This window comes from Photorhabdus sp. HUG-39 (assembly GCF_963878365.1).
In the GTDB taxonomy this organism is placed as follows: Bacteria; Pseudomonadota; Gammaproteobacteria; order Enterobacterales; family Enterobacteriaceae; genus Photorhabdus; species Photorhabdus kayaii.
Window position 1 is genome coordinate 173,014 of sequence record NZ_CAWNWY010000001.1, and the last position, 57,671, is coordinate 230,684.

Consider the following 57,671-nt stretch of genomic DNA (forward strand, 5'->3'; position numbering starts at 1 on the left):
GAATCGGCGTTTTTCGCCATAAAAACTTGTTCGATGGCAAAAGCATCCGGTTGAAATTGCGTAATAATTTCAAGAATACCTGCATAAATACGCTGCAACCGGTTAGGCAGATCATCAACTTTTGTTCGGATACAACCACTGCCAAGGTAGCTCAAATGACGCCCCTGCTGACGGATCACACCATAGCCAGTGACGCGGGAACCCGGGTCGATACCTAAGATAATCGCCATATTCTGTTTATTCGCCTTTGATTATCACCTTTAATATGAATGAGATAAAAACGTTAGAGAAAGTGTCCTGTACCACAGCACACTTTCTCTACGCTATATACCCGTTATCCTTCAAGTTGCCTCTTTGTTGGCTGCACTGACTCACCCCGGTCACATAGTTCGCTATGCTCCCGGTGATTCGCTCCCTTGCCGCCGCGATGCATCTTGAAATCCATAGGGTATACAACCCGATTGAAATTACAGCAAAGCAGCAACTTCATCAGAGATTTCACCGTTATGGTAAACCTCTTGTACGTCGTCTGAATCTTCCAACATATCAATCAAGCGCAATAATTTAGGTGCGGTTTCCGCATCCAATTCCGCTTTAGTGGACGGGATCATCGAAACTTCCGCTGATTCAGCCACAAAACCGGCGGCATCTAACGCATCTTTCACGTCACCAAACGTTTCTGGTGTGGTGTAAACATCAATCGCGCCATCATCATAGGTTTCTACATCATCAGCGCCGGCTTCCAACGCTGCTTCCATAACCGCATCTTCGTCCAGCCCTGGCGCGTAAGAAATCACCCCTTTTTTGGTGAACAGATAAGCAACCGAGCCATCAGTACCCAGATTACCACCGGTTTTAGTGAACGCATGACGAACATCAGAAACAGTACGGTTACGATTATCACTCAGACACTCAACCATCACCGCCGTTCCCCCCGGACCATAACCTTCATAAATGATGGTTTCCATGTTATCCGCTTCATCGTTGCCGACACCACGGGCGATAGCACGGTTCAGAGTATCGCGGGTCATGTTGTTGGACAGTGCTTTATCAATTGCAGCACGCAGACGTGGGTTAGATACAGGATCTCCACCACCCAGACGGGCTGCCGTTACTAGCTCCCGGATAATTTTGGTGAAAATCTTACCGCGTTTCGCATCCTGCGCAGCTTTGCGGTGCTTGGTGTTGGCCCATTTACTATGACCTGCCATAAGGTTCTCCGATAAAACGTCTAATAAACTTATTCAATAACAAACTCTTCAATCGCCTGCCGATTGCTCCACGACTTAGTGAGCTTTACTGCTTTATCCGCATCCAGCCACTGATAAGCCTGATGTTCAGTCAACAGGCATTCTCGCTCTTCCGGCAATGCCAGACAGAACCAGTACTCTTTATTGCGGGTGACTCCTGGAGCATAGCGATGACGCAAGTGGGTAAAAATCTCATAATAAAGAGAACGCCGGCAATCTATCAGTTCAAGATTTTCACCTATAATATCGATACCGACTTCTTCTTGCACTTCACGCAATGCTGTCTCCCACGGCGTTTCATCTCCATCAAGGCTGCCAGTTACAGACTGCCAAAAATCAGGATCGTCCCGCCGCTGTAACATTAGCACCCGTCGGCTGGAAAACGCATAAATAACCACCAGCACAGACTCGGGGCGCTTGTAAGCCATTATTCACTCTCTTTTCTAGCAACAACAAAGATTGATAACTCTTCAAGGGCCGCCGAATTGGCATAACTTGGCGCTTCCGTCATTAAACAAGCGGCAGCGGTAGTTTTAGGGAATGCGATAACATCACGGATGTTATCCGTTCCTGTCAGCAACATAACCAAACGGTCAAGACCAAATGCCAAACCTGCATGGGGAGGCGTACCAAATTTCAGTGCATCCAGCAAGAAGCCAAATTTCTCCTGCTGTTCCTGCTCATTAATGCCCAAAATACGGAACACCGCTTGTTGCATTTCATTACGGTGAATACGCACTGAGCCACCACCCACTTCGTAGCCGTTAATCACCATATCGTAAGCATTGGCAATAGCCGAAACCGGATTTTGCTCCAACTCCGCCGCTGACATATTACACGGTGAAGTAAATGGATGATGCATGGCAGTCAGACCACCTTCCCCATCATCTTCGAACATGGGGAAGTCGATAACCCACAGTGGCCGCCAGCTATCCAATTTTGTCAGGTTCAGATCGCGCCCTAATTTCAGACGCAACGCTCCCAAAGCATCAGTGACCACCTTCACACTACCAGCACCGAAGAACAAAATATCGCCATCCTGTGCACCGGTACGGGAAAGCAGACCTTCAATCACCTCTGCATTCAGGAACTTGGCTATCGGACTTTGAACCCCTTCCAGACCGGCAGCACGCGTATTGACTTTTATCCACGCCAGCCCTTTTGCGCCATAAATTCCAACGAATTTGCCATATTCATCAATCTGCTTACGACTCAATTCAGCACCACCTGGTACCCGAATTACGGCTACGCGGCCTTTACTGTCATTCGCCGGTTCAGCAAAAACACTAAATTCCACATCTTTAACCAGATCAGCAACATCAACCAACTCCAATGGGTTACGCAGATCAGGTTTATCAGAACCGAAACGACGCATCACTTCGGCAAACGTCATCACCGGGAAATGCCCCAGATCAACACCTTCAATTTCAAGCCACAATTCGCGGATCATTTTTTCCATCATTTCCCTTACCTGCTCAGCAGTCATAAAGGAAGTTTCCACGTCGATCTGGGTGAATTCTGGCTGACGATCCGCACGCAAATCTTCATCACGGAAGCATTTAACAATTTGATAATAACGGTCAAAACCAGACATCATCAGCAATTGTTTAAATAACTGTGGGGATTGAGGCAGAGCATAAAATTTGCCTTTATGAACACGACTCGGCACCAAATAATCACGAGCACCTTCGGGGGTTGCTTTCGTCAGCATCGGCGTTTCAATATCCAGGAAACCCTGATTATCCATGAAACGACGAACAAAACTGGTGATTTTAGCGCGTGCTTTCAGACGATTTGCCATTTCAGGCCGGCGCAGATCAATATAACGATATTTCAGACGCTGCTCTTCACTGTTCGTCTGATTGCTATCCAAAGGCAAAGGTTCGGAGCGGTTGATGATATTCAAACTTTCCGCAAAAACCTCTATTTCACCGGTAGCCATATCTTTATTGATTTGACTGTCAGGACGGGCGCGTACAGTACCGGTGATTTGAATACAGAATTCATTACGCAGTTCAGCAGCCTGAGAAAATGCGGCTTGCTGATCCGGGTCAAAAAACACCTGAACAATCCCTTCACGATCACGCATATCAATAAAAATCAAGCCACCTAGATCACGGCGGCGGTTTACCCAACCACAAAGAGTCACCTTCTGGCCTTCATGGGTCAGATTCAACTGCCCACAATAATCAGTACGCATACAATATCCTTTTACTCGGCTGTTGTGCTGTTGCTGCGGAAATTTTGGCATCGTTCTTGAACTTGAAAAATGTCATGAAGTGTCAAAAAAGGTCGCCATTATAATGGAAATTCTGCTCAGAGATAAGGGCAGGTAATATTCCGATGCTATACCATTGCTTGATGTCTGATAATCAGGCAATTTATTTTCAATTCCCATCTATTTATAGCGACAGTTTTATTTTTGGGGTTTATCATAACTTAATTGGCCAATTTCGGTTAGGCAATGGAGTTAAAAATGGTTAGCTCGCTTTATGTTGTGTTGGGCGCACTATTATTGATTAAGCTGTCTTTTGATGTGGTTAAGTTAAGAACACAATATCGTGTCTCATATGGAGACGGTGGTTTTTACGAATTACAAACAGCGATCCGCATCCACGGTAATGCTGTGGAATATATCCCTATCTCTATGTTATTGCTGGTCATGATGGAGATGAACGGCTCAAATGTCTGGACGATACATGTCTGTGGTTTGATTCTGCTCACCGGCAGAGTCTTGCATTATTATGGTCTGCACCACCGTGAACTCCGCTGGCGACGTTCAGGCATGGTAGCAACTTATCTCTCAATCGTATTAATGGTGATGACAAATATTTACTACTTGCCTTGGGAACAGATATTTTCTCTCTACTAACGAATACCACTGGCACTAAAATAACAGGCAGCAAACTCGGCTGCCTATTATTCTAACCATAGCTGTTCCCCATATAAGGAAGACTTTCCAACGTTGACATGCAAAGCGAGCAAGTGTTGGTTTTTTTACCTCTCCCACTTAATCTTGCTGACGGCACATGAGGATTCTCTAAGCGTTCAGCCAATTTTTTCTTTAGCTGCCCCTTAATTGGATGACCTAACTTCTTCCACTCTTTTAAGGCCCGCTTTTCAAATTCCAGACTATAGATCAGTTTGTTAAGATTTGATATGCCATACACCACCTCACTCTTTTACTTAAGCAAACAATAGGTCATTTAAAGGTGCTTTTAAATGCATCTTTACTTTTTTATATAAAACCCAAAGCTCCCCTAATGCTGACTGACTCATGAAATCAAGGATTGATCGCGCCATGATATGATTTTTGTACAACACTTAAATTCCTCAAATATTTCCATTATTCACTACTTTTAAGCACAGAGAAAATTGGTTCAAGGTCAAGCTTTACATCTGTTAGAATGCCACCTTCTTTTTTTTCTGATAATTAATGCTGTTATGTCAAATCAAGATCCTTACCATCAAAGGGATAGCCTGTTTGCCACGCCCATTGCCAATCTGGGAGACTGGCGTTTCGATGAACGGGTAGCCGAAGTTTTCCCTGATATGATCCAACGCTCCGTGCCAGGTTATTCAAATATTGTTTCCATGATTGGTATGCTGGCCGGTCGTTTCGTGACATCAAACAGTCAAATTTATGATCTGGGTTGTTCTCTGGGCGCATCAACCTTGGCAATGCGCCGCAATATTGCCGCTGAAAACTGCAAAATTATCGCCGTTGATAATTCCCCGGCAATGGTGGAACGCTGTCGTCGCCATATCGATGCTTTCCGGGCACAAACACCGGTTGAAGTCATTGAAGCCGATATTCTTAATATCGATATTCAAAATGCTTCGATGGTCGTACTGAATTTCACCTTACAATTCCTCAACCCGCAAGATCGACAAGGTTTACTTAACCGGATTTATCAGGGGTTACGTCCGGGGGGTGTTTTAGTTTTATCAGAGAAATTCAGCTTTGAAGATCAACAGATTGGTGAGTTACTGTTTAATATGCACCACGATTTTAAGCGTGCTAACGGATATAGCGAACTGGAAATCAGCCAGAAACGCAGCATGCTTGAAAATGTCATGTTGACTGATTCTGTAGAAACACACAAATCCCGTCTCCATCAATCCGGTTTTAACCATGTTGAAGTCTGGTTTCAGTGTTTCAACTTTGGTTCACTGCTAGCGATAAAAGGAGCCGATAAATGATCGATTTCGGTAATTTTTATCAACTTATTGCAAAAAATAACCTCCAGCATTGGCTTAATTGCCTTCCTGCTCAACTGCAAGAATGGCAAAAAGCGGCCCTGCACGGTAATTTTAAACCATGGGTAAAAACCCTGGAAAACCTACCCGAAATTTCACCGACCCAATTAGATCTGAAAAATGGCGTGATCGCAGAACGCGATCCGCCCCTATCCGAAGGTGAAAAAATTTGCCTTACCAATATATTGCGAGTATTCATGCCGTGGCGCAAAGGCCCATTCTCGCTTTATAGCGTAAATATTGATACTGAATGGCGCTCAGATTGGAAGTGGGATCGGGTACTGCCCCATATTTCTCCATTAACCGGCCGTACAATTCTTGATGTTGGTTGCGGCAGTGGTTATCACCTGTGGCGGATGGTGGGTGAAGGGGCTGAACTTGCCGTTGGTATCGATCCAACTCAGCTCTTCCTCTGCCAATTTGAAGCTGTCAGAAAGTTGCTTGGCAATGATCAACGTGCCCATCTTTTACCTCTGGGCATTGAACAATTACCGGCACTGGCCGCTTTCGATACGGTTTTCTCGATGGGCGTTCTCTATCACCGCCGCTCTCCTCTTGACCATCTCTGGCAGTTGAAAAACCAACTGGTATCTGAGGGTGAGTTAGTACTGGAAAGTCTGGTTGTTGAAGGAGATGAACATACCTGTTTAATCCCCGGTGAACGTTATGCTCAAATGCGCAACGTCTATTTCATCCCTTCGGCAAAAATGTTGAAAATTTGGCTGGAGAAGTGCGGTTTTGTTGATGTAAAAATTGTCGATCAGGCAGTCACAACGACGGAAGAACAACATCGGACAGATTGGATGAAAACTGAATCGCTATCTGACTTCCTCGATCCTGCGGATAACAGTAAAACCATTGAGGGTTATCCCGCTCCTCTGCGGGCGGTACTCATCGCCCGTAAGCCCTGATTTTGTCAACTGGCCCAAAGTTGGGCCAGTCCATAATAGATTTTACTCAAATAAAGTCAGACTCAGCATCCCTTTCATCACCTCTACCACACCACCATCAACACAATAATGTGAAAACTCATCCACTTCATTATCCGCGCTCATCGTCACCCCTGCTTTGCGGTAGGTCATGGTAGAGGGCATAATCCGTCTTGCCGAACTGTGAACTTCCGTTAACCCGATATCGATAAATTTATGAATATTACTCATACGAACACCCGCACCCGCCATAATAATTGGCCCCTGACTGGCTTGATGTAGCTCTTTCAATAAGGGTAATCCCAATTCCGCATTCTGTTGCTGACCAGAAGTCAATATTCGTTTAACACCAAGCTGAGTGAGTTGATCCAGTGCCACATAAGGATTAAAACACATATCAAACGCACGGTGAAAAGTAACGGCCATATCGCCAGACAGTGCCATCAATTGTTGCATACGGGGCAAATCAATATGCCCTTCTTCATCTAATACACCAAAAACGACGCCCATAAATCCCATATCACGGATCTGAGCAACATCATTTTTCATCACCTCAAAATCTGAGTGACTGTAGCAAAAATCACCACCTCTTGGACGTACAATGGGATACACAGGAATAGTTAATTGCTCAATAGCCTGCTTCAATGTACCAAAACTCGGTGTTAATCCCCCTTCCGCCTGACTGGCGCAAAGCTCTATCCGGTCAGCACCCGCCTGTTGTGCGATTAATGAGCAACCCACGCTAAAACAACAAATTTCTAACTTTGTCATCAGAAGTTCCTTGGACACCCAGTTATTAACGAGCAATCAATGAATCTACGCGATTCAGTAGTTCAATTCACTAACTATGACATCTAATTATTTCCGATGATTTGTAGGAAATCACAAGGTCAGAATTTTTATCTGGATCACAAGGACGAAAACGTTAATTTTGCCGACTGGTGCTCATTTTTAACAATTTCACGCAATGTAAATGGGTGAAACTTGACGGTGATCTCACTATCAGTGATAGCTAAGGTAGGATTAGGCAACCGCTCTTGTTCCCCTTTGGGTTGACTCTCTTTAACTATCCCCAACTTGGGTGTATATTATACTCAAGTTGGGAACAGATGGATAAGTGATGGAAGCTGTTTTTGTTGAACTACCACCTTTTGAACGTTACCGTCATAACTACCTGAGTGATGAGGAGTTTCGAACCTTCCAAAATATGCTACTGAAAAATCCAACAACAGGAGATGTAATCCAACATACAGGCGGATTGCGTAAAGTACGTTTTACTGATTCCCGAAGGAAAAAGGGAAAACGAGGCGGTATTCGGATAATTTACTATTGGTGGGTATCTAAATCGCAATTCATGCTTTTCACTATCTATGATAAAGATGAAATGTCAGACTTAACTAAAGAGCAATGCGAATCCTTGCGTAAAATGTTAGAAATGAGAAAAAAGGAGCATAAATGAAGCGTGATCTATTTGCAGAACTCAATGAAGGGATGAAAGCTTGGGAAGAGGCTAACGAAGGCAAACTCACATTGAAAACTCATAAGAGGAGGTTAAAAAATGATATCTTCATCAGTCCGGATGAGTTGAAATCTATCCGGAGTAAACTGAATATTTCTCAGGCTGTTTTTGCCCAGTACCTGCATACCGGTGAGACGACATACCAAAACTGGGAACAGGGACGGGCTAAACCGAATAAACAAGCTGTGTTACTGATTAAAATGGTGGAGCGCAACCCGCAGGCACTAGAATTTCTTGCCAGCCTCACATAACAATATCACTTTAATTCATGTAGCTGAGCATTCACTTTTAACAATTTCACGCAATGTAAATGGGTGAAACTTGACGGTGATCTCACCATCAGTGATAGCTAAGGTCGGATTAGGCAACCGCTCTTGTTCCCCTTTGGGTTGACTCTCTTTAACAGAAAAACCTGCCGGCAAAGGTTGCGGTAATAATGCTTTTGCGGCTGTTGATAAGATCTCAGGTGCCACCGGCAGCACCAGCTCCACATGTTCCCATCCCTGATGCAAGTAAGTTTTCTTGCCAGGATAGGGCAATTCTACACAATCAATTTGCCAATTAAGCACCGCAATTGGGTACTCTAAATCAAACAAGCAGATTGGACGTCCATTAATGATAGTTTCTGACATCAAACTGCCACATTGCAAAAAACCTTTACGCCAGCGCTCCGCTACAGAGATATCGTGACAACGTAAGGAGATATGATCGGCTTGATATTGCTCAACATTCAAATTAAGCCGTTGTTTGAACCGTACCAATTTTTGCTCAAATATTGCCAGTTCAGCCACTAAATCCTGTAATTCAACAATAGAAGAAAAATGTGTCATATTATCCCAGTTAAGATGCAATAGATTGGTCCCTTCCCTTGGCCCCAAACAGCCCAAGAATTTTAAAGGGTTGCCGCCGTTTCAAACCTCAAATGATACTCTCGATTGGTAATAATTGAAATTCGATGGTACCAACACAATCACTCTTTCAATAATTCCATGAATTCTCATTACCCTATTTCACTCACAAAAAACTGCAATTAAGAGCCTATCTCAATAGGCGTAATTGTTGCAGACAGTTTGAACACGGACAGCGCGGAAAAACCGGAGCGTACACGTAGTACGTGAGGATTTTGAGCACTGCCCAGGTTCGCTCTTTATGGCAAAGAAGGGCAAATAAAATAGCTCTATTGGGATAGGCAGTAAGCGAAAAAATCCGCTTGGGACAATGTTTGATACCTTGCAAGAAACACTATCTATCAATACCATTTTACACAATTTCCACACGGAATAGGAATTAAGGGTAATTCGGGTTTCCTGACATAATTAAGTCAGGAAATTAAAAAGGGAATCATTCTATTTTATTCTAATGACTCGTTAGAATCATTTAAAATCAAAAATAACCATAAATTTATCATTCAATATAAAATTAAGACGCTATAAAAAAACAAAAATAAAAAGCAAAAATCACAATATTAAAATTAACGGTAGATACAAAGATTATTGTAATTGATACAGATCACAAATGCTAATTTTCTCATTGAAACCCCACTATAAAAAAAATAAATTATACTTCCGTCAAATATGTAATCATCTTTGACTAAATTTATTTCCATAAAACATAATTTCGGAGGCAATACTATGTCTAATTGGTCTGGAAGTGTTCCAGCTAACGCTGAAAACGGTAAATCCACAGGACTTATTCTCAAACAAGGAGATACAATCTCTGTTGTTGCTCATGGATGGGTGAAATATGGCCGTGATAATGTTGAATGGGCAGCACCTGATGGTCCTGTACCCAATAATCAACAACCGTCATCAATAGCCACACTCGTCGCTAAGATCGCCAACAAGAAGTTTGCAATTGGCAACGGAGTACTTCATAAAACGGTTCCTGTAGATGGCGAATTAATACTTTTATTCAATGACGTACCGGGTACTTTTGGTGATAATTCAGGTGAATTTCAAGTCGAGGTCATAATAGAGTCTCGATACTCCCCTTTAAAATAAATAAAAACTGTGTGAATATATATTACCAATAAAGTAATAAACATTTTTATTGATATAATGCCAAGTGAAAAATCACACTATTTCACTTGGCAGATGTCATCCCACAATTCTCTGTCCTTATTATTCGGTTAATGCAGTTGCAATAAGATCTTATCTACCCAAAAACCACATACAATCAATTACATTAAAGCTGTATATAAAAACAGTATCATCCATGACATCAACTGAAAAGAAAGTTTTGCCTATCAACAAAACAGGCCACGCAATGCGCAGCCCTTAATAAATTACACTACCGAACTAAGTCATCAGCGTATTACTTTTCCCGGACACCTTCGATAGAAATCAATAAATCTGCTTCCTGTGATTTAGGTCCCAAATCTGCTTTGAAATTAAAGTCTTTCAGTTTGATTTCACCAGAAGCTTCAAAACCTGCGCGATAACCACCCCACGGGTCTTTACCTTCACCCATCAGCTCTGCATTCAGTATCACCGGCTTTGTCACACCGTTTAAAGTCAGATCACCCGTAACAACATATTTCTCGCCCTCTTTTTTCACTTCAGTTGACGTGAATTTTGCTTCAGGGTATTTCTCTGTATTAAAGTAATCTTTACTACGCAGGTGTTTATCACGTTCGGCGTGGTTAGTGTCCAAACTGGCTATTTTGATCGTCACATTAACTTTATTTTCCGCCGGATTTTGCTCATCAAATGTGAAAGAACCATCAAAATCTTTAAATGTCCCATATAGCCAGCTATACCCCAAATGCTGAATGCGAAATCCAATAAAGGCATGCTGGCCGGGTATATCAATTTTATAATTGGCAGCTAATGCAGAACTTGCATTTAGTAACAATGCACCCGCAGTCAGGCCAAGTAGCGTCTTCTTCAACATATTCTTCTCCATAATCGTCTTTTATATTATTCAGGACGGAAACCCAGTATCCGCTTTAAGGTTGCATCACGATCAATAAAATGGTGTTTTAATGCTGCAACAGCATGTAATAACGATAAAATTACCACTGCCCAAGCAAGGTAAAGATGAATCATTCCAGCAGTATCCGCCTGTTCACCCTGACCGATTAATGTAGCCGGCACAATAAACCAGTCAAAAACAGAAATTGGCTGACCATCAGCGGTCGAAATTAAATAACCACTAATCAAAATGCCAAACAGTAAGATATACAACAAAATATGCATTAAAACCGCGCTGACTCTAATCAGGCGACTATAACTGGCTAATGGCTTGGGTGGTGGAGAAACAAAACGCCAGATAACACGCACAGCCATCATGATAAACAGCAACATCCCGATACTTTTATGAATTTCAGGTGCTTTATGATACCACGTATCGTAATACCCTAATGTCACCATCCACAGTCCTAGCGCAAACATGCCATATACGATCAATGCAACCAGCCAATGTAAAAGGACAGATAAGTGACCAAACTGGTTGGAAGTATTCTTCCAAAGCATAACAGTTCCTTTTTTAGGTAAATGTAGACTAGCCATTTTTTGAGCTAATTCAATTATGAATGATATTAATCTCTTTTTTATTAAAAATCCCAACAAATAATTTGCAAAAGATTTTCAATTTTAATCAATAAAACTCATTTAAGGTAAAAAACATTAAGTAACAATAAGATAAAAATAAATCACATTAATAATAATGTCGAAAAAATATATAATATATATTTTTTATTATATTTGACTTTAAATTTCAACTACCGTAAAAATCAATTATCTTATTTTCTATTATTTCTTTATAATTTTCCGCTTATAAGAATCGTAACCTGATGCACTCGTATCTGGCGAGTCTAACACAAGCCTGGAACAATAAAAGGGTATATACCCGTCATCTTTCAAGTTGCCTCTTTGTTGGCTACACTCGCTCACCCCGGTCACATAGTTTGCTATGCTCTCGGGGATTCACTCCCTTGCCGTCGCGATCCATCTTGAAATCCATAGGGTATAAAACATGAGGAACATCACTGTTTACGGCAGCAAATCTTACAGCATTAATCATACAATAGTGGTAAAAATAACATCAATAAATTATCAAAAATGAGGTTTTTTATGTCAAATAGCATTTTACAAGCACTCACGGTGTTGAAGTCAAAAAAATGGGTCGATTTGACGCATAGCTTCGATAAAGATTCTCCACATTTTTTTATGCTTGATTCAGCAGAATTTAAAACACTGTTTGATTATAAGGATGGCTTTTTTACTCAGCAATTTTCTTTTCCCGGCCAATATGGGACTCACATTGATGCTCCCTGCCACTTTGTTCCTGATACCCGTTATGTCGATGAATTGGAATTAAAAGAATTAGTTTTACCTCTAATCGTACTTGATCAATCAGAAAGAGCAAAACAGGACCCTAATTTTTCACTTTCTAAAGAAGATATTCTTAAATTTGAAGAAGAATATGGAATTATTGAGGCAGGTACTTTCGTTGCGCTCAGAACGGATTGGAGTAAACGCTGGCCATCTCAGAAAGCAATGGATAATAAAGATGATTCTGGCAATAACCAAACACCCGGTTGGGGGATAGATGCCCTCAAGTTTTTATTTGAAGAACGCCATATTAAAGCCATTGGGCATGAAACATTTGATACCGACGCCGCTAAAGATTTTAGAAAGAATAATGCCTTGTTAGGCGAAGATTATGTCTTAAAGCAAGATACTTATCAGATAGAACTTTTAGCTAATTTGGACCAAGTACCTGTACGTGGCGCCGTTATTTTCAACATTGTAGCCAAACCTAAAAAAGCCTCTGGTTTTCCTGTTCGTGCGTTTGCCATACTCCCATAACTGCGCCCCTCCCTTATGCCGTATATTCATTACGGCATTATATACCCGTTATCTTTCAAGCTGCCTCTTTGTTGGCCGCACTCGCTCACCCCGGTCACATAGTTCGCTATGCTCCCGGGGATTCTCTCCCTTGCCGTCGCGATCCATCTTGAAATCCATAGGGTATAGTTACCATCATGATTTTGCGGGAAGACGCGTTTTTTATCTTCGCCACTTGGCACAAAGCAACAGTAAAGTGGTATGTCATGTGTTGAATATGGTATAAAACCCGCCGTTTTTTCTTATGAACCATTTTGCAAAGGATATTGTTTGCTACAATATACCTATTTCTTGTTCGTCATTTAAGGTAACCAGGTGAATATTCAGGCGATTCTTTCAGAAAAAGTCAGCCAAGCGCTGATTGCAGCAGGTGCTCCAGCCGACAGCGAAGCTCACATCCGCCAATCCGCGAAAGCGCAATTTGGCGACTATCAGGCCAATGGTGTTATGGCCGCCGCGAAAAAAGTGGGTATACCTCCCCGACAACTGGCAGAAAAAGTTGTTAACCTGCTAAATCTGCAAGGTATCGCCAGTAAAGTTGAAATCGCTGGTCCCGGCTTTATCAATATCTTCCTTGATAAAGCATGGATTGCAGCCAATATCGAAACTGCACTGAAAGATGAAAAACTAGGCGTTACGCCAGCCAAACCACAAACTATTGTTGTCGATTATTCCGCCCCCAATGTCGCGAAACAGATGCACGTTGGTCATTTGCGCTCCACGATTATTGGTGATGCCGCCGTCCGTACATTGGAATTCCTCGGTCATAAGGTTATCCGCGCTAACCATGTGGGTGACTGGGGAACCCAGTTCGGTATGCTAATTGCCTATTTGGAAAAAATGCAAAATGAAAATGCCAGCGATATGGCATTGTCCGATCTGGAAGCGTTCTATCGCGAAGCGAAAAAGCATTACGATGAAGATGAAGAGTTTGCCATCCGCGCCCGTGGCTATGTGGTGAAACTGCAAGGCGGTGATGAATATTGCCGCACCATGTGGCGCAAGCTAGTGGATATCACGATGGCCCAAAATCAGCAAACCTATGATCGTCTGAATGTCACGCTGACTAAAGATTCTGTCATGGGTGAAAGTCTGTACAACGATCTGCTGCCCAGTATTGTCGCGGATCTGAAACAGCAAGGGCTGGCAGTAGAAAGCGATGGTGCAACCGTAGTTTACCTTGATGAATATAAAAACAAAGAAGGTGAACCGATGGGCGTTATTATCCAAAAACAGGATGGAGGTTATCTTTACACCACAACCGATATCGCCTGTGCAAAATACCGTTATGAAACCCTGCACGCGGACCGCATTCTTTACTACATCGATTCCCGTCAACATCAACATTTGATGCAAGCCTGGACCATCGTTCGTAAAGCGGGTTATGTACCAGAATCCGTGTCACTGGAACACCATATGTTCGGCATGATGTTGGGCAAAGATAGCAAACCATTTAAAACTCGCGCCGGCGGTACTGTCAGATTGACCGATCTATTGGATGAAGCTATTGAACGTGCCAACACCCTTATCCGTGAAAAGAACCCGGATATGCCAGAAGATGAATTGAAAAAAGTGGTTTCTGCTGTCGGTATCGGTGCCGTGAAATACGCTGATCTCTCCAAGAGCCGTACCACAGATTACATCTTCGATTGGGATAATATGCTCGCTTTTGAAGGCAATACCGCACCTTATATGCAATATGCTTACACCCGTGTTGCCTCCATCTTTAAACGTGCCGAAATCGATGAAAGCAGTCTGACCCTACCGGTTATCCTAAATGAAGATCGTGAACAAACATTGGCCACCCGTTTATTACAATTTGAAGAGACCATCACCACCGTCGCCCGTGAAGGTACGCCACATGTGATGTGTGCTTACCTGTACGATTTGGCTGGTCTATTCTCCTGTTTCTATGAACACTGCCAAATTCTTAATGCGGAAAGTGAAGAGTTGCGTCAAAGCCGCCTAAAGCTGGCGCTCCTGACTGCTAAGACATTGAAGCAAGGTCTGAATACATTGGGTATTGAGACGGTAGAACGGATGTAACAGGATAATCGTTGTTTTTCTGAAAAATTAGCGTGATTGGGCATATCTATTATTGCCTTATCACGCCTGTCACAATAGGCACCGCCACGCTTCATCATCCCCAACGCGACCGCCACTCGCTGAGCGAATCCCGGTTGTTGCAATTAATGTCCATATATACCCGTCATCTTTCAAGTTGCCTCCTTGTTGGCTACACCCACTCACCCCGTCACATCGTTATCTATGCTCCCGGGGATTCGCTCCCTTGCCGTCGCAATGCTTCTTGAAATCTATAAGGTATATACTTATTGGCTGATATCCCGGTAACCTCAGAAAACTCAAGCTCAGCTTGAGCTAACAATAACTACCGGGATACCTCAATTTATTAAAAACTGCGGTGGGCAAAATCTTTTAGCCGAAAACCCATCAGCACCAACGCAGCAAAATAGCTGCTTGCCCCAGCGATAACAACCACCATCAATCGCAACAGGCGCGTAGCCATATTTCCCTGCTCCCATGCTGGCATCAACCATAAAGTAACAGCTAATACGGCAATCATTACCGTAATTGCCACAACCAGTTTAAATAAGAACATCCCCCAACCCGCTAACGGCTTAAAAATATTTTTCTTACGTAATTGCCAGTAAAGCAGACTAGCATTGAAACAAGATGCCAGACCAATAGACAAGGCTAACCCAGCATGTTTCAGCGGGCCAACAAAGGCAAGGTTCATTAACTGAGTCAAAATCAAAGTGACAATCGCAATTTTCACCGGCGTTTTAATATCTCGACGAGAATAAAAACCCGGTGCCAGTACCTTAACAATAATTAGCCCCATCAGTCCAAAACAGTAAGCAATCAACGCTTTTTGAGTCATTACTGCATCAAATGCCGTAAAATTACCGTATTGGAATAGAGAAACTGTTAAAGGTTCTGCCAGCATACCTAAAGCAACAGCACAAGGCAGCGCTAATAAAAAACAGAGCCGCAGCCCCCAATCCATTAATTTGGTGTACTCCTCATGATTTCCACTGGAAAAACTTTTCGCTAGTGAAGGTAAAAGAATTGTTCCAAGCGCAACCCCCAATACACCAGAGGGTAATTCCATCAAACGGTCAGCGTAATACATCCAGGAGACAGAACCGGACACCAGAAATGAGGCGAAAATCGTATTAATAATTAATGAAATCTGGCCGACTGAAACCCCAAGAATTGCAGGCCCCATCTGCCGCATAACCCGCCATACGCCGCTGTCACGAAAAGAAATACGCGGTAATACCAGCATGCCAATCTTTTTTAAATGAGGAAGCTGATATAAGAGTTGCAAAATTCCGCCCACAATCACCGCCCAACCCAACGCCATCACCGGCGGATTACAATAAGGGGCGACAAATAACGCAAACACAATCATACTGATATTAAGTAACGTCGGAGCGAAGGCAGGAACAGAAAATCGATTCCAGGTATTTAATATCGCACCTGCCAACGAGGCCAGTGATATCAGAAAAATATAGGGAAAAGTAATTCTTAACAAATTTGTTGTCAGCGTAAATTTATCGGCGGTATCGGTAAAACCGGGTGCGGTAACATAAATCACCCACGGTGCTGCCAAAACTCCCAGTACAGTAACAATGGCCAGAATTAACGTCAGCATACCGGAAACATAAGCAATAAACGTCCGAGTCGCTTCATCACCTTGCTGATTCTTATATTCCGCCAAAATGGGCACAAATGCCTGAGAAAAGGCACCTTCTGCAAAAATACGGCGCAGTAAATTAGGCAATTTAAATGCAACAAAAAAAGCATCCGCTGCAACACCAGCCCCAAATATGCGGGCAATAATGGCATCTCGGATAAAGCCCAAAACCCGAGAAAACATGGTCATAGAGCTAACCGCAGCCAGCGATTTCAATAAATTCATCGTATTTATCTCAAAATCATGTTAGTTAATTTCCGAACTGCCTGTACGACAGTAAACTGTTATATATTAACTTTAAGCTACTGACAGTTAAAGCGTATATTGATAAAACAATAAAAAAACCTCTTAAAAAAAGAATATTCCTTTAAAATAAAAAATTATTATTGAATGCCAAATTATGTACAGACTCAAGTTATATGAATGTTTATTTTCAATCACTCTTTATTTATCTGTTTTTAATTAAACCAACATTATCCAGTGAATATGAAATAAAAGTTATGATTTATCAAATCATTATAAAAAAGAACTTCAATATTTATTAAATATACTAATCAGAATAATACCTATTTATACGAATTAAAGAAACCATTCAAATTATTTTCATGATAATCAATAACAAAATGTCCATTTAATAATTTAAAGTAATACGGACATGTTGATTTTAAGAGGAACGATATTGCACTTATTATATGAATCTACCATGGTTAATCATTCACTTTGTTAACAAAATCGGCGAGTATGCATAAATTCATTCTCATACACTAGAAATCATTAACTTTTATAATTTGCCAATGTAACATTGTATTTGGCCTAAATGATGGTACCTTGCAACTAGCCTTACTACAGAAAGCCCAAATAGCCACTTCGAAAAACGCACCAACCGAAGTCAGTGCGTCAAATAAATCAATTCATTGAAGCTTACTCATTTCTAAGCTGCCTGTACGGCAGTGAACAAAAATTGGTATCCACGGCCTACACGTATCCGTTTCTAAGCTGCCTGTACGGCAGTGAACGTCTATGCAGCAGAGAATGAAATTTTCGTGCTTTTCTAAGCTGCCTGTACGGCAGTGAACGTTGAAAGTTATATGACAAACATATATCGTAATTTCTAAGCTGCCTGTACGGCAGTGAACGACAGAACTATCTTACGACATACCATGCCGCCTTTCTAAGCTGCCTGTACGGCAGTGAACGCGTGATCATTCTTTCTGGGCCTACAGGATCGTTTCTAAGCTGCCTGTACGGCAGTGAACCCTTGGTGATTAGCTGTGTTGCTTAATGATTGTTTCTAAGCTGCCTGTACGGCAGTGAACTCCGCTTCTTTGGACTTGGCGGTGGTGCCAAATTTCTAAGCTGCCTGTACGGCAGTGAACCATGGCGCACCCCGTCAGCAGCAGTGCCGGCAGTTTCTAAGCTGCCTGTACGGCAGTGAACTGGGGAGATCAAAGCAGAGGCGGCTGCGGTTCTTTCTAAGCTGCCTGTACGGCAGTGAACTGTTACATATTAACTTTAAGCTACTGACAATTAAAGCATATATTGATAAAACAATGAAAAAACCCTTTTTTACAAGAGAAATAATATCCCATTAAAAATCAATAGATTAAAATCCACTCTCAAAAAAGGGTCAAAAATAAGGGGTGGAGAAGGCAGATTTTCAACAGTGATTTAATTCATCATTACCAATTTGCTTTACTTTATTTGGTGACAGTACAGCGTAATAATCAACTCTTTCCACTCCATTTTTCATCTGTCAACGCGGTTAATACGTGATCTTGCCAAACTCCATTAATCATCAGGTATTTCTTAGCATAGCCTTCACGTTCAAAACCCAATCGTTCCAACAACTTCCCACTACGATGATTATCCGGCATATAATTAGCCATAATCCGATGCATCCCCTGTTGGCGTTGCATATAACGGATAGCTGGTTGTAAAGCTTCGTACATCATCCCTTTTCCCTGCCACTTTTCACCAAGCGAATATCCCAAATAACAGGCATGAAAAGCCCCACGCAGAATATTACTGAAATTGGCAACACCAATAACTTCACTCTCATTTGAATCAAGCAGCAGAAAATGAAAAGCCGCACTCTGTCTTTGCATTTCTATGATTAAATTCAATCGATTTATCCAACCGGAAGGCTGGCAATGACTTCTATCTCTAGTCGGCTCCCAAGGTTTAAGAAACTCGTGATTTTCTGAATAGTACTCAGCCAAACGATAAGCATCCCGCTCGTACACCAAACGCACCACCATTCGTTCCGTAATCAGACGAACTTTCGGTAAAGTGGAACGATAACCAAACATTATTTCTCCCTAGCTCTGTTAATTTATCCGTTAAAAATTTAAGTGATTTATCTGTAAAAAACAGCTTCCACTCATTACTTTACGACAAAAAAATATTATCCATAATTCACTATCCTAATGTTCGAATTAAGTACAGAATATAAAAGAACTGTATTGTCCTCTCTTCTTAATTACTCCAATGGTGAGCAATGTCACTGGTTTCACAAGCACGTAGCCTGGGTAAGTACTTCCTGTTATTCGATAACTTGCTGGTCGTTCTAGGTTTCTTCGTCGTTTTTCCTTTAATATCAATACATTTTGTTGAGCAACTGGGTTGGGCCGCGCTGGTTGTCGGTTTTGCGCTTGGTTTACGTCAGTTTGTACAACAAGGTTTAGGCATTTTTGGTGGCGCAATTGCAGACCGTTTTGGCGCGAAGCCGATGATCGTCACCGGCATGCTGTTACGCGCTCTTGGTTTTGCTTTAATCGCCTTAGCCACCGAACCGTGGATACTGTGGTTCGCCTGCATATTATCCGCACTGGGGGGTACCTTATTTGATCCTCCCCGGACCGCACTGGTCATCAAACTAACCCGACCGCACGAACGTGGCCGCTTCTTCTCGCTGCTGTTGATGCAGGACAGTGCCGGTGCGGTTATCGGCGCACTGATTGGTAGCTGGCTGCTGCAATATGATTTCCAACTTGTCTGCTGGACAGGTGCCGGTGTTTTCGTTCTGGCAGCCATCTGGAATGCATTATTCCTCCCTGCCTACCGGATTTCTACTACCCGCACTCCCATCTGGGAAGGGATGGAGCGCGTTATTAAAGATCGTCGCTTCTTCACCTATGTGTTGACGTTGACCGGCTACTTTATGCTGTCTGTCCAGGTGATGTTAATGTTCCCGATTATCGTCAACGAAATCGCCGGAACACCCGCTGCGGTAAAATGGATGTACGCAATTGAAGCAACCCTATCGCTCACTTTGCTGTATCCGATCGCCCGTTGGAGCGAAAAACGATTCCGGCTAGAACAGCGTCTAATGGCCGGGCTTTTCCTGATGAGCCTGAGTATGTTCCCTGTCGGTTTGATTGGTGAAATAAATACCTTGTTTGGCCTTATTTGCCTGTTCTATCTCGGCACCATCACCGCTGAACCTGCCCGTGAGACATTAAGTGCTTCACTAGCTGATCCACGTGCGCGTGGTAGTTATATGGGATTCAGCCGTCTTGGTCTGGCATTGGGTGGCGCCTTGGGTTATACCGGCGGTGGTTGGCTATATGATACCGGCCATGCGCTGAACATTCCGCAATTACCTTGGTTTCTGCTTGGGATTATTGGCTTGATAACGCTGTATGCCCTGCACCGTCAATTTAACCAACGTAAGATTGAATCTGCCATGCTGAGTGGCAATTAATGAGGTAAAATCTGCCCTCCAAAATAAAGGAGTCGATATGAGAAAATTTTTCTTGGGGGCAGTCTTGCTGCTAGCGGGGTTAATCAGTGGTTGTGATCAGTTCAAAGATGTCAGTATCAGCGAAGAGTTAATTAATGGTTATCTAGCAAAACACGTCCATTACCAGAAACAGATCGAATTACATGGTATTGCCAATGCGGATATTGAATTGACAGAACTATCCAGCCAAATTGGTCGAACAGAACCAAACAAAATAGCGTTAACTGGCCGTGCAAATGTAAATATTACATCCTTGCTTGGCCCAGCTAAAGCCGATATGAAACTCACCCTGAAAGCACAACCTGTTTTTGAGCAGGAAAAAGGGGCTATTTTTCTGAAAGAGTTGGAAATCGTTGATTACCAAATTACGCAGGAAAAAATGGAAAAACCGATTAACGCATTACTTCCTTATCTGAATAAATCACTCAGTGCTTTCTTTGATGTTCATCCTATTTATGTAATAAAAGCAGATCACAGTAAAGCTGAAGCCGCGGCTAAAACATTAGCAAAAAGGTTAGAAGTGAAACCTGGCAAATTAGTTATTATGCTGACCGATAAATAATTTTCATCAAAATATAGTAAAAAGGCAAATAATTCGACATTATTTGCCTTTTTATCATTTAAAAATTAAGAATCCAGTTCTTCTCTTAACGCCTGTAATGCTTCACGGGTTATCATTGCTAATGTCCGGTAGAAAACAGTTATTGCATGGGCTTCCACTTTCCCCAGAAATTGCCCACACCATGGCAGCAAATATTCATCAAACAGCACAATTTGCCCCTGAACCTCATCTTCTGCTGCCTGATCTTCCAGCCATGAAGCCCCTAATAACAGAGAACCAAACTGATCGACTGGCCCATCGGACAATGGCATTCCTCGTTCAGTCAAAAATTGACGAATATCGTTTTCACTCTCCCCGGTATAGTCAGAACGGCGGTCTGGTACGTTAGCATTATCTCCATAAAACAGTACCATATAATCAGCTTGCATTGCGGATAGATCGCAGTTTTGTTGCAAACGATCCAACAATGCATCTTGCTCCAATGGCCATGATTGCTTCAATTTACCTTCGACAATCATCGTCAGAAGTGGTTTCAAAATCGGGTCTTGCGGTTGACGATTAAATAAAGTCCCTAAAATACGGCAGACTATTGAAAATTCATTCATCTCAGTTTCCAAATAAATAGCAATTTTGCTGTTATTGTCTCCAATAGCCGCCCCTATTGTAAAGAGACGTTATTAATATCCTAGTTTTATATCCACAACGCCGGTTGATAATTCCCCTTTTTCAATTCGTCGAATATTTTCACTAATCGTATCCATAGCAATATCGGGAATAGTAATAGCCGCAATATGTGGCGTCACCGTTATACGGGGGTGAGTCCAGAATGGGTGCATCTCTGGTAGTGGTTCCTCAACAAACACATCCAATGAAGCTCCAGCGATATAACCTTTATCAATCGCCACCAACAGATCATGTTCTATTAAATGGGCTCCTCGTGCGATATTAATCAGATATGACTTTGGTTTTAGCTGGCTAAACAGCGATAAATTCAGAATACCACGGGTTTTTGGTGTATCGGGCAGCAAATTGATAAGCACCTTGCTACCGGAGAGAAAATCGCCCAATTGATCTTCACCGTGAAAGTTACCTACATTATTAACCTGTTTTGGAGTACGGCTCCAACAACGCACAATAAAGCCCCATTCAACTAACGTCTGTGCAACACGGCTGCCCAGAACACCGGCGCCCAACACACCCACAACAAAATCCTTGCGATCATGAGGTTCGAGTTGTTTCCACATCCTCTGCCCTTGTTGCAGCTTATACTCATCCATGCGTCGCAAATAATGTAAAACCGTTGCTACCGCATACTCCTGCATTTGCAGCCCCATGCCTGCATCTTCAAGCCGCATCAGTGGCACACCGGCGGGTAACATCCCTGGTTTTTGCTGTTCCTGCTTTAAAATCGCCTCTACTCCTGCGCCTAAAATAAAAATCCCCTTCAATCCAGAGCGATTTTCCAACATCTCATAGGGGGGAGCCCAAACCATTGCATAATCCGCATGCTTATTATCGCCGCGTTTCCATTGGCGGATATTGACATTGGGCAATCGTTGCTGCATACCTTGAATCCACTGAGCAGCATCAAAAAAGGGGTGGTAAAAGATAATCTCCATGACTATTTATCCTCATCTTACATTTTCATACAGGGTTATCTGATGATTGAGTGTAGGTTGCAAGTCCCTTTGTTAATCATCATTACGAAAATTTTGAGAATGTTAAGTAGTTAACGAATTCATTTTTTTCTTATCAAAGGACTTGTACATTTTCTATTTCATCGGCATCAGGTGGATATCAATCCACCGAATTGACTCTTATTTAGCTAACCAATCAAAAAACCAAAGAAAAATATCAGAAGAGTGTTGACGCTTGTAACGCTTTTCCCTATAGTAGCGCCCCGTTGCAGCGACGATGTTAGACAAAGTTGCTGGAATGAAAAAAATGGTGAGGTGTCCGAGAGGCTGAAGGAGCACGCCTGGAAAGTGTGTATACGTGAAAACGTATCGAGGGTTCGAATCCCTCCCTCACCGCCAAATTCGAAAGAAAGCTCAGGTTAAATACCTGGGCTTTTTTCTTGTATATACCCCTGATGCAGGGAGGGTCGAGAACCCTCGACTAGGGTTCGACAAAACGGCTTGCCGTTTTGGCCCCCTTGATAACACACTGTTTTCTACCTATCTTTATTTCGGAGCTTCCTAAAGAAGCTGCCACAAAAGAGTCAAGAGAATATCAACTATTAAATGCTTGGTTTAAGCTTAAAGCACACCCTTTCTGTGTCCTCGTATTGACACGACGTAAAATTTCAACGAGCACGCCGGGATATTTACCATATTCTCTGCTAATTATCCCGACATCATCGGTAACAATAAATGCTGGGTAACTCGTTGATGACGCATCCATATAACTCATCAAACCCGGCGTTCCATCAGGTACAGGCTTCAATGTTTCAGGATCAAGTGCTCGCGCATATACCCACGGCGGAACACGTTTACGTTGCATCTCATCTTCAAAGAAACACGTGTTGAGTTCAACTTGATTAAATATATCGCGAATCTGACTAATATCACTGAGATTGAAAGTGTCGAACAAAAGATGATTAAAATCGTCGCGTTTCAGGGATTCTTTTTCGTAACTTTTCCAGCCGCCCCCCGTTATGATATACAGGCTTTTATCCCCAGAAAATAAGATATTTTTATCTTTCATATACTGGCAGAGCAAATAAATAAAGTATGGTGAACCGATAAGACAAATATCTTTACCTTGATTTTTTATTCGTTCAAGGCTATTCAATGTTTCAACAAAATCTATTCGTTCTTCCGCTACGGTAAATGTCGTGGGATATAATAACTCTACCAAGCTCATAACATATTTAAACCAAATGTTATGAGCATTAAATCTATCTGGCCCCAAGTTGACCAACTCCATTTGATGATCAAACCAACTACCAACATATTTCATGCCATAACTCACAGAGCCTAAGAGTCTCTCAATACTTAGTCTGTCACGCGCCACCTGACTTTTTAAACCACTCGTGCCACTACTGGTAAACCAACTTTCAATCTCGTTCTCCTGAGCAGTTAATAAGCGAGTAAACTTAAAAACTGATGTTGGGAATACAGGTATGTCATCAATTTCCGTAATATTGTCATCTACTTTGTGTGCCTGACAGTAGTGACGATATTCTTGACAATGTTTATAGTGATGACGAAATGCATCAAACACAAGTTTATTTCTGATTTTTTCCTGTTCATCGTAAGACCAAGCTAATGGATCGCTCGAAAAAATCAAATCATCAATTTCTGAGCTTGCGGTGATTTCTTGTTTATCAATATATGAAGTCATACCTGTTTTACCCCTCCCGATAATTTAGAGAGTATGGCAACAACGCTGCCATACTCTTTTACTACATGTGGTACTTTTTAATATTATCATTAACAATATTGATTACGTTTTTTTGGTGCATCAAGTCATTCATGGGTTCAAAGGATAGCAATACACTTTTTGCACCACACTTTTCAATTGCCAGCTTAGCCGCAGCTATACATTCCGTATAATCTCCGACAGCGTTTTCTGTGATTATCTCTTCAAGTTTATTTTCGAGATTTTCATTAGGATACCTTTCAAGAACATAATCACGGATAAATGCACGTGTCTCTTGTTTAGCTTTCTTACTATCTTCGTTATAGTTAACCAATACCATTAACTGATGATCTATCACTGATAAGTCAATGCTATATTTATCAGCAACGGCTTTATACCTTTCAGCATATTCATATCTAACATCATTGGAGTCATCCCACTTAAAGATGAGAGGAATGCCTTTTTTAGCAGCCCACTCAACAATATGATGACTGGTTGCTGTGACATATCTCCGAGGCCCTCCTTGGGTATAAGCATGGGGGTTTACAGATATTTTAGGGAAACTATAAAAATCGTTATCAGGATTACAATAGCCTGTTGTTAAAGCATCGTTAATAATTTCATAACACTCTTCAAATAGTTGCTGTTGATATTCAACAGGGCGATTAAAAAGACGCATTTCATCTTTTTTTTCACAATCACTAAACCCCAAAATAAATCTCCCTTCGCTTAATTGATCCAATAAACAAGCCTCCTCCGCTATTCGGACCGGATGATGAGTTGTAATAATGTGATTCAACGAGCCAATTTTAATTTTTTCTGTTAAACCGAGTAAAAAACCAGAAACAGTCAGAGGAGCACCGACAATACCATTACCTGAAAAATGATTTTCATACACCAAAATCTGTTCAAAATTCAACGTGTCAACATGCTCTGTTATTTCCTGCATGCGAACTATACTTTGTTCTTGAGCAGTTGTTGAATTGATGAAGTTAAGGAAGAACAATCCAAATTTCATTTCTTTTTCCTTAGCTACTATAATAGCGATCGTTGTTTTTCTTTAAGAAACGGCATGACATCAGACTGGAAGAGTTTCATGGAGGCAATAATTTCATCTACTGTTCCATTAGCTTCAAATCCACAACAGATATTTGATATTCCTGTGGCGTCAATGTCTTTTTGAATGATGTCAATGCATTCCTGCGGGGTTCCCACGGGATTGATTTCGTAACTGTAATCAATGCGGCGATTAGTATCTTTATGTCCTTTTAATACAAAGTCACGCCACTGCCCTTTATTGAAATCATAACCTCTTGTTTTGTCTGAATCATCAAAAATGGTCGTGGCATTCACATAAGAGTCATACCAATGCCCTAGAAAATTCCGACAAATCTCTTTCGCTTTATTTGAATCATGATCTACAGATGTTATATATGATAAACAATGGTCGATATTATGAATATCGTGCCCATATTCTTGAGCCACCTCGTTATAGAGCTCAAGTTGTGCTTTCTTTTCGTTAGTATTTATAATCCAACTTAATATCATTGGTAAACCAAATTGAGCGGCCCATTCAGTAGTCGAGGCTGATTCAGCAACCACATAAACAGGTGCTCCACCTTTACTATATACTGTCGGGTTTACTTTTACCTTATGGAACTTGATATGTTCATTATCAGCTTCCATATATCCCTCGGTCATTCCATTTTTTATCAACCCGTACCAGCATTCCGCTAAAGCGCGGCTGTTATTCATATCTGTGCCAAATACACGAAAGTCTTTGTTGTAAAGCCCCCGACAAATACCAAACCGAAATCGTCCTTTTGACATTTGATCCAATAAATTCACATCTTCAAGTTGGCGCACTGGATGAGCTGTGGGAAGAACAATAGCCGCAGTCCCTACATTCAATTTTTTGGTTGCACCAAGTAAATACGCAGCAGCGACATAAGGGTTACCAAGCAAACCAAACTCCGTGAAATGGTGCTCTAGTAACCATACAGTATCAAAACCACACTCCTCAGAAATACGACCTAATTTAACCAAACGTTTCATTACTTCTGTTTGAGAAAATTGGGGGGGTTGGTATGTAAGCAAAAAGTTTCCAAATTTCATAGTGAGTCCTTATATACCCGTCATCTTTCAAGTTGCCTCTTTGTTGGCTGCACTCGCTCACCCCGGTCACATAGTTATCTATGCTCCCGGGGATTCACTCCCTTGCCGTCGCGATGCATCTTGAAATCCATAGGGTATATTTCTATTTAAGTAATAGGTTTTAAGACAACGAAATTGCTTGATTTTCAATCTCAATTTTCATTCGACGTTCATTGACTGTCGCAATAGTTAGATGTTCAAATGAGGGTTCAATAATATCAATATCAATATCAATATCAATATCCAGACGATCATTATCCATCGCGATAGCGGCCTTCGTAACCGATTGATAAAAATTGCGCAGGACCACTAAGTTTTCACCCAAGTCATGAGAGCTTCCCAGCAAAGAATATATTTTGCATCGCTTACTACGAATATTTGATAACAATGTGATAACTTCATCTTGCTTTACCCAATTGTCATTATTTGCAGTAAAAGCAATAAACGGTATATCAAGATACATCATGCTATTAATTGTAGAAGTTAAATCTTCCCAGCCAAAATCAAGGCAATCTCTCGCAAAGACTTCAGCACCCAATTTATGGCCTTCAAAATCCAGATTATTCGGTAGTTCATCAATGGGTAAACTGAGATAATCAAATCCTAAAGCTCTTTCAAGCGTATATTTTAAGTTAACAACACCGACCGCGGTGATTAAAAACGAAACATTAATTTCAGATAGACTTGCATAAACTATCCGTGCAGATAAGCTTGAAGCCAAAATACCACGGTTATTTATTTTTCGTGTATTTAACCAATCAACAACGGCTAATAGACTCTGTTTTCCTATAGACATTGTAAATTCATCAATTGTCCCTGAACTCAACCCAACGTGGTGAAGTGAATCATAGCGAATCACATGAAACCCATTCTGCGATAAATATTCCGCCAAGCCAGCAAAATGATCCATCCTTCGGGCAAAGCCCGACGCAATAATAATGGTATTCTTTCTCTTTGGGCTGTTTTCTTCTGGCAGCGTTTCCCAAACATGAATTTTTTTATTTCCTTCAACACAAAGAACATGGTCGATGGTTTTATATTTGGATTTATTTTCCATTCTTTTTACCTATTATGGGACAAATACAAGGAATTTATCTTCTTCCAAGAATCGAGTCTGTTCTATTTCAACCGCAACATCCTTAGCAGTATAGTTAGATGGCCTCTCATGAGAAATATATGTCACTAATCGTTGTAACGGCCTCATTCCGTCATGAGATCCACCAACTCGAAATATGTTATTCATTCCTGCTTCTACAATCCTTTCCGCACCTCTTAATGCCAACGCATCTCGATACTTAAATGCTGATTCCCAAGGAAAAATAGATATGGTTTGCGTCTTATTTTTTTGAACATAAGGCAATATTTTCTCAATATTATCGACGTGATGAAGATACACACATCTGCCAAGTGGTTGATTAAATTCCACACCCGCATTTGACTCAATAATCATCCAACGTTGATGAATATCCACCTCTACTTTTAATCCAGCAAACAAGCTCTCTTTTTGGACTAAAGAATAGGCCGCCTTTTCATCAAAATCTTTTTTGGCGTTTGGTAATATATGCGCATATAGATTAAGTTTTTCTATCAACGCTAGCTTAAATTCTTCATAATGACTTCCCATGTAGTATATGTTTTGGGTGGAAAAACAAGCTCGCTGATCGTAAAAACAAATATCATGGGCCGCACCGGTAGCTGCTGATGTCAAGTCAACTGGGTTATCAATAATGCAAAAACTCTTCTTAGAACCAAATTTAATCACGTCAACATAAGGTGGCGCTTGTCCTACAGCCCAATTAATCGCATCTTCTCCTCCCCAAGCAACAATGACATCCGCATGTTGCATAATTTCTTTTGCGAGTGATATATCCCCTTGATGTTGCCAATATACAACAGACAAAGAGCGCGTTATCGGATGATTAGGATCTACATCGATAAAGCTTAACGCTAATGCATGAGCTGTAAAAGGATCGGTTGATGATGTTTTTATAATACACTGATTCTTGGTTAAAATTGCGCGCAATATAGACATGATCCCAGATAATGGAACATTACCTGCCAACAGATGTACAGACTTACCTTTTGGGAAAGCCTTAATATAACTCTCATCCTGAGGCAGCCACTCATCCATGATATGGCGAGAACCAAGCTCATTATTTACAACATCATAAAGGCCACCTTTAGAACATAAAATCATAGATATCCAGTTGGCCTCTAACTTGGCCATTGCTTCTGAATATCCCATATATTTTTTTAAATCACGAATGTATGTCCTGCGTCTTGAATATTCTTCATTTTTCCATCGTTGCCCTACCGTATAGAGAAAATTGACAATATTATGCAACCGTAATTTATTATTTTCATTATAATCAATAATGTTTTTTACATGAGAATTATTCAATATTGGCAGGTAAATACTATTACCACCAAAATTAATGGATTGTACTAAATCATCACTTTCGGGAAAGATTTCAACCTGACCATTAATAATGAATGAAATTTTTTTAGTCATATTTACCATCCATTTAATAGGGTAATTCCAACTTAAGTTGCTGTTTAACCATCTTATAAACTGGTTATCCTAACACTTGCTTATTTCACTTTTATGTTACGACGATAAAAATAACAAAATATCCAGAAAATAAAATTTATGATTATAAGAAACCTAAATTATAAATTTAATTATAAATAATAACACTCTGAACTTTCAGCTCAGAAGCATTAATGTAACCCGGCGCTCATAAATATAATTCCCTTTCCATTCTTAGTGTCTTTAAAATAGCAAAATAAAATTTTCATATCAACAAAATTTATTAATAAAAAATTTAAATCAGGGAAATCAAGGTCTTCTTTATGTGAGAAATATTCATGAAGATTATTAAATCGATTATTCATTCAATAAATCCTTATAATAACTTTTCAAAATAGTAGATCACTTGGAGGGAGCTTAGTCCAATTTTTGCGACCTGAACAATTGCAAAATAATCTCAAACTACTAAATGGACTGAGTTATCCCGGTCATAGCCCCATACTCTGCAATGAACGACGCCAGATGAAAAAAATTACCTGTTTATTCACCCTAATTGAATAAAATTGAACGCCTGTGGCAATCCCTGCGTGAAACAGTAACACGAAATCATTGCTGTCAGTATATGTGGCAGTTGCTCAAAAAAATGAAAATATTTTTTAATTCATTTTCCTATAGGAATAACAGAGAATAATAAAATAGGGTGTATCATAATTATAAAAAGTTATTTAGAGGGTGCAACATTAATCTTTTAATTTCTAGTTTTTTGGGTTTCATTCTTTTTCCCTTTCATGATATTTTTTATGAAAAAAATAGCGAAACGTATTAATTGAAATAATTAATGATATGAAACAGCTCGACAAAATAGTCTCCCCATTTGAGGAAATACAATCTGGTTTGAACGATTTAAGTAATCATTAAATCAACACATAACACTAACCGGCTCGAATTATGTCTATGATATCCCCAAATGAACAGCGCCTGATGCAAAAACTGTCCAGAAAAGACACTGCTTGCAGGCTTATGGCAATTCAAGTCAAAGTCTTCTGTTATCTGAATGCTGTGTACTGTAACGAGATCTGCAAAACATAAACATCAATATCACCTAAGCAACGAATTGATAAAGGGTTTCAAGATCTGATGTTATAGAATATCATCAAAATCAGATCTGAAATTGACCAATTTAACCGTAACTAGTAACTAACTTAACCAATTTAAACGTGGATCTATCATGACAAATAGAAATGTTATCTGGTTAGTAAGGCCCGTAGGTTATCAGGCCATTTTGAAACGTTGCCCTGGCTGTGAAGTAAAAAAGGCGTTTTATCCAGCCGGCACTTTTAGGGTTAATGCGCAGAAAAAAGTCTTAGATGTGTGATCTCAATCTTGACCAAAAAGCTCGCATTGTCACGTAGTCGAGTGGAGAAGCTCGTTGGGCAAGGCACTATTCAGGGGGTAACGGAAACGGAATTAAACAAAAAGTTGAAACGTGATATCACTCTTAGCGTTAACGTTAACAATTTATTGCAAGAATATGATAATTATGGCGTCTAAATGACGCCAGATTTCCTGGAGATGACATAGGCAGTAAAAATGAATGAAATGAATACGATAAAAAAATGGTGGGTGCTCACTGCTGTTTCAGTCGCGTTATCGCTGGTTGCTATCGATATGACCGTGTTATATACCGCGTTACCGAGTCTGACCCACAGTTTGGGGGCGAATACAACGGAAAAGTTATGGATAGTGAATATCTATCCTCTTGTCGTCTCTGGGCTGTTGCTAGGCGCGGGTACCTTGGGAGATCGTATCGAGCATAAACGGTTGTTTGTTTATGGTCTCATCATCTTTGGCTTCTCATCCTTGATAGCGGCCTACTCCTATTCGCCAGAAATGTTGGTGGTTTCTCGGGCATTATTAGGGGTTGGGGCGGCAATCATGATGCCTGCCACACTGTCGATTATCGCTTTGACATTCGAAGATGAAGATGAGAAATCATTTGCCATTGGGATTTGGACAGCGGTTGCTTCTGGCGGCGCGGCAATAGGTCCCCTGATTGGCGGCGTATTGCTTGAATATTTTTGGTGGGGATCAGTGTTTCTGATCAACGTTCCTCTGGTGATTTTGACACTCATTCTGTCGTGGTTGTTTGTCCCAACAGCGAAAACAGATTCGTCTCACCCGTGGGATCTTATTGGCTCATTGCAGATCATGGTTGTCTTGATAAGCTTCGCCTATGCCATCAAAGAATTTGCCAAACGGGAGCCTTCTTATATCGGAATATTGATAACTTCCACCCTGACGATAGGTTTTCTGACGTTGTTCATTCGACGGCAAAAACGCAGTGTGCATCCGTTGATTGATTTTGACCTGTTCAAAAGCCCAGCTTTCTCATCCGCGGTTATCGCCGGGCTAGTGGCTTCCGCCTGTTTGATGGGCCTTAATCTGGTGTTAAGCCAGCGTTTGCAACTGGTATTATCATTAACGCCTTTGCAATCCGGGCTCTATTTTCTGCCATTCTCATTGGGCGCGATTGTCGCAAGTCCTGTGAGTGGTTGGGTTCTTCCTCGCTTAGGGAGTGCACGCTTCCTTATAACCTCGTTGCTGATGTATGCCATTGCCATACTGGCGCTCATGGCGAGTTTTTCAGCGCCGCTACCTTTGCAGATAGTTTGCTTTTTTGCGCTCGGGACATGTCTTGGAGCAACAATGACCGCGGCATCCAGTACTATCATGCAGGCAGCACCGCCTAATCGGGCAGGAATGGCGGCGTCCGTTGAAGAGGTTTCCTATGAATTGGGCGGTGGGTTGGGCATTGCCATCATGGGCAGTATTATGTCAGTCATCTATAGCTATTTTATTGAAATTCCAGTAGATTCCCCCATCTACGATGCAGCTAAAGATGGTATTGATGGCGCGTTGACTGCGGCTAAAGGAATGGCACCGGATGCGGGGCAGGCTTTGGTAAGTCTTGCTAAGTCAGCGTTTGACGATGCTGTTTTTTCTGTGATGGGTGCTGCGTCCCTGTTTCTTCTGATGATGGCGGCGTTGGTGTGGTTCAATTTTCGCCGCTCACTCACAGAGTGATGTATCTCATGCCGTGATTCATCGTCAGTAAAATAGGTGAGCCGGATTGATTGTACTCATCGTTTCTTAATAGGAAGTTAATGGTTGAATAAGGGAGCTGCATTTTCACTGGTTCCCTGGCCTAACACACCGGCGGCTAGTTGGGTAAGTTCCTCGACCCAGTATTCTGGGCTGCCTCCTTTCTTCATCATGTAGAAGAGTTCATAAAAGCCGAAAAGTGCCAGTATGGTTAAAACAAAACGTTAACCAGATTACTTATTTGATAGTAATAATGTATTAATTATTTTGGTCCAGCTCAAATATCTGGATTGATTCGTGGAGATTTGTTTTTTTATTGCTACTTTTAAAATCGTTACTGTGTTTTTAGTATCTGAGTAAATGACGCTAATTATCATTCTATACCCGTCATCTTTCAAGTTGCCTCTTTGTTGGCTGCACTCGCTCACCCCGGTCACATAGTTATCTATGCTCCCGGGGATTCACTCCCTTGCCGCCGCGATGCATCTTGAAATCCATAGGGTATATGCAGGGTATCCGGGCTATCAATTCCCGTTTTTTTACTTTGCATGCTCGCTTTCTCTGGTAGTTAAAAGTAAACGTTGTGTTATCCCACTAGTTTATATACAGAAAAATACGGAGTCTACACAACGTCTTAATTTCGTTTCTGCCCGCAGGGCTTGCAATGGAAAGGTGAATATTATGCGTGTTCAATTAGGGCAATTATATGATTTGCGATATTCGCTGAAAGTTGATCAATTATGTGTCGGTGAAGTATTAATGCCCTTGGAACGATTGGAACCGGCACACCTTAAGGTAGCAATTGAATATCTATTAAATAAGTATTCTGTCCTGAGAGCACGGTTTGTCGGTAGCGGGATGGATATGAAGATGGATTTCGTGCCGCCTAGTAGTGAATTATTGCATCAAACTTTTGAAGTCAGAGAGCAAACCGATAGTCCATGTGATCGCCGGCGCTTAATAACAAACTACATTGCTGAGGTTAGAGCTGCCATGAATTTGGCAAATCCGCCGTTATTGCGTTACTGCCTGTTTAATGGAAATTGTGCACATGATCAAAGATTAGTATTGATATTCAATCACCTAGTTTGTGATGGTATTTCCAGTAGGATCTTATGGCGAGATCTTTCAAAGGCATACCGAATATCAGTGAGTGGTCAGCCACTTGCACTTGAGAATGCCACAAATTATGAGCAATTTTGTGCTGAGTTGTATGATCGACATCGGAAAATCGTAAAAGCTGTTATCCCTGATGGTGAACAACAAGTTGAACAACCTACCTTGAATATTCTCGGTGGGCGGAGTGTTGCGTCACTACCCATTAGCCGATTGTCTGAGACCGTCACAGAAGTCAAGCAGCTTGATGGCGACGCCTTAAATAGGATACGCCTTTTGGCCAAACGCCATCGTGTCAGTGTTGCAGATTTGTTGTTAGGTGGTTGGTTAAAGGCGCTAGCGGCTGTTTTTAGGAAAGGTAGCCTGAATATGCTGTTGTGGGTCAGTCCTCATTTTGTGGGATATTGGGAAACCGGATCAAGATGCGCAAGAGATACCATTGAGCATGGATATAGAGATCTATGCTGATACGATGGAGGTCACTATTTCTTCCAGACCAGATTGCCATCTACAGATTTTACCACCTCGTTTAATGGATCTTTGGTTAGACATAATTGGAGAACTTGGAATTGAACAGCCATTTGGCATGGTGTACTGCGCTGCCCTGTTGATCATGAATCGAACTTTTTCGATTTAGGGGGAGATTCACTGGTCGGGGCGGAGTTGGTGAGACAGGTTAATGCTCATTTTAATGTTGCGGTATCTATGGTTGATCTTTTCGAATCGAGCACCGTGGTGTCTCTTTCTATGCAAGTAGAGAAAAAACGATGCAAATAGAAAAAAGCACAATCAAGGTGATGTACTCTAGCGCGGATCAGCAAGACCAACATGTTCGGGCAAGGAAATTAGCATGAAATCAAAAACACAAATGCATTATTCAACAGATATTGCGATTACCAGCATAGCTGGACGTTTTCCTAATGCGGATTCGAGTCAATATCTTTGGGATGCGATCTTAGGGAAACGAGAACTGATTTCGAGTTATACCAATCAAGAACTTCACGATCAGGGCGTTAATACTGATGAAACCGGATTGCATTACGTTCCGCGTGGTGCGTACCTTCAAGCGCCAGAGGCATTTGATTACAGCTATTTTCAAATGATGCCGAGAGAAGTTTCTAAAATGGACCCTCAGCAACGGATTTGTCTGGAGGTTTGTCATGAGGCACTTGAACTTAGCGGTTATTCCAGCGGAGCAGACGCAGGGATCTGTTCAGTGTTTGTCGGTTCTCGCCAGAGTACCTGGCAAACCGATATATCGACGCAGAACCATTCTCCTGCTGACACCATGCTGCTATTTGGCGGAAGTTCTGTAGATGCTTTGGCAACGCGTGTGGCGTATAAGCTCAACTGCTTAGGACCTGCTATCAGTGTTGGCACTTTTTGTTCAGGTTCGCTGGTTGCTGTGCACATGGCTTGCAACAGCTTGTTGCTAGGTGAAAGTGACATGGCGTTGGCGGGTGGTGTTTGCGTCAGGTATCCCGCTCATGTTGGCTATGTTTACCATGCAGGGGGAATATTATCCCCGACGGGACGCGTTCGTGCATTCGACGAGAAAGCTGACGGTACGATTTTCTCTGATGCCACCGCGTTCGTGGTTTTACGCCGTCTGGAGGATGCTCTGCTTAATGGCGAGCCGATTTTAGCGGTTATCAAAGGATCGGCAATCAACAACGATGGGGCGGTCAAAGCGGGTTATAGCGCTCCGGGTGTTTCAGGTCAGGAGCAGGTGATCCGTCGTGCGCTTGCTGCGGCTGATGTCCGAGCTGAGCAGATTGGTTTGATTGAAGCACATGGGACTGGCACACCTGTTGGTGATGGGATTGAATTACGAGCACTAGGGCGAGTATTTGCCGACGTATCGGCCAGATCGTGTGCTTTAGGTTCGATTAAATCCAATCTTGGTCATGCTGATTGTGCATCAGGTATCGCCGGGCTGATAAAAGCCATCTATGCTGGTGAGAGGGGTTTATATCTGGGAATGGCGTTGCTGGTTTATCTCTGATGCGCATGATGACACTCATCTGGAAAGCGTTTATTTGGCATTTGTGGATAGTTTGGATGAACTTGAGGAAAACAACCTGCTTCCCTTGATATAGCCAGATCAAATAAGCCTACTATAGGCGATAACTTATTGAATTATTCAGCATCCTATCCTCCGGCTGTACTGAGTTCGGTACTTTGAAACGACGGCTAATCCTCGGCAAATTGGCGAGATTTTCAGGAATTTTGCAGTTGAGTAGCTATTGAGCGCCTTTTGAGGATGTACCGCCTTTCTATTGAATGGAAAGGCGGGTTAATAGCAAGTTTGTTTGAATGGGTAATTTGTGGAGCTACGATGGAAAATCAAGTGATTGAACCAACCTATGGTGTTTTAGGCATGGAGATAAAAAATCCAATTATCGTTGGATCGGGCCTGCCTTTCTGATCAAGCTAAAAATATTCGTCAGTTTATCGCTCATAGTGCTGGGGCGGTCGTGACAGAAACGATTATTGCTAGCGGCAATCCCTATCATATCTCACTAACCTTCTCAATTGAAATATTCAAACTTAACCTTTATACCGATATAACTCTCCCCACATTATATTAGTTATTTTCTCAATATGATCAAAACGCCCTGCTATTTTATCCAATATTTGCGGTGATAATGTAGCCTCAAATTTCAACGCTAGAATAGATAAAACTTTCCAGTGTTCAATCAATTCCGTGCAACGTTCAATCAGAGAAGGTGCAATATCAGCTCTAATTAAAGAATGTTTTAACAAATTCAAATTGGGTATCACATACAATACACTAATATGATCAAACAATCTTTTAGCCGCCCGGCAAGCTTCTTCCTCTGCCTGCTGAAACGCGTTCAGACATAATTTGCCATAATTTTTCAACGCGTCATAATATTCAGGCAAGGTATTAAATAATTCGGCCTGATGCGTCAGTAATTCCCTTACCGGTATAGCTTCCTGATCTTTCAGTGAGTCAATAATATAAAAATTACCCATATGATCATAAGTTTCATTGGGCACTTTATCAGAAAGCGCTAAATAAAATTGCTCAGATGGCATCCATGCCTCACAAGCATAGGATTCCCGATCAACCACCAAAGAATCAAAGATACACGCTTGTGAATAATCATCCGTAATAGCGGAGATCAACACAGCATGCAAATATTCTGGTTTATTAATATAAACCTCAGAATAAGATAAATGTACCGAATTAACCCAAGCAACGACACCCTTCCTCTGACATAATAATTCATATAATTGAAGACGCCAATGAGCGTAATCTATCGGTAATGAAATTATATTTGTACCCAAAGTCGCGGCACCAGTTAGCCCAACGGTTTCAACCGAAAAAGTATATTCAGGCATATTCAGTGCATCATACCCACTACGAAATAGATAACCATTGCCAGCTTCAAAGATCTCTGCCTCAAAAATCTCTTTACCCTGTAGATTAAGTAATCTTGTCAAGCTACCGGTAAAACAATTTATCGCAACATTTGCGTATGATTTATCCGTCACATTTTCCATGAGTATTTTATCACCTCGATACAATGGACTAATTTATGAATAACTGACCAAGTATATTACACCCTGTAATCACTGTTATTTTTCCTCCAATATCATTGCGGCTGCTTGTGCTATATTTTCGACAAGTAAATCAGGTTCATAATTCAAAGTATGTGCTAACAGCGCCAAAAGTAATCTCTCAATTCCAAATGCAATACAAGCGGAATGCATAGAACTATCACTGACACGACTGATAATAAGGATGTGTTTCCATATAATCAAATATCATCTCCAGATATTTTTCTAAGATGGTAAAAACACACATTTTATCCCAAAATCAATTAATTAATTGACATTTTAATCAGGACGCCATCAGGGTTATTCTTTCCATACGATAAACCCTTCAATATAAAGTTTGTCCAGTGAAGTCTTCAAAAATGTATCTACTGCAACCTCCGGCGACATAATAAGCGGCTGTCCCCTAACGTTGAATGAAGTATTCACCAGACAACCATAACCCGTTATCTTCTGTACCTCTTTCAATAATCGCCAAAAAGTTGCGTTAAAAGCTCGTTCAACAAGCTGAATACGCGCCGTTCCATCAGCATGGACAATACCTGACACCAGCTTCATCATTTCTGGTTTTACTTTGGCGGTGCAAAGCATATATCGAGTCGGCATTAAATTACGTGTCTCAAAAATAGTGTCGCAATCCTCATCTAGAATTGCCGGGGCAAATGGACGGAAAGCCTCGCGGAATTTTACTGTGCTATTAATTCTGTCCTTTATTTCTTCACCTGCCGGCAGAGCTAAAATAGAACGGTTACCCAGTGCTCTTGGGCCAAATTCCATTCGATCATGGAACCAGGCAATGATTTTATCTTCTGCAATATCTTTAGCCGCAGTAGCAAAATAATCATCATTCAGCCCTAAATAACGCCATTTCATTCCTGCATTGCCACCATGTCGGAATAATACATTACGGACTTCATCGGTGGAGAAACGAGGACCGAGGTAAGGATTAAAGCAAGGATCTGCACCATTGTGGTATTCACCAGCCACAAAAAGCGCAGCGCCCAAAGCAGAACCATCATCCCCCGATGCCGGTTGAATAAAGATGTTTTCCACACCATCAAGCTGACAAAGGACTTGGTTTGCTTTGCAGTTTAAGAATGATCCTCCAGCAAGACAGAGTGATGTTTCACCCGTTTTTCGCAGCCAATAGGTCACTAACTGTTTCAGCAGCAGTGTAAATTTTTCCTGTAATCCGGCAGCAAAATCCTGATGAACATCCAGTAAAGTGTCATCTTCTCTTCTCGGCGTAAAACCAAACATATCGCTAAGTTGTGCCATTGCACCGGGAAAACCATATTCCGCATTATCAAATGTTTGCGGTAACCAGTTTATCTGTATCGTTCCGCTCTCTACATCAAATTGAGCTAATTCATTGAAAATATCGCGGTATCGCTCAGGGTTACCATACGCAGAAAGTCCCATGACTTTATATTCATCACTATTAAATACAAAGCCAAGGAACCGGGTACAGATAGAATAAAATATTCCTAATGAAGAGCTAATTGGTTGACTGTACAATTTCTGGAATTGTTGATCTTTAGCAAGATAAACACTTAGGGATTCTATTTCACCCATACCGTCAGAAATAATACACAATGCAGAAGGGAAACCACTGGGATAAAAGGTTGATGCAGCATGAGCCAAATGATGATCTACCCCTTGAAAACGTGATTCAATATTTTGCCATCCCTTATCAGCTAATGCATTAATCACGGTTTTTCCACTAAAAACCTCCTCGAATAACGCTTCATTAGACATGAAAAATCGGCGATAATTATCATAATTAAAACCGTGGGCAATAACCTGTATATCGTCTTGCGTAAGACCTGCTTCTACTAAACAATAATTAATGGCATTAGCAGGAAACCGCCCTGTTCCTTTCTCTCCCGTAAAACGCTCTTCCGCCGCCGCGGCAACAATTTTTCCATCAATAATCACACAGGCCGCACTATCGACTCCCTGACAAATACGTTCGTCTAATTTACTTACCTCTGGATTATTCTCTCTCAGAAAACGTTGAGCATTAGGAAGGCCACTGATACCTAATATAACCATTTTCTTCACCTCCAAATTGTTATTTTTCTTTCATAAAAATTAAACGCTCCCGGGAATTCGTTCCCTTGCCGTCGCAATGCATCTTGAAATCCATAGGGTATATATACCCGTCATCTTTCAAGTTGTCTCTTTGTTGGCTGCACTCACTCACCCCGGTCACATAGTTATCTATGCTCCCGGGGATTCGTTCCCTTGCCGTCGCGATGCATCTTGAAATCCATAGGGTATAAGCAATTAAATTAATATTTAAAACCCTCCGGCAAAATATATATCGAAAAACGCACTCCGACTAACTGCCTGCAACAATTATGCCTATTGGGATAGACTCTCATTTACCCAGAAAAAATAACTCATAAACGATATAAAAATAAAGATATCTGATCATCATTTTCTATTCAAAATAGCGTAACCAACATTGGAATAATAACCAATAATCTTTTCTCATTAAAACGATTGGCAATATTAGACCAAGTGAAGAAATACATTTATTATAAATCCAACCCGCTAATCCAGCTAATTGATGAACGCATACTTACGGATCACGATTTATAATATTGTCACTAACCACTTAATCCCCCATCAATGCAAAGAGATGTTCCTGTGATATAAGTTGATGTACTCAGCGTCCCCACACAAAAACTGGCAATTTCATTAACATCTGCCATTCGTTTTAATGCAGTGCTTCTAGCGAATTCCATCTTCTTTTCTGGAGAAATATGACGCAACATACCACCATCAACATATCCCGGCATTACAGTGTAGGCCCTAACATTAAAACGACCATAGTCATTAGAGATACTTTTTACCAATGCATTCATGGCTGCTTTCGAACAAGAATAAGCGATGGCGCCTGTCTCTACACGTAAACTTGCCGTAGAAGAAATAAATTGCATCACGCCATTACGATTCTTCATAAAATGTGGCAGCAAATATTTTGCCACTCTTGCTGCTCCAAATAAGTTGACATTAAAAACATCATGCCAACCCTCAATATCTTGAGCATGTAATAAGCCATCCAATGACATTGCCGGCGTATAGATAACCGCATCAATACATTTCATTTTTTCAATGGCAATGCTAATAGCTTCTCTAACACTGTTATCCGACATAACATCTATACCCGTCATCTTTCAAGTTGCCTCTTTGTTGGCTGCGCTCACTCACCCCGGTCTCATAGTTATCTATGCTCCCGGGGATTCGCTCCCTTGCCGTCGCGATGCATCTTGAAATCCATAGGGTATAAATAAATTTCTTCATTACACGGTTTACGTGAAGTGCCTAATACTTGATAACCACTTGCAACCGCATGTCGGCAAATTGCATTCCCAATTTCACTTGATGAACCAATAATAAGTATTTTATGCATTTAAATATTTCCACCTTATCTAAAAGTTATTTTCCAACAGGAATCCCTACTTTAAATAAAGCATTCAAAATAAATATTATCTAAACAAAAAAACATTTTTAATTCATATATTATTAACGTATATATTTTTAGCTTATCTATTTTCAACTCACTTGTTCAATCTCATTCTTAAATAATAGGGTGAGTTCTTATATCTGTCAAATTATTAATCTAATATTTAAGAGATATCAAAGCATTGGTTAAATTACACCCAAAAATTAAATAAAAAAACATTCTGCGTAAAAATATTCAATACAGCTAGTTTAATTCAGTCATAATCAATACTTGTGGTGAATGCATAATTAATTATTTAACTTTCTAACAATAACAATTAAAAATTGTGATCAATTATGTGAATCCAAATAGCTTCAATTTTAAAAATATTAATTAAATTCTTTATGAAGTTAATTCAATAATATTCACCAATAAGGATAGATACTTAATAGAATCGGTTTCAGCCTATTTTATGGTGATAAGAACACTATTCTCCCTTTTACTTTTCACTTTCCTGACGTTAAGCTATTAACATTAAGTTTGATCTATAGCGCTATCGCTTTGAACTAAAAGCACTATTTTTACAATTCGGTCTTGCAATTTGGTTGTAACGACCTTATTACTTTTTTCCCTCTATATTTTTGGTTTATGCACAGATGAAAACTCGTAGAATGAACGGCATACGGCCGTTTAGTGCTGTAATTGATGCTTGTTGGAAGGAATCTTACTCTTTTGCTCGTTTAACTAAAGATATTATCGCTGGTATTACTGTCGGTATTATCGCCATCCCTCTCGCTATGGCGCTAGCCATCGGCAGTGGTGTCGCGCCACAATATGGGCTTTACACCGCCGCAATTGCCGGGATAGTTATCGCGATAACCGGCGGTTCACGCTATAGTGTTTCCGGCCCTACCGCCGCTTTCGTTGTCATTCTCTATCCGGTCTCTCAACAATTTGGTCTGAGTGGTTTGCTCATTGCTACATTAATGTCAGGCATTATTTTGCTGGTGATGGGATTAGCCCGCGTTGGTAAATTGATCGAGTATATTCCGCTACCCGTAACGCTCGGTTTTACTTCTGGAATCGCGATAACTATCGCAACCATGCAAGTAAAAGATTTTTTTGGTCTGCGATTGGAACATATGCCAGAGAATTATATCAATAAGGTTGCGGCTCTGTTTCAAGCTCTGCCAACGCTATATTTGAGTGATACGCTAATTGGCCTGACGACACTTGCCGTTCTAATTTATTGGCCTAAGCTTGGGCTGAAATTACCCGGGCATCTTCCTGCTCTCATTGCAGGAACTGCTGTGATGGGGATCATGAACTTATTCGATCAACATGTTGCTACTATTGGTTCTGAATTTAGTTATATATTGAATGACGGTACACAAGGGCAAGGTATCCCACCCATCCTACCGCAATTTGTTTTACCGTGGCATTTACCTGATATGGATGCTCATCAGGTTGATATCAGTTGGTCAACGGTTTCAGCCCTATTACCCGCCGCCTTTTCAATGGCAATGTTAGGCGCTATTGAATCACTGCTTTGTGCCGTGGTTTTGGATGGTATGACCGGTAAGAAGCATCACTCAAACAGTGAATTGATTGGTCAAGGATTGGGAAATATTGTCGTGCCATTCTTCGGTGGTATTACAGCTACCGCCGCAATCGCCCGCTCAGCCGCAAATATCAGGGCCGGCGCAACATCACCGGTTTCAGCCATTGTTCACTCTCTGCTCGTCTTATTGACTTTACTGGCATTGGCCCCCATGCTCTCCTATCTTCCTCTGGCTGCTATGTCCGCCTTGTTGCTCATGGTCGCCTGGAATATGAGCGAAATACATAAAGTTATCGATCTGATCCGCCGCGCACCAAGGGATGACATTATTGTGCTGGTACTTTGTATGTCGCTCACAGTACTGTTTGATATGGTTATCGCCATTACGATCGGTATCGTATTAGCTTCACTGCTGTTTATGCGTCGAATAGCCAATATGACTCGCATCAGTCAATTGCCACAAACCAATGTCGATAAAGCTCTGCTGGTTGTTCGTATCAATGGCCCGCTATTCTTTGCCGCCGCTGAACGTATCTTCACAGAATTAAAGGAAGAAAGTGCCAGTTATCAGACGATCCTCATGCAATGGGATGCCGTTCCCGTGCTAGATGCAGGTGGGCTGCATGCTTTCCAACGCTTTATCGATGAAGTGGGAAAAGATAAATATATCGCTGTTTGTGATATTCCATTTCAGCCGTTAAAAACATTGGCCAGAGCCAGAATCCAGTTGGTTGAAAATCACCTTAGCTTCCATGCGACATTACCACGAGCAATGGAAGAGTTGAATTTCAATGGCAAAATGGATAGCTGAAATTACCAGATAAAAGTTTGCTAGCTCTGTTTTCAAAAACTCTTTTTTTTAAACTCTTTTTTAAATAATGGCGCTGTAAACCAGCGCCAAATCTATTTATCACCAAATCTCGCCATCATTTGATGTCATGACATCAAAAAGCCACTTTATTTACTGGTATCCAGTTGAGGGAAGTTTTTCACCACATCATCAATGGCTTTCATCTGGCTCAAGAATGGCTCAAGTTTTGCCAACGGCAATGCTGATGGGCCATCGCACCTCGCATTCGCAGGATCAGGATGCGCTTCAAGGAACAGGCCAGCAATACCAACTGCCATTCCCGCACGCGCCAGTTCAGCAACCTGAGCACGACGACCACCGGACGCAGCACCTAACGGATCACGGCATTGCAGTGAATGGGTGACATCAAAAATGACCGGATGCCCCCCGGTTGCCTGAGCCATAACATTGAAGCCCAACATATCCACCACCAAATTGTCATAACCAAAGTTGCTGCCACGGTCACATAGGATCACCTGATCGTTGCCGCCTTCTTTGAATTTTTCCACAATATTTCCCATCTGACCTGGGCTGATAAACTGGGGTTTTTTAACGTTGATCACCGCACCAGTACGCGCCATCGCCTCAACTAAATCAGTCTGACGCGCCAGAAATGCTGGCAATTGGATAACATCAACCACTTCCGCCACCAGCTGTGCCTGTGCCGGCTCATGCACGTCAGTGATGATTTTCACACCGAAAGTTTGTTTCAGCTCCTGAAAAATCTTCATTCCCTCTTCCAGACCGGGGCCGCGGTAAGAGTGAATTGATGATCGGTTTGCTTTATCAAAGGAGGCTTTGAAAACATAAGGAATGCCCAATTTTTGTGTCACTGTCACGTAGTGCTCACAAATACTCATGGCCAAATCCCGTGACTCAAGGACATTCATACCACCAAAGAGAACAAACGGCAGATCATTCGCGACCTTGATATCACCAATATGAACCACTTTCTGTTGCATACTTATACCTTCCATTAGGGACCAATAAATTAATGAGATAAATCAGTGCAGTGCACTATTCAGTTCAGTGCAAAACGATATTTCAGTGTAAAACAAGGCATTGCTGCTTAATGGCGTATATCTGCATTCTGATCATTTCTGCCACCGGGTCCTCCGGGCAGTGCTCCACAAAATAATTTAAATCAGAAACCGCAATATGATTACAATCAAGTTCCGCATATATCAGCCCCCTATCACGTATTTCATAGGGGTTATCGGGATCAAACATCAGCACAGCTTCACTCGTTTTCAGTGCCAGTTCCATTTGACCTTCTTCCATTAACGCGACTTTTATCGTATCCAGCACTTTACGTACAATGATGGCGTTATCAGTTCCTTGCAAATCATCGGCTGCTAATTTAGCTGTCTGGCTAATATTACCTTTAAGCCACACATCAAGCACGTATTCACTTAACGCTTCGCCATTGAGTGGATTAATAAACCTCGCCGTGTTGTCTGGATAATCAACACGCAAAATCAACTGTGTTGGAAAAACAACCGGCATAAACGATAGCTCTAAAGCCTGAGCAATATGGATAAGAATTACCCCTAAAACAGCAGAGGAACCTTGGCGAGTTTGCAGTACTTTATCTAGCCATAATGTATCTGACAGACAATAAACACCACTGGCACCGCCGAATTTCCAGCTTTGATAAAAAAGCCTCAGTAATTTTTCCAACCGTTCTTCTATATTTAGCTGCGGAGATATTTCACGTCTGGCTTCATCAATCAATGCTTGAAGCTGCATTTCCACTGAATGCTGAGGAAAATCAGAACGCAATGTTCGGGAAATTAACAGGATACCGCTACTTAACGATGTATTATTAAATTCATAATCAGCTATGGCTTTCATCACTTTTCCACTGACCCAGTGTTATTCGCTCATTACCGCCATAATCCTGAAAAGTAGCTACCTGCCGATAACCATTTTCAGAAAACAGGCTTCTTACAACATTTCCCTGTTTCCAACCATGTTCCAATAACAACCACCCACCAGGTAACAAAAAATGGCGAGATAGATCAATAATGGTATTTAGATCAGCAATTCCCTGTTTTGCCGCAATTAATGCACTATCTGGCTCAAACCGAACATCGCCCTGAGATAGATGTGGATCGGTTTCATCTATGTAAGGCGGATTACTGACAATCATACCAAACTGTTGATTATTCAACGAAAAAAACCAATTGCTTAACAAAAAATCCACATTTTGTATTTTGAGTTTTTCAGCATTGCCCTGCGCCAGCATCACAGCATCAGGATTGATATCAACCCCGGTAACCCGGCAATCAGGGCGCTCACTCGCGATTGCCAATGCAATTGCGCCGGTTCCCGTTCCCAAATCCAGAATGCGGCAAGGTGTCAACGATAGCCGTTCAAGCGCCTTTTCTACCAGACATTCTGTGTCAGGACGCGGGATTAACGTAGCGGGAGAGACATTTAATGGCAACGACCAGAATTCACGCTCACCGGTGATATAGGCAATGGGTTCACCTTTCACCCGGCGAGCGAGTAAAGCCTCCAACTGGCTGAACTGCTCTGGCGCCAGTTGCGTTTCACCGAACGCCAATATATACGTTCGGGAATGGTGAGTGACAAACCCCAACAAAATTTCCGCATCTCGTTTAGGGCTGTCACTTGCCGATAACTGTATTGTGGCTTGTTTAAGCCAAGATAGATAATCCATCAATCCTGCTCTGACAAAGCCGATAATAGATCAGCCTGATACTCATTCACGATCGGCTGAACAAGCATATCTAATTTGCCTTCCATCACTTCATCAAGGCGGTACAAAGTGAGGTTAATACGGTGATCCGTCACCCGTCCTTGCGGGAAATTGTAAGTACGATTGCGATCTGAACGATCACCGGAACCCAGCAAGTTACGGCGCTCAGAAGCTTCCGCTTCCTGACGTTTACGAACTTCAGCAGCGCGAATACGGGCCGCCAATACAGACATCGCTTTTGCTTTGTTTTTATGCTGTGAACGTTCATCCTGACATTCAACGACAATGCCAGTTGGAATATGAGTGATACGGATGGCTGAATCCGTGGTGTTGACATGCTGTCCACCCGCCCCCGATGAACGGAATGTATCAATACGCAGATCACTTGGACTGATTTCCGGCAACTCGGCTTCCGGGATCTCGGGCAAAACCGCAACGGTACAAGCAGAAGTGTGAATACGCCCTTGCGATTCAGTTTCCGGTACACGTTGAACACGATGACCACCCGATTCAAATTTTAAATGACCATAAACCTGCTCACCGGAAACTTTAGCAATAATTTCCTTATAGCCACCATGCTCACCATCGTTAGCACTGATGACCTCAACTTTCCAACGACGGGATTCAGCATAACGACTGTACATACGAAACAGATCCCCGGCGAAAATAGCCGCTTCATCACCACCGGTTCCTGCACGCACTTCAAGAAAACAGTTACGCTCATCATCAGGATCTTTCGGCAACAGCAATAATTGTAGTTGCTGCTCTAATTCTTCATTGCGAACCTTAGCGTCCCTGATCTCTTCCTGTGCCATTTCCCGCATTTCAGGGTCATCAAGCATTATTTCAGCTGCTTTAAGATCATCCTGAACAGCACACCAGGCCTTAAAACAGTTCGTCACATCAGTCAGTTGAGCATATTCCCGCGACAAAGCACGAAAACGTTCTTGATCAGCAATCACATCGGCATCACCGAGATGAGCCAAAACTTCCTCGTGACGTTCTTGCAATGCTTCCAATTTAGCAACAATAGAAGGCTTCATTCTTGGTTTCAGACCCTATTCCGAGATATGGTTAATTATGTTCCAGCCCTAGGCTGTCACGTAATAAATTAAGACGCTCCAGGTCACCATTGCTGGCTGCTTGCTGGAGTGATTTGGTAGGAGCATGTATCAGGCGGTTCATCAATTGATGAGTCAATTGATTGATTGCCTGTTCTACGTCAGCTCCCTGATTGATAGCAGTCAGTGCCTTAGCAGCCATTTCAGCTCGCACCTGTTCTGCCTGATTACGATACTCACGGATTGAATTCACTGCGCCCTGCGAACGCAACCAGTCCATAAAATAACGGCTTTCCTGCTGAACAATGCATTCAGCCTGCACCGCCGCTGCTTTGCGCTGCGCAAGATTCTGCTGAATAATTGCCTGCAAATCGTCAACACTGTAGAGATAGACGTTATTGAGTTTTTCCACATCAGGCTCTATATCACGAGGAACCGCAATGTCAATGAGCAACATCGGTTGGTTACGCCGTAACTTTAATGCACGTTCAACCATCCCTTTACCGATAATAGGCAACGGGCTGGCAGTCGAACTGATAACAATATCAGCTTCAGCTAAACGTATGTCAATTTCAGGCAAGGTGATCACTTCCGCCTGAACTTCATCAGCCAGTACCTGTGCTTTCTCTTTCGTCCTGTTAGCAATCATCATATGGTGCACACGATGCTCTTTCAAATGACGAGCCGCTAGCTCAATGGTTTCTCCGGCACCGACCAGCAAAATATTCAGTTCAGAAAGTGATTCAAAAATCTGCCGCGCCAGAGTACAAGCGGCAAATGCAACAGAAACCGCATTCGAACCAATCTCGGTTTCCGTTCTGATGCGCTTGGCGACAGAAAATGATTTCTGAAATAGTCGCTCCAGTTCACTCGATAAAGAGCGGCTGTGCTGCGACTCGGCAAATGCTTTCTTCACTTGCCCAAGAATCTGAGGTTCTCCAAGTACCAACGAGTCCAGCCCACTCGCCACTCTCATCAAGTGGCTAACAGCTTCATTATCACAATGCCAGTAAATACTGGATTTTAGATCTCTGGGATTGAGTTGATGATATTCACACAACCAGCCAATTAACTGCTCATACAGATTATCTTGCTGTTCTACGCTGAGATAAAGCTCTGTACGATTACACGTTGACAATACAACCCCCCCTTTCACCAGGGGATGCTGGAGGAGGTTATCAAGCGCTTCACCAATCGTGTCTGGAGAAAAAGTCACCCGTTCACGCAAGGATACAGGAGCCGTTTTATGGTTAATACCAAGTGCTAATAAAGTCATATCAACTTCATTGAGTTATCAGCAGAGAGATCGTTCATCGTAAAAAACATTCTATACCCGTTACCTTTCAAGTTGCCTCTTTGTTGGCTGCACTCGCTCACCCCGGTCACATAGTTCGCTATGCTCCCGGGGATTCACTCCCTTGCCGTCGCGACGCATCTTGAAATCCATAGGGTATAATATTGATGAAATCATCACCCTTAATAAGGACTCTTATAAGCTGTGCATTCTACTTGATACCTCAGCTCAATAAAAGACAATCAGCAGTGTCTGATATCATTATTCAGAACATTTTTTTGAAATTTAACTGGATTAATAGTTCATTCTTCATTATTAAGTGATGTAAAAGTTTTCACGTTATTAAACAGGGATTACCGATGAAGCCAATACAAAAATTATCACTATTCCGCCTATTGCCACTCTCTTGTGTACTGTTGACCGCCTGTACATTAACGCAACCTGGCGGAACAGGTTCGGCGGATTCTCCCCAATGGCGAACACATACCCAGCAGCTACAGCAATTAAATCAATATCAAACACGTGGATCTTTTGCCTATCTGTCTAATGAGAAAAAAGTTTATGCCCGCTTTTTCTGGCAACAATATCATCCTGAACGCTACCGTTTATTACTGACTAACCCACTGGGCAGCACTGAATTAGAGCTGATCGTTCAGCCAAACATGACGCAATTAACCGATAGCCAAGGTAAAAAATATTTTAGTGATAATCCCGAAGAGATAATTTATCAGTTCACCAATATGGATATTCCATTAGATAATCTGCGGCATTGGATAACGGGTCTCCCCGGTGATGCCAAAAACTTTAAACTGGATGCTAGCTATCTATTGAAAACCGTCAATTATCAGCAAAATGGCGCGATATGGCAGGTTAACTATCAATCCTACGATACCTCAACAACCCCCGCCCTTCCCAACCGTCTGGAACTGATTCAGGGTGATCGCCGCATTAAACTGAAAATGGATAACTGGACCACAAAATAATGACATTAACTTGGCCCTCACCGGCAAAACTTAACCTATTTCTCTATATCACCGGTCGTCGAGCTGACGGTTACCACCAGTTGCAAACGCTATTTCAATTTCTTAATTATGGTGATGAAATTACGGTTACCCCTCGTCAGGATAATGAAATCCGTTTACTGACCCCCGTAGAAGGGGTGGAACACGATAACAACCTGATTGTTCGCGCAGCACGTCTTTTACAATCCTACAGCGACAAGCACCATGCGGGTATTGCTCATAAAGGTGCTGATATTCAGATCAACAAACGTCTGCCAATGGGCGGTGGGTTAGGCGGAGGTTCATCCAATGCCGCTACCGTACTCATTGCCCTGAATTATCACTGGCAAACCGGTTTCACAGACGAAACACTGGCAGCCCTCGGCGTGAGTCTTGGTGCTGATGTGCCCATCTTTGTCAAAGGACATGCCGCATTCGCAGAAGGTATTGGTGAAATCCTGCACATAGCAGAGCCGGAAGAAAAGTGGTATCTGGTTGCGCATCCTGGTATTGAAATCTCAACTCTGCGTGTCTTCACAGATCCAGAATTAAAACGTGATACACCAATTCGCTCTCTGGCCGCATTATTAAAGGCTCCGTACGTAAATGATTGTGAATCTCTTGTAAGAAAACGTTTCCGTAAGGTTGAACAGCTTCTTTCATGGCTGCTAGAATACGCGCCGTCACGCCTGACCGGAACCGGTGCATGTGTATTCGGTGAGTTTGAATCAGAAGCATCGGCCCGTAAGGTGTTAAATCAAGCCCCTGAGTGGTTGCAGGGTTTTGTTGCGCGTGGCGTTAACAATTCACCTTTGCACAGTTTCCGCTCGGGGATACCCGTGTTATTGAACCAATGAATAAATATGTTATTTAACATTGGTCAACAATATCTCTCTGGACGCAAGCCTGAGGTCTTTCTCGTGCCCGATATGAAGCTTTTTGCTGGTAACGCTATCCCGGAACTAGCACAACGTGTTGCCAACCGCCTGTACACTAATCTTGGAGATGCTGCTGTCGGCCGTTTCAGCGACGGTGAAGTCAGCGTACAAGTTAACGAAAATGTGCGCGGTGGTGATATTTTCATCATCCAGTCCACTTGTGCACCGACTAACGACAACCTGATGGAATTAGTCGTTATGGTTGATGCACTGCGTCGTGCTTCCGCAGGACGTATTACCGCAGTAATCCCTTATTTCGGTTATGCCCGTCAGGACCGTCGAGTCCGTTCCGCCCGTGTGCCAATTACCGCCAAAGTTGTTGCAGACTTCCTGTCCAGTGTCGGTGTAGACCGCGTACTGACTGTTGATCTGCATGCTGAACAGATCCAAGGTTTCTTTGATGTTCCGGTTGATAACGTATTTGGCAGTCCAATTCTGCTGGAAGATATGCTACAGAAAGAGTTAGAAAACCCTATCGTTGTTTCCCCGGATATTGGCGGGGTTGTCCGCGCACGTGCTATTGCTAAGCTGCTGAATGATACGGATATGGCAATCATCGATAAACGCCGCCCACGCGCTAACGTTTCTCAAGTGATGCATATTATCGGTGATGTCTCTGGCCGCGACTGCGTGCTAGTCGATGACATGATCGATACCGGTGGCACCTTATGCAAAGCGGCTGAAGCATTAAAAGAACGCGGAGCAAAACGTGTCTTTGCCTATGCTACTCACCCGATTTTCTCCGGCAATGCGGTGGACAACATTAAAAACTCGGTGATTGATGAAGTGGTTGTCTGTGACACCATCCCATTGTCTGCTGAGATCAAAGCACTCAATAAAGTTCGTACTCTCACTTTGTCCGGTATGTTAGCTGAAGCGATCCGGCGTATCAGTAATGAAGAATCAATTTCTGCGATGTTTGAGCACTAATAAATAAGTTGTACTCATATATCGCTATTTAAGAAAAAACCCGTTGTACAAGAGCTTCAACGGGTTTTCTGCTTACTCTGGAAGAATAATACTTCTCCATTTTTGTTATGGATACCGATGACTACCACGACGATAACGCTCATCATAGTTTCTTAGCCACCAATAACGATCTGCCACACCTTCCCGGCCTCCCACACCGGCACCAGCTAACCAAACAAGCGCACCAATAAAAACGCCCAATAGCGCTGCTTCAGATAAAAACTCAGGCCAGCCAAAACCGAAGATGTGGGGCAGTAATGTATAAACCAGGCTACTCACTATGGTGAACATACCGACACCCATCAATACATTACCGACTATGAAGGCACTTTGACGTTTCATATGTTACCTCCAACACTCTTCGTTAATACACACTTTCCGTTAATACACACTCTCCGTGAACACTAAGAACCGAAAATTTAACAGCTAACGTTAATTGACTCTATATAACTTTATAGCCTATTTATAGTATAGCCCTATTTCATAAAAGGTCATTGCGGACACGATCACAACTAAAGGAGATTTAATAACAATTCCCTCATCATTGTGAGAAATAACATGAAGAAATAATGAATTACATAGCCTGAACTTCGCTTAAAGAGAAGTTCAGGTTTTTAACTAAATATTGATGTATAACAATGATAGTTGTGAAATTCCACCCAGGTTATATATTCTTAATCAATGATTCCTACCGGGATAATAAAAATCATCTTATTTTCACACTGCATGATAACGGCTAAAAACAGGGGATTTGTCTAATTTTTCAATGAGTAACCATCAATCAGCATCCCCAAATATCCAACGCCTAATATAGCCCTGGGGTTAATTCTATCCACGCTTGAGAATATACCCGCCCATCAATACAACTTATATACACCGATGCAGATTCATTCATGGGATGTACATGATTATGAGGCGAATACCCACGAGTATAAGAAGAAGAAACTCTAAAGCTAAAATAGCCATTTTTATCGGTAGTCATATGTTTGTCTTGATCACTCAATGACAGATAAGATCCCATAGATACTCCTATGGTTACATTAGGTTCACCTACGCCATTCTTATATAAATATCCAGCTATAATACCGCTTGAAAATGAATACAGCACAGCCGGAAATTTTATAATCTTTAACTGATATGGATTATACGTGAAACACATAGCTATAGCTTTTTCAATAGCTCCCGCTTGTGCCATTAGCATCACTTCACCAGCACTACTAGATTGTATTGACGCCGTTATCTTACCATCTTTATCTGTCATCCCCGACGACGGAACTACTGTTGCCCCACTATCTGCATAGAAGGTTATTTCTTGGTTTTTAATTCCATTACCCAACCGATCATACACCGTTGCAACTACCTTATTCTCATCGGGACTATTAATCCATGCATTATTTTTTTCTAAGTCAAGATTAAGCACTGCCACCGATTGAGGAGCAACAGTAAACTCGACCTGGAGAGGAGGGGCTTCTATTTGAGTATCATCTTCCAAGCAAGCATACACATTCCCTTGACACGGAGTTGAATCAGTAGAGATTATTTCAACTGATACCTTACCCAGTACTCCTGTACCTTTTATAATTTTACGATCATTATTCTCTTTAAATACCATAGATTGATTATCTAACGTGAAAATTATATTCACCCCATGCAATAAATAACCATCCTGGATTGCGCTTACACCGATATCTATCGGTTTATCCGCAGTTTCCGTTTTTTCACTTGATAGCCAATTTAATGTTTTAGCCTCTTTTGGTGCTTGACCGTCATTCATTTTATTCTCCTAATTTATCACTATCATGTATATATCCGTCATCTTTCAAGTTGCCTCTTTGTTGGCTGCACTCGCTCACTAAACAAAAGGAAAGTGTTTAAAATTAATAGAAAATTGAATCGACTTATCAGTATCGGGTAAACTTATTATCACATTATTTTTTTCTGCTTTGGTATTAGTTATATGGAAAGTTGTACAACCATCTTTACTAATCGCAACCTGCAACTCTCTTTCATTATCACCATAACCTGAAATTATCGCGGAGCCATCAGTACGAACAAGTAATCTTTTACCGGAATAGACAGTACGGTCCACAATCACATAACCACTACACACACTCACGCCATCAGCAGGGACTTCAGAGGTAAATGCATAAGCACTGATAATATTTCCTCCATCTCTCCACTCACTAAATACTGCCTGACTTACACCCGGTGTTATAGAACCATCCTCCGCCGAAACAGTACAACGAAAACTACCCGCTACCTCAGATTGCAAATGGAAATAAGCCAGCCCGAAACTATTGGGGGCAAATTGATATTTTGCACCACCCCCTTCAACAATACTTCCTGATTCAACACTGGCCGATAATCTCTTTCCTGGCGGCCCATAAACCACAGCTAAATTTTTCGGGTTTATTCTGGGATATTCATTAGATACCATCGGCGCACCTTCACTAATTGATATCATGGCAGATGACATATCCGTTAGCGACAATATCACTGAACCTGGAGCAGAACTATTATTACCAACCTCATAATACCCTGTTCCCACGCCCTCTTGCCCCAAACAAAGCACGTTTTCCGCCGGCACCACTAAAGAAACATAACCCTGCTTAACATCCTCATCACTGACTGTTATTGGTTGTGCATCCCAGGCCGCCCTCGCAATCGGCTCATAGTCAAAATTATGCCCTTGCCAGTGGAATATGACACTATCGCCTTTCTGCATCTGCTGATAACTAATATGCACATTTAACCCACTATGTTGTACAAGAGATGAATAGTGAATCACGCCAGATGTTGAATCTGGATAAATGGATGGTAATAATTTTATCGATGGAGAATTAATAACTTTAATAACCGTCGGTTTAGAGAAGTTTTCATTCTCGAAATCATCAGCTGATGTATAAGTCACATTATAGCAACCATCCGGTATTTCAGAGAACGGAATAGTTACAGTAAAAAAATCAAGATTAATATTCTGAATATAATAGGGACGAGAAAATATTCCCCCAACATTTACTACGATCATATCCCCGATTTTCAGCCACTCATGATAAGGTACTTTAATAATTAAATCTTGGTTCTGTTGAACAGGAACATCAATCAAGCCATCGTGATCTGCTTGCGGCAACTCTGGAGACGATAAAGAAATAGGTGTATTGTCGTTATTGGTAATCATATTTCACCTCTCATTGGAATCGGTCTGAACGATAAAACAAAATTGACTCTATCCCCTGAATCTGAATCAGGCGCTGTTAGCCAAACATTAACTTTACCTACTGTGTTGCTAACCACATTCACTGTCGCACTACCATCCTCCTTTAATGGAATATCTGCCCAGTCTTTATTATAACCATCGATGAGGGCATTATTATTCACTTTTATACGGATTTGATTAATATCATCATTATTTTCACGATCAATAAAAAGATATATCGAGCAAGGCGTATTCCCATCTGCCGGAGCGCCCGTAGTATAATTATAAGCGGTAAATACTATAGCTTCATCAGACTGACGATAATTACCAAAAGTAAGCGGAAAAGACATTACTTTATTGATATCCTCTTGCGGGGCAATCACCACAAAAGCCGAAAATTCTTCGCTATTTTTAATATTTTTATGTTCAAACGGAGAACGAACATAAAAATGTCCTTTTCCAGTCTCATCTAGCGTCAATATGATCTGATCTAGATTAATGTTATCGTCTACAATGAAAGCGCCGATAGATGTCGTAGCATAGAATTTATGCCCAGGCAAACCATATAGAGTCACAATATTTTGAGGGTTAAGATTAGGGTAATCGGTTAAATCACTCATCGCCGCGTTTTCTGTGATAATCACACTTGATATGCCGTTATTCATATTGTCACCATTAACTCCATGATTCATTGGTTGAAAATAACCCACAATAAAAAATCGCTAGTTTACAAATAAGAAACATGTCCGGGGAAATGGAAAACGCTTACGCATTTTCCATAAACAAGTAAAAACTCAATCAGTTAAATTTATTGCCCAGGTGGAACCGTATCAATGCGTCCAAACCAAATCTTGGAGTTCTTTATATTTACACTATAAGTGATATAAACTAATCCTGGTCCATCATCATACGAGTCCACACCGGTAAAAGGTGCCTGACCAAGCAGAATAATAGCTTCTCCTGCCGCCACTTCTTCGGCAGTTACCGTATGAGGTTCAAGAGAATAAATTTTTGAAGATGGACTATGATTGACAATACCATTAACGTAAATACGTACATTGATAATACTATCCACATCTATTCCATTTTTTTTACCCACAGCAATACGCGCATCCAGCCCTCCCCCTAAAATTTTTACAAGATTGATCTTACCTCGCTGTTTAAGTTCGCTCTGATCTTTATGAGTAAAAATTCTAGCTGCCGCTAATGTACGCCTAATCTCTGGTGGTTGATTCGGTACTGACTTCGTTAAATAAAAATAGAGGGCTGTTGACATAGTAACGTTTCCAATGGCATCAACAGCATAATAATACAATTCATTATCACCAATATTTGGAATATTAGAATACGGAACTAAAATAAATGGCATATCAAACTGATTCATATTAGAAATCACAGCAGATTGACTTTGAGTTTCTTCACTATCTTCTCTAATCACTAAGAAAATTTGATCTTGTAGATTAGCACCTGTATAAAATGGGATAATCACATGAAAACCTGTACTGCTATTTCCTATCTGTGGTGTTAATTCATCACCAATCAATTCTTCAATATTTGGTGCAGGAAGATTTGGAACAATATCTTCTGTAATAAATAGAATATTTGATGAAGCATTTCTTAACAAATATGGCAGTTTTGTGAACATACGTACTGAATAGTTACCCTTAAATTTTTTAGGGAAAACTCTTAAAGCAACAGAACCTCTACTACTGGTATTAATATAATATTGATAATTACCATTTTCACTAATAAAAGGCAATATTTCTGTCGTAAGTTGATCTCTACCATCCTCAAAAATACGTACTGGCTTATCCGTTACCAGAGGAATCTGAAAATAGGGTAACGGATCACTTGTTTTACTCTGAGCATATATATTAACAAGGAGGCTGCCATTGAAAAATTTAGAAGGTTGTTCATCATCTTCTGCCGGAGAGAGGTCTTTTATCCACGAATCACCAATAATTATCGGTTCAAACGCGGCATATGAAAAACCATTTTTATCAATAGGATGGAACTCAATCTCCAATTTAGCATCGGGGTCCGTAACCTTATCCATTGAAAACATTATGGTGAAATCACTGGCACTAGAATGAGCAGTCACAACAAATTTCGCAGTACAGATATTTTTCTCAACATCTCTTGAAATACGAGGAATCTCATCAAAACTGATATTTTTTAAGTAATTATACACTATATCAGTCGTTTCCGTTACTTTATGAGTCTCATCACCTGAATAAGTCACAGTAATGACAACCGGGCACTCTTCTAAAACCGTTATCCCTGAAACGATATCTGCTGTAAGTGTCGACATATTAAACCTCATATTAAAGTTAAACACCAATAAGTAACAAACGTCTAATTTTCTTACCAAAATAATGCGCTTCTACAATGATGCTTACTACCTATTGCCTCCTTTCTACTTTTCACATAAATAAATTATTTACTTTAGCCGTTAATGTAATAACAATAAATCCATTACTCAGAACATAAGCTTTATATCCAGATAACCATATATAGCCACCATATTTTAGGATCAAGATTAGGATAATTGTTAAATCACTTTCCGCCGTGTTTGCCATTCCTCATACTGTCACCGTTAATTCCACAACTCATTGATTAAAAATAACAGGTAGATTCACATAATAAGTAAAATGACCCGAGAAATGGAAAATGCTCACGCATTTTCCAGCAAACAAAAAACTCAATCAGCTAAATTTACTGCCCAGGTGGAACAGTATCAATACGTCCATACCAAATCTTAGATTCCTTTTGGCCTACGCTGTAAGTGATATAAACTGAACCTGGCCCCCCGTCACTATACGAGTCCACACCAGTAAAAGGCACCTGACCAAGCGGAATAATAGTTTCTCCAGCCGCTGCTTCGTCGGCAGTTACCGTATGAAGCTTAAGAGAATAAAGTTGCGAAGACGGATTCTTATCTACAATACCATTAACGTAAACATTCACCTTGATAACACTATCTACATCTATTCCATTTTTTTTATCCATCACAATATGAGCATCCAACCCACCACCTAAAATACTTGCAAGATTGATACTGCCTTTTTGTCCAAGTTCTTCCCGATCTTTATGAGTGAAAATTCTGGGTGCCGCTAATGTACGCTCAATCTCTGGTGGTACATTCGGTACTGACCGCGTTAAATTAAAATAGAGGGCTGGTGACACAGTGATGTTTCCAGTTGCATCAACCACATAATAAGATAACCTATTATCGCCAATATTTGGAACACCGGCATACGGAACTAAAATAAATGGCATATCCAACTGATACGGCTCAGTGATTACAGCAGACTGGCTTTCTACTTGTCTATCATCTTCTTCAATTATTAAGAAAATCTGATCAAGTGGTTTAGCACCCTCATAAGATGGGATAATCACATGAAAACCTGTATTCCTATTTCCTATCGGTGGTGTTAATTTATCTCCAACCAACTCCTCAATTCCCAGAGCTGGAAGAGTTGGGTAAATATTCCGTGTAATCATCAAAATACCTGATGAAGCGTTTCTTAAAAAATATGGCAGTTTTGTGAGCATACTCACTGAATAGTTCCCTTTAGATTTCTTAGGGAAAACTTTTAAGGCAACAAAACCATCACTATTCGTATTAATATAATATTGATAATTATCTTTCCCGCTAATAAAAGGCAATATTTCTTCCGTCATTTTTCCTTGCTTAATCCCAAAAATACGCACTGGTTTATCCGTTACCAGAGGAATTTGAAAATAGGGTAACGCTTCTTTATTTTTACCCAGCGCATATATATTAACAAGGAAGTTGCCATTAAATTCAGAAGGTTGCGCATCATCTGCTGCCGGAGATAAATCTTTTATCAACGAATTGCCAATAATGATAGGTTCAAATGCTGAATACGAAAAATCATTTTCACCAATAGGATGAAACGTAATCTCTAATTTAGC

60 protein-coding genes, 1 tRNA gene, 3 pseudogenes and 1 CRISPR repeat array (2 of these 65 only partly in view) are annotated in these 57,671 nt (G+C 41.4%); of the genes and pseudogenes, 22 read left to right on the plus strand and 42 right to left on the minus strand.

The genetic code is table 11. The features are described 5' to 3' along the window. The 5 genes from ruvC to aspS form a co-directional block, all read right to left on the minus strand. Positions 1 to 230, minus strand: the beginning of a protein-coding gene (gene ruvC, locus AAC155_RS00810; RefSeq protein WP_112896138.1) for a crossover junction endodeoxyribonuclease RuvC. 292 nt of this gene lie to the left of the window's left edge; the window shows 230 of its 522 coding nt (coding positions 1–230); the start codon lies at positions 228 to 230; its stop codon lies beyond the left edge, outside the window. 88 nt (positions 231 to 318) lie between these two features. Continuing rightward, positions 319 to 456, minus strand: coding sequence for a hypothetical protein (locus AAC155_RS00815; RefSeq protein ID WP_158536456.1), 138 nt, complete (start codon positions 454 to 456; stop codon positions 319 to 321). Between the two features lie 11 nt (positions 457 to 467). After that, a complete protein-coding gene (locus tag AAC155_RS00820; protein ID WP_113040648.1) occupies positions 468 to 1,211 on the minus strand; it encodes a YebC/PmpR family DNA-binding transcriptional regulator in 744 nt (247 codons plus the stop codon). A 29-nt stretch (positions 1,212 to 1,240) separates the two neighbouring features. After that, a complete protein-coding gene (gene nudB, locus AAC155_RS00825) occupies positions 1,241 to 1,678 on the minus strand; it encodes a dihydroneopterin triphosphate diphosphatase (RefSeq protein ID WP_112876059.1) in 438 nt (145 codons plus the stop codon). After that, positions 1,678 to 3,450, minus strand: coding sequence for an aspartate--tRNA ligase (aspS, locus tag AAC155_RS00830; protein WP_113040649.1), 1,773 nt, complete (start codon positions 3,448 to 3,450; stop codon positions 1,678 to 1,680). The genes nudB and aspS overlap by 1 nt, the downstream gene beginning before the upstream one ends. 276 nt (positions 3,451 to 3,726) lie before the next feature. Between aspS and AAC155_RS00835 the strand changes: the two genes are divergently transcribed. After that, positions 3,727 to 4,122, plus strand: a complete 396-nt coding sequence (locus AAC155_RS00835; RefSeq protein WP_113040650.1) for an MAPEG family protein — start codon at positions 3,727 to 3,729, stop codon at positions 4,120 to 4,122. 121 nt (positions 4,123 to 4,243) lie between these two features. Here AAC155_RS00835 and AAC155_RS00840 read toward each other — a convergent pair. Then, positions 4,244 to 4,393 (minus strand): annotated as a pseudogene (locus tag AAC155_RS00840) (type II toxin-antitoxin system RelE family toxin); the annotation flags it as partial. A 301-nt stretch (positions 4,394 to 4,694) separates the two neighbouring features. On the opposite strand from AAC155_RS00840, the gene cmoA reads away from it, so the two are divergent. Then, complete coding sequence (gene cmoA, locus AAC155_RS00845; RefSeq protein WP_113040785.1) at positions 4,695 to 5,453, plus strand: carboxy-S-adenosyl-L-methionine synthase CmoA; 759 nt, start codon at positions 4,695 to 4,697, stop codon at positions 5,451 to 5,453. Beyond that, complete coding sequence (cmoB, locus tag AAC155_RS00850) at positions 5,450 to 6,421, plus strand: tRNA 5-methoxyuridine(34)/uridine 5-oxyacetic acid(34) synthase CmoB (RefSeq protein ID WP_113040651.1); 972 nt, start codon at positions 5,450 to 5,452, stop codon at positions 6,419 to 6,421. The genes cmoA and cmoB overlap by 4 nt, the downstream gene beginning before the upstream one ends. A 42-nt stretch (positions 6,422 to 6,463) precedes the next feature. Here the strand turns inward: cmoB and cutC are convergent, their stop codons facing one another. Together cutC and AAC155_RS00860 are read right to left on the minus strand one after the other, a co-directional pair. Next, on the minus strand, positions 6,464 to 7,210 hold the full coding sequence (gene cutC, locus AAC155_RS00855; RefSeq protein WP_113040652.1) for a copper homeostasis protein CutC: 747 nt from the start codon (positions 7,208 to 7,210) through the stop codon (positions 6,464 to 6,466). A gap of 137 nt (positions 7,211 to 7,347) precedes the next feature. Continuing rightward, positions 7,348 to 7,506: pseudogene (locus AAC155_RS00860) on the minus strand (VOC family protein); the annotation flags it as partial. Between the two features lie 53 nt (positions 7,507 to 7,559). On the opposite strand from AAC155_RS00860, the gene AAC155_RS00865 reads away from it, so the two are divergent. Further along, positions 7,560 to 7,898 carry a toxin gene (locus AAC155_RS00865; RefSeq protein ID WP_113040653.1) on the plus strand — a complete coding sequence of 113 codons (339 nt, stop codon included), beginning with the start codon at positions 7,560 to 7,562 and terminating at the stop codon, positions 7,896 to 7,898. After that, positions 7,895 to 8,209, plus strand: coding sequence for a helix-turn-helix domain-containing protein (locus AAC155_RS00870; protein ID WP_011146353.1), 315 nt, complete (start codon positions 7,895 to 7,897; stop codon positions 8,207 to 8,209). Before AAC155_RS00865 ends, AAC155_RS00870 begins: the two co-directional genes overlap by 4 nt. Positions 8,210 to 8,224: 15 nt before the next feature. On the opposite strand, the gene AAC155_RS00875 is transcribed toward AAC155_RS00870, so the two are convergent. Continuing rightward, on the minus strand, positions 8,225 to 8,788 hold the full coding sequence (locus AAC155_RS00875; RefSeq protein WP_011146352.1) for a VOC family protein: 564 nt from the start codon (positions 8,786 to 8,788) through the stop codon (positions 8,225 to 8,227). An 801-nt stretch (positions 8,789 to 9,589) separates the two neighbouring features. Here AAC155_RS00875 and AAC155_RS00880 point away from each other — a divergent pair. Continuing rightward, positions 9,590 to 9,958, plus strand: a complete 369-nt coding sequence (locus tag AAC155_RS00880) for a LecA/PA-IL family lectin (RefSeq protein ID WP_113040654.1) — start codon at positions 9,590 to 9,592, stop codon at positions 9,956 to 9,958. Positions 9,959 to 10,271: 313 nt separating this feature from the next. Here AAC155_RS00880 and AAC155_RS00885 read toward each other — a convergent pair whose 3' ends face one another. The 3 genes from AAC155_RS00885 to AAC155_RS00895 form a co-directional block, all read right to left on the minus strand. Next, a complete protein-coding gene (locus AAC155_RS00885; RefSeq protein WP_113040655.1) occupies positions 10,272 to 10,850 on the minus strand; it encodes a YceI family protein in 579 nt (192 codons plus the stop codon). A gap of 26 nt (positions 10,851 to 10,876) precedes the next feature. Next, the gene (locus AAC155_RS00890; RefSeq protein ID WP_011146349.1) at positions 10,877 to 11,431 is read right to left on the minus strand and encodes a cytochrome b; all 555 of its coding nucleotides are present in this window, start codon (positions 11,429 to 11,431) and stop codon (positions 10,877 to 10,879) included. A 279-nt stretch (positions 11,432 to 11,710) separates the two neighbouring features. Next, positions 11,711 to 11,860, minus strand: a complete 150-nt coding sequence (locus AAC155_RS00895) for a hypothetical protein (protein WP_158536457.1) — start codon at positions 11,858 to 11,860, stop codon at positions 11,711 to 11,713. 171 nt (positions 11,861 to 12,031) lie between these two features. On the opposite strand from AAC155_RS00895, the gene AAC155_RS00900 reads away from it, so the two are divergent. Beyond that, complete coding sequence (locus AAC155_RS00900; RefSeq protein WP_113040656.1) at positions 12,032 to 12,769, plus strand: cyclase family protein; 738 nt, start codon at positions 12,032 to 12,034, stop codon at positions 12,767 to 12,769. A 29-nt stretch (positions 12,770 to 12,798) separates the two neighbouring features. On the opposite strand, the gene AAC155_RS00905 is transcribed toward AAC155_RS00900, so the two are convergent. Further along, a complete protein-coding gene (locus AAC155_RS00905; protein WP_125026231.1) occupies positions 12,799 to 12,990 on the minus strand; it encodes a hypothetical protein in 192 nt (63 codons plus the stop codon). Positions 12,991 to 13,123: 133 nt separating this feature from the next. Between AAC155_RS00905 and argS the strand changes: the two genes are divergently transcribed. Next, the gene (gene argS / locus AAC155_RS00910; protein WP_113040657.1) at positions 13,124 to 14,854 is read left to right on the plus strand and encodes an arginine--tRNA ligase; all 1,731 of its coding nucleotides are present in this window, start codon (positions 13,124 to 13,126) and stop codon (positions 14,852 to 14,854) included. Positions 14,855 to 14,923: 69 nt separating this feature from the next. Here the strand turns inward: argS and AAC155_RS00915 are convergent, their stop codons facing one another. The 3 genes from AAC155_RS00915 to rimJ form a co-directional block, all read right to left on the minus strand. Then, entirely contained in the window at positions 14,924 to 15,058 is a 135-nt protein-coding gene (locus AAC155_RS00915; RefSeq protein WP_255562972.1) for a hypothetical protein, read from the minus strand. A 160-nt stretch (positions 15,059 to 15,218) separates the two neighbouring features. Beyond that, the gene (gene murJ / locus AAC155_RS00920) at positions 15,219 to 16,754 is read right to left on the minus strand and encodes a murein biosynthesis integral membrane protein MurJ (RefSeq protein WP_113040658.1); all 1,536 of its coding nucleotides are present in this window, start codon (positions 16,752 to 16,754) and stop codon (positions 15,219 to 15,221) included. 703 nt (positions 16,755 to 17,457) lie between these two features. Further along, a CRISPR array of direct repeats spans positions 17,458 to 18,026; the repeat unit is 28 nt; unit sequence TTTCTAAGCTGCCTGTACGGCAGTGAAC. 227 nt (positions 18,027 to 18,253) lie between these two features. After that, entirely contained in the window at positions 18,254 to 18,838 is a 585-nt protein-coding gene (gene rimJ / locus AAC155_RS00925) for a ribosomal protein S5-alanine N-acetyltransferase (RefSeq protein WP_011146345.1), read from the minus strand. A gap of 188 nt (positions 18,839 to 19,026) precedes the next feature. Here rimJ and mdtH point away from each other — a divergent pair, with 188 nt between their 5' ends. Beyond that, entirely contained in the window at positions 19,027 to 20,232 is a 1,206-nt protein-coding gene (gene mdtH, locus AAC155_RS00930; RefSeq protein ID WP_113040659.1) for a multidrug efflux MFS transporter MdtH, read from the plus strand. A gap of 37 nt (positions 20,233 to 20,269) precedes the next feature. Further along, positions 20,270 to 20,833 carry a lipoprotein gene (locus AAC155_RS00935; protein WP_113040660.1) on the plus strand — a complete coding sequence of 188 codons (564 nt, stop codon included), beginning with the start codon at positions 20,270 to 20,272 and terminating at the stop codon, positions 20,831 to 20,833. Positions 20,834 to 20,898: 65 nt separating this feature from the next. Here the strand turns inward: AAC155_RS00935 and AAC155_RS00940 are convergent, their stop codons facing one another. Both AAC155_RS00940 and ghrA read right to left on the minus strand, forming a co-directional pair. Next, complete coding sequence (locus AAC155_RS00940) at positions 20,899 to 21,438, minus strand: TorD/DmsD family molecular chaperone (RefSeq protein ID WP_113040661.1); 540 nt, start codon at positions 21,436 to 21,438, stop codon at positions 20,899 to 20,901. Between the two features lie 72 nt (positions 21,439 to 21,510). Further along, positions 21,511 to 22,452: a glyoxylate/hydroxypyruvate reductase GhrA gene (gene ghrA / locus AAC155_RS00945; RefSeq protein ID WP_113040662.1), complete on the minus strand. Its 942-nt coding sequence runs from the start codon at positions 22,450 to 22,452 to the stop codon at positions 21,511 to 21,513. A gap of 327 nt (positions 22,453 to 22,779) precedes the next feature. Between ghrA and AAC155_RS00950 the strand changes: the two genes are divergently transcribed. Continuing rightward, a tRNA-Ser gene (locus AAC155_RS00950) sits at positions 22,780 to 22,869 on the plus strand. Positions 22,870 to 23,065: 196 nt separating this feature from the next. On the opposite strand, the gene luxE is transcribed toward AAC155_RS00950, so the two are convergent. From luxE to luxC, 6 genes are all read right to left on the minus strand, one after another. Further along, complete coding sequence (gene luxE / locus AAC155_RS00955) at positions 23,066 to 24,178, minus strand: long-chain-fatty-acid--protein ligase LuxE (RefSeq protein ID WP_113040663.1); 1,113 nt, start codon at positions 24,176 to 24,178, stop codon at positions 23,066 to 23,068. A gap of 61 nt (positions 24,179 to 24,239) precedes the next feature. Continuing rightward, positions 24,240 to 25,214, minus strand: a complete 975-nt coding sequence (luxB, locus tag AAC155_RS00960) for a luciferase subunit beta (RefSeq protein ID WP_113040664.1) — start codon at positions 25,212 to 25,214, stop codon at positions 24,240 to 24,242. A 17-nt stretch (positions 25,215 to 25,231) separates the two neighbouring features. Then, the gene (gene luxA, locus AAC155_RS00965; protein ID WP_229015742.1) at positions 25,232 to 26,251 is read right to left on the minus strand and encodes a luciferase subunit alpha; all 1,020 of its coding nucleotides are present in this window, start codon (positions 26,249 to 26,251) and stop codon (positions 25,232 to 25,234) included. Further along, positions 26,235 to 26,381 (minus strand): hypothetical protein, encoded by a 147-nt coding sequence (locus AAC155_RS00970; RefSeq protein ID WP_228900233.1) that lies wholly within the window; start codon positions 26,379 to 26,381, stop codon positions 26,235 to 26,237. Before AAC155_RS00970 ends, luxA begins: the two co-directional genes overlap by 17 nt. Before the next feature lie 90 nt (positions 26,382 to 26,471). Next, positions 26,472 to 27,407: an acyl transferase gene (locus AAC155_RS00975; protein WP_113040666.1), complete on the minus strand. Its 936-nt coding sequence runs from the start codon at positions 27,405 to 27,407 to the stop codon at positions 26,472 to 26,474. 12 nt (positions 27,408 to 27,419) lie between these two features. Beyond that, positions 27,420 to 28,862, minus strand: a complete 1,443-nt coding sequence (gene luxC, locus AAC155_RS00980) for a long-chain-fatty-acyl-CoA reductase LuxC (RefSeq protein WP_113040667.1) — start codon at positions 28,860 to 28,862, stop codon at positions 27,420 to 27,422. A 550-nt stretch (positions 28,863 to 29,412) separates the two neighbouring features. Between luxC and AAC155_RS00985 the strand changes: the two are divergent. The 4 genes and pseudogenes from AAC155_RS00985 to AAC155_RS01000 all read left to right on the plus strand — a co-directional run. Then, a pseudogene (locus AAC155_RS00985) lies at positions 29,413 to 29,571 on the plus strand (IS630 family transposase); the annotation flags it as partial. Positions 29,572 to 30,108: 537 nt separating this feature from the next. Further along, a complete protein-coding gene (locus AAC155_RS00990; RefSeq protein ID WP_158536458.1) occupies positions 30,109 to 30,255 on the plus strand; it encodes a hypothetical protein in 147 nt (48 codons plus the stop codon). An 8-nt stretch (positions 30,256 to 30,263) separates the two neighbouring features. Further along, positions 30,264 to 30,431 carry a hypothetical protein gene (locus tag AAC155_RS00995; RefSeq protein ID WP_158536459.1) on the plus strand — a complete coding sequence of 56 codons (168 nt, stop codon included), beginning with the start codon at positions 30,264 to 30,266 and terminating at the stop codon, positions 30,429 to 30,431. A 39-nt stretch (positions 30,432 to 30,470) separates the two neighbouring features. After that, positions 30,471 to 31,964, plus strand: coding sequence for an MFS transporter (locus tag AAC155_RS01000; RefSeq protein WP_392392041.1), 1,494 nt, complete (start codon positions 30,471 to 30,473; stop codon positions 31,962 to 31,964). Positions 31,965 to 32,215: 251 nt separating this feature from the next. On the opposite strand, the gene AAC155_RS01005 is transcribed toward AAC155_RS01000, so the two are convergent. Next, a complete protein-coding gene (locus AAC155_RS01005; protein ID WP_146748033.1) occupies positions 32,216 to 32,419 on the minus strand; it encodes a hypothetical protein in 204 nt (67 codons plus the stop codon). 244 nt (positions 32,420 to 32,663) lie between these two features. Here AAC155_RS01005 and AAC155_RS01010 point away from each other — a divergent pair, with 244 nt between their 5' ends. The 3 genes from AAC155_RS01010 to AAC155_RS01015 all read left to right on the plus strand — a co-directional run bounded on the left by AAC155_RS01010 (position 32,664) and on the right by AAC155_RS01015 (position 35,103). Next, entirely contained in the window at positions 32,664 to 33,566 is a 903-nt protein-coding gene (locus AAC155_RS01010; protein ID WP_158536460.1) for a condensation domain-containing protein, read from the plus strand. A gap of 111 nt (positions 33,567 to 33,677) precedes the next feature. Beyond that, positions 33,678 to 33,875: an acyl carrier protein gene (locus AAC155_RS24355; RefSeq protein ID WP_113040670.1), complete on the plus strand. Its 198-nt coding sequence runs from the start codon at positions 33,678 to 33,680 to the stop codon at positions 33,873 to 33,875. Positions 33,876 to 33,948: 73 nt separating this feature from the next. Beyond that, on the plus strand, positions 33,949 to 35,103 hold the full coding sequence (locus AAC155_RS01015) for a beta-ketoacyl [acyl carrier protein] synthase domain-containing protein (protein ID WP_229015746.1): 1,155 nt from the start codon (positions 33,949 to 33,951) through the stop codon (positions 35,101 to 35,103). Positions 35,104 to 35,648: 545 nt separating this feature from the next. On the opposite strand, the gene AAC155_RS01020 is transcribed toward AAC155_RS01015, so the two are convergent. The 6 genes from AAC155_RS01020 to AAC155_RS01045 form a co-directional block, all read right to left on the minus strand. Further along, positions 35,649 to 36,629, minus strand: coding sequence for a hypothetical protein (locus tag AAC155_RS01020; RefSeq protein WP_113040671.1), 981 nt, complete (start codon positions 36,627 to 36,629; stop codon positions 35,649 to 35,651). 75 nt (positions 36,630 to 36,704) lie between these two features. Beyond that, complete coding sequence (locus AAC155_RS01025; RefSeq protein ID WP_113040672.1) at positions 36,705 to 36,890, minus strand: hypothetical protein; 186 nt, start codon at positions 36,888 to 36,890, stop codon at positions 36,705 to 36,707. A gap of 96 nt (positions 36,891 to 36,986) precedes the next feature. Continuing rightward, positions 36,987 to 38,738: a carbamoyltransferase family protein gene (locus tag AAC155_RS01030; RefSeq protein ID WP_113040673.1), complete on the minus strand. Its 1,752-nt coding sequence runs from the start codon at positions 38,736 to 38,738 to the stop codon at positions 36,987 to 36,989. Between the two features lie 19 nt (positions 38,739 to 38,757). Continuing rightward, complete coding sequence (locus AAC155_RS01035) at positions 38,758 to 38,898, minus strand: hypothetical protein (protein WP_158536461.1); 141 nt, start codon at positions 38,896 to 38,898, stop codon at positions 38,758 to 38,760. A gap of 400 nt (positions 38,899 to 39,298) precedes the next feature. After that, positions 39,299 to 39,865 (minus strand): SDR family NAD(P)-dependent oxidoreductase, encoded by a 567-nt coding sequence (locus AAC155_RS01040; RefSeq protein WP_113040674.1) that lies wholly within the window; start codon positions 39,863 to 39,865, stop codon positions 39,299 to 39,301. Continuing rightward, entirely contained in the window at positions 39,837 to 39,995 is a 159-nt protein-coding gene (locus AAC155_RS01045; RefSeq protein WP_158536462.1) for a hypothetical protein, read from the minus strand. Before AAC155_RS01045 ends, AAC155_RS01040 begins: the two co-directional genes overlap by 29 nt. Before the next feature lie 798 nt (positions 39,996 to 40,793). On the opposite strand from AAC155_RS01045, the gene dauA reads away from it, so the two are divergent. Continuing rightward, positions 40,794 to 42,509, plus strand: coding sequence for a C4-dicarboxylic acid transporter DauA (dauA, locus tag AAC155_RS01050; RefSeq protein WP_113040675.1), 1,716 nt, complete (start codon positions 40,794 to 40,796; stop codon positions 42,507 to 42,509). A 146-nt stretch (positions 42,510 to 42,655) separates the two neighbouring features. Here the strand turns inward: dauA and kdsA are convergent, their stop codons facing one another. The 5 genes from kdsA to hemA form a co-directional block, all read right to left on the minus strand. Further along, complete coding sequence (gene kdsA / locus AAC155_RS01055; RefSeq protein ID WP_113040676.1) at positions 42,656 to 43,510, minus strand: 3-deoxy-8-phosphooctulonate synthase; 855 nt, start codon at positions 43,508 to 43,510, stop codon at positions 42,656 to 42,658. 82 nt (positions 43,511 to 43,592) lie between these two features. Then, entirely contained in the window at positions 43,593 to 44,402 is an 810-nt protein-coding gene (gene sirB1 / locus AAC155_RS01060; protein ID WP_113040677.1) for an invasion regulator SirB1, read from the minus strand. Next, positions 44,386 to 45,234 (minus strand): peptide chain release factor N(5)-glutamine methyltransferase, encoded by an 849-nt coding sequence (gene prmC / locus AAC155_RS01065; RefSeq protein WP_113040678.1) that lies wholly within the window; start codon positions 45,232 to 45,234, stop codon positions 44,386 to 44,388. The genes sirB1 and prmC overlap by 17 nt, the downstream gene beginning before the upstream one ends. Beyond that, positions 45,234 to 46,316, minus strand: coding sequence for a peptide chain release factor 1 (prfA, locus tag AAC155_RS01070; RefSeq protein ID WP_112879577.1), 1,083 nt, complete (start codon positions 46,314 to 46,316; stop codon positions 45,234 to 45,236). Before prfA ends, prmC begins: the two co-directional genes overlap by 1 nt. Positions 46,317 to 46,347: 31 nt before the next feature. Continuing rightward, the gene (gene hemA, locus AAC155_RS01075; RefSeq protein ID WP_113040679.1) at positions 46,348 to 47,610 is read right to left on the minus strand and encodes a glutamyl-tRNA reductase; all 1,263 of its coding nucleotides are present in this window, start codon (positions 47,608 to 47,610) and stop codon (positions 46,348 to 46,350) included. Positions 47,611 to 47,987: 377 nt separating this feature from the next. Here hemA and lolB point away from each other — a divergent pair, with 377 nt between their 5' ends. The 3 genes from lolB (at position 47,988) to prs (ending at position 50,497) form a co-directional block, all read left to right on the plus strand. Further along, positions 47,988 to 48,611, plus strand: coding sequence for a lipoprotein insertase outer membrane protein LolB (gene lolB / locus AAC155_RS01080; RefSeq protein ID WP_113040680.1), 624 nt, complete (start codon positions 47,988 to 47,990; stop codon positions 48,609 to 48,611). Next, entirely contained in the window at positions 48,611 to 49,486 is an 876-nt protein-coding gene (gene ispE / locus AAC155_RS01085; RefSeq protein ID WP_113040681.1) for a 4-(cytidine 5'-diphospho)-2-C-methyl-D-erythritol kinase, read from the plus strand. The genes lolB and ispE overlap by 1 nt, the downstream gene beginning before the upstream one ends. Before the next feature lie 63 nt (positions 49,487 to 49,549). Continuing rightward, positions 49,550 to 50,497 (plus strand): ribose-phosphate diphosphokinase, encoded by a 948-nt coding sequence (prs, locus tag AAC155_RS01090; protein WP_146747441.1) that lies wholly within the window; start codon positions 49,550 to 49,552, stop codon positions 50,495 to 50,497. Positions 50,498 to 50,602: 105 nt separating this feature from the next. On the opposite strand, the gene ychH is transcribed toward prs, so the two are convergent. The 6 genes from ychH to AAC155_RS01120 all read right to left on the minus strand — a co-directional run. Continuing rightward, positions 50,603 to 50,878: a stress-induced protein YchH gene (ychH, locus tag AAC155_RS01095; RefSeq protein ID WP_011146320.1), complete on the minus strand. Its 276-nt coding sequence runs from the start codon at positions 50,876 to 50,878 to the stop codon at positions 50,603 to 50,605. A gap of 463 nt (positions 50,879 to 51,341) precedes the next feature. Further along, positions 51,342 to 52,310 carry an Ig-like domain-containing protein gene (locus AAC155_RS01100; RefSeq protein ID WP_113040682.1) on the minus strand — a complete coding sequence of 323 codons (969 nt, stop codon included), beginning with the start codon at positions 52,308 to 52,310 and terminating at the stop codon, positions 51,342 to 51,344. 78 nt (positions 52,311 to 52,388) lie between these two features. Continuing rightward, a complete protein-coding gene (locus AAC155_RS01105) occupies positions 52,389 to 53,714 on the minus strand; it encodes a hypothetical protein (protein WP_113040683.1) in 1,326 nt (441 codons plus the stop codon). Then, positions 53,711 to 54,397 (minus strand): hypothetical protein, encoded by a 687-nt coding sequence (locus AAC155_RS01110; RefSeq protein WP_113040684.1) that lies wholly within the window; start codon positions 54,395 to 54,397, stop codon positions 53,711 to 53,713. The genes AAC155_RS01105 and AAC155_RS01110 overlap by 4 nt, the downstream gene beginning before the upstream one ends. A gap of 143 nt (positions 54,398 to 54,540) precedes the next feature. Next, complete coding sequence (locus AAC155_RS01115) at positions 54,541 to 56,043, minus strand: hypothetical protein (protein WP_113040685.1); 1,503 nt, start codon at positions 56,041 to 56,043, stop codon at positions 54,541 to 54,543. A gap of 404 nt (positions 56,044 to 56,447) precedes the next feature. Then, positions 56,448 to 57,671 carry the 3' portion of a hypothetical protein gene (locus AAC155_RS01120; protein WP_113040686.1) on the minus strand. Its footprint extends 279 nt past the window's final position, so 1,224 of the gene's 1,503 nt are visible here — the last part of the coding sequence; the start codon falls outside the window, past its right edge; its stop codon occupies positions 56,448 to 56,450.

Bases quoted from the DNA above. Each gene is read 5' to 3' on its own strand.
- AAC155_RS01110 (WP_113040684.1), bottom strand. From the start codon at position 54,397: ATGAATAACGGCATATCAAGTGTGATTATCACAGAAAACGCGGCGATG.
- AAC155_RS00935 (WP_113040660.1), top strand. From the start codon at position 20,270: ATGAGAAAATTTTTCTTGGGGGCAGTCTTGCTGCTAGCGGGGTTAATC.
- mdtH (WP_113040659.1), top strand. From the start codon at position 19,027: ATGTCACTGGTTTCACAAGCACGTAGCCTGGGTAAGTACTTCCTGTTA.
- AAC155_RS00835 (WP_113040650.1), top strand. From the start codon at position 3,727: ATGGTTAGCTCGCTTTATGTTGTGTTGGGCGCACTATTATTGATTAAG.
- nudB (WP_112876059.1), bottom strand. From the start codon at position 1,678: ATGGCTTACAAGCGCCCCGAGTCTGTGCTGGTGGTTATTTATGCGTTT.
- lolB (WP_113040680.1), top strand. From the start codon at position 47,988: ATGAAGCCAATACAAAAATTATCACTATTCCGCCTATTGCCACTCTCT.
- AAC155_RS01045 (WP_158536462.1), bottom strand. From the start codon at position 39,995: ATGAAGAAATTTATTTATACCCTATGGATTTCAAGATGCATCGCGACG.
- hemA (WP_113040679.1), bottom strand. From the start codon at position 47,610: ATGACTTTATTAGCACTTGGTATTAACCATAAAACGGCTCCTGTATCC.
- AAC155_RS01015 (WP_229015746.1), top strand. From the start codon at position 33,949: ATGAAATCAAAAACACAAATGCATTATTCAACAGATATTGCGATTACC.
- luxE (WP_113040663.1), bottom strand. From the start codon at position 24,178: ATGACTTCATATATTGATAAACAAGAAATCACCGCAAGCTCAGAAATT.
- AAC155_RS00900 (WP_113040656.1), top strand. From the start codon at position 12,032: ATGTCAAATAGCATTTTACAAGCACTCACGGTGTTGAAGTCAAAAAAA.
- luxA (WP_229015742.1), bottom strand. From the start codon at position 26,251: ATGAAACGTTTGGTTAAATTAGGTCGTATTTCTGAGGAGTGTGGTTTT.
- dauA (WP_113040675.1), top strand. From the start codon at position 40,794: ATGAAAACTCGTAGAATGAACGGCATACGGCCGTTTAGTGCTGTAATT.
- AAC155_RS00865 (WP_113040653.1), top strand. From the start codon at position 7,560: ATGGAAGCTGTTTTTGTTGAACTACCACCTTTTGAACGTTACCGTCAT.
- murJ (WP_113040658.1), bottom strand. From the start codon at position 16,754: ATGAATTTATTGAAATCGCTGGCTGCGGTTAGCTCTATGACCATGTTT.
- AAC155_RS00890 (WP_011146349.1), bottom strand. From the start codon at position 11,431: ATGCTTTGGAAGAATACTTCCAACCAGTTTGGTCACTTATCTGTCCTT.
- AAC155_RS00885 (WP_113040655.1), bottom strand. From the start codon at position 10,850: ATGTTGAAGAAGACGCTACTTGGCCTGACTGCGGGTGCATTGTTACTA.
- AAC155_RS00820 (WP_113040648.1), bottom strand. From the start codon at position 1,211: ATGGCAGGTCATAGTAAATGGGCCAACACCAAGCACCGCAAAGCTGCG.
- luxC (WP_113040667.1), bottom strand. From the start codon at position 28,862: ATGACTAAAAAAATTTCATTCATTATTAATGGTCAGGTTGAAATCTTT.
- AAC155_RS01010 (WP_158536460.1), top strand. From the start codon at position 32,664: ATGCGTGTTCAATTAGGGCAATTATATGATTTGCGATATTCGCTGAAA.
- luxB (WP_113040664.1), bottom strand. From the start codon at position 25,214: ATGAAATTTGGATTGTTCTTCCTTAACTTCATCAATTCAACAACTGCT.
- AAC155_RS00870 (WP_011146353.1), top strand. From the start codon at position 7,895: ATGAAGCGTGATCTATTTGCAGAACTCAATGAAGGGATGAAAGCTTGG.
- ychH (WP_011146320.1), bottom strand. From the start codon at position 50,878: ATGAAACGTCAAAGTGCCTTCATAGTCGGTAATGTATTGATGGGTGTC.
- AAC155_RS00875 (WP_011146352.1), bottom strand. From the start codon at position 8,788: ATGACACATTTTTCTTCTATTGTTGAATTACAGGATTTAGTGGCTGAA.
- cmoA (WP_113040785.1), top strand. From the start codon at position 4,695: ATGTCAAATCAAGATCCTTACCATCAAAGGGATAGCCTGTTTGCCACG.
- AAC155_RS00975 (WP_113040666.1), bottom strand. From the start codon at position 27,407: ATGGAAAATAAATCCAAATATAAAACCATCGACCATGTTCTTTGTGTT.
- rimJ (WP_011146345.1), bottom strand. From the start codon at position 18,838: ATGTTTGGTTATCGTTCCACTTTACCGAAAGTTCGTCTGATTACGGAA.
- AAC155_RS01000 (WP_392392041.1), top strand. From the start codon at position 30,471: ATGAATGAAATGAATACGATAAAAAAATGGTGGGTGCTCACTGCTGTT.
- AAC155_RS01030 (WP_113040673.1), bottom strand. From the start codon at position 38,738: ATGGTTATATTAGGTATCAGTGGCCTTCCTAATGCTCAACGTTTTCTG.
- prfA (WP_112879577.1), bottom strand. From the start codon at position 46,316: ATGAAGCCTTCTATTGTTGCTAAATTGGAAGCATTGCAAGAACGTCAC.
- AAC155_RS01105 (WP_113040683.1), bottom strand. From the start codon at position 53,714: ATGATTACCAATAACGACAATACACCTATTTCTTTATCGTCTCCAGAG.
- ghrA (WP_113040662.1), bottom strand. From the start codon at position 22,452: ATGGAGATTATCTTTTACCACCCCTTTTTTGATGCTGCTCAGTGGATT.
- sirB1 (WP_113040677.1), bottom strand. From the start codon at position 44,402: ATGAAAGCCATAGCTGATTATGAATTTAATAATACATCGTTAAGTAGC.
- cmoB (WP_113040651.1), top strand. From the start codon at position 5,450: ATGATCGATTTCGGTAATTTTTATCAACTTATTGCAAAAAATAACCTC.
- prmC (WP_113040678.1), bottom strand. From the start codon at position 45,234: ATGGATTATCTATCTTGGCTTAAACAAGCCACAATACAGTTATCGGCA.
- AAC155_RS00880 (WP_113040654.1), top strand. From the start codon at position 9,590: ATGTCTAATTGGTCTGGAAGTGTTCCAGCTAACGCTGAAAACGGTAAA.
- ispE (WP_113040681.1), top strand. From the start codon at position 48,611: ATGACATTAACTTGGCCCTCACCGGCAAAACTTAACCTATTTCTCTAT.
- AAC155_RS01115 (WP_113040685.1), bottom strand. From the start codon at position 56,043: ATGTCGACACTTACAGCAGATATCGTTTCAGGGATAACGGTTTTAGAA.
- AAC155_RS00940 (WP_113040661.1), bottom strand. From the start codon at position 21,438: ATGAATGAATTTTCAATAGTCTGCCGTATTTTAGGGACTTTATTTAAT.
- cutC (WP_113040652.1), bottom strand. From the start codon at position 7,210: ATGACAAAGTTAGAAATTTGTTGTTTTAGCGTGGGTTGCTCATTAATC.
- aspS (WP_113040649.1), bottom strand. From the start codon at position 3,450: ATGCGTACTGATTATTGTGGGCAGTTGAATCTGACCCATGAAGGCCAG.
- AAC155_RS01100 (WP_113040682.1), bottom strand. From the start codon at position 52,310: ATGAATGACGGTCAAGCACCAAAAGAGGCTAAAACATTAAATTGGCTA.
- AAC155_RS00990 (WP_158536458.1), top strand. From the start codon at position 30,109: ATGACAAATAGAAATGTTATCTGGTTAGTAAGGCCCGTAGGTTATCAG.
- AAC155_RS01020 (WP_113040671.1), bottom strand. From the start codon at position 36,629: ATGGAAAATGTGACGGATAAATCATACGCAAATGTTGCGATAAATTGT.
- AAC155_RS01040 (WP_113040674.1), bottom strand. From the start codon at position 39,865: ATGACGGGTATAGATGTTATGTCGGATAACAGTGTTAGAGAAGCTATT.
- kdsA (WP_113040676.1), bottom strand. From the start codon at position 43,510: ATGCAACAGAAAGTGGTTCATATTGGTGATATCAAGGTCGCGAATGAT.